The sequence below is a fragment of the Delftia sp. WSY_10 genome (assembly GCF_043104705.1).
GTDB classification, from domain to species: Bacteria; Pseudomonadota; Gammaproteobacteria; order Burkholderiales; family Burkholderiaceae_C; genus Comamonas; species Comamonas tsuruhatensis.
Window position 1 is genome coordinate 164470 of record NZ_JBICKY010000052.1, and the last position, 53264, is coordinate 217733.

58 protein-coding genes and 2 tRNA genes (2 of these 60 only partly in view) are annotated in these 53264 nt (G+C 66.1%); 36 read left to right on the forward strand and 24 right to left on the reverse strand.

The window, feature by feature from the left end:
- The 5 genes in view from ACF8ML_RS20735 to ACF8ML_RS20755 are tightly spaced (at most 54 nt apart) and all read left to right on the forward strand, a layout consistent with a single transcriptional unit that may run on beyond the window.
- Positions 1–217, forward strand: the end of a protein-coding gene (locus tag ACF8ML_RS20735) for an aliphatic sulfonate ABC transporter substrate-binding protein (RefSeq protein WP_133072953.1). It extends 839 nt beyond the left edge of the window; the window shows 217 of its 1056 coding nt (coding positions 840–1056); the start codon falls outside the window, past its left edge; it ends in the stop codon at positions 215–217.
- Positions 218–255: 38 nt separating this feature from the next.
- Positions 256–1416, forward strand: coding sequence for an FMNH2-dependent alkanesulfonate monooxygenase (gene ssuD, locus ACF8ML_RS20740; RefSeq protein ID WP_392407847.1), 1161 nt, complete (start codon positions 256–258; stop codon positions 1414–1416).
- Positions 1417–1427: 11 nt separating this feature from the next.
- Entirely contained in the window at positions 1428–2279 is an 852-nt protein-coding gene (gene ssuC, locus ACF8ML_RS20745; protein WP_392407848.1) for an aliphatic sulfonate ABC transporter permease SsuC, read from the forward strand.
- 15 nt (positions 2280–2294) lie between these two features.
- A complete protein-coding gene (locus ACF8ML_RS20750; RefSeq protein ID WP_392407849.1) occupies positions 2295–3275 on the forward strand; it encodes an ATP-binding cassette domain-containing protein in 981 nt (326 codons plus the stop codon).
- A gap of 54 nt (positions 3276–3329) precedes the next feature.
- A complete protein-coding gene (locus ACF8ML_RS20755; protein WP_012206434.1) occupies positions 3330–3545 on the forward strand; it encodes a molybdopterin-binding protein in 216 nt (71 codons plus the stop codon).
- Between the two features lie 28 nt (positions 3546–3573).
- Here the strand turns inward: ACF8ML_RS20755 and ACF8ML_RS20760 are convergent, their stop codons facing one another.
- From ACF8ML_RS20760 to ACF8ML_RS20775, 4 genes are read right to left on the reverse strand one after another with little or no spacing between them, the layout of a single operon-like run.
- Positions 3574–4053 carry a DUF2269 domain-containing protein gene (locus ACF8ML_RS20760; protein WP_016448332.1) on the reverse strand — a complete coding sequence of 160 codons (480 nt, stop codon included), beginning with the start codon at positions 4051–4053 and terminating at the stop codon, positions 3574–3576.
- Positions 4050–4454, reverse strand: a complete 405-nt coding sequence (locus ACF8ML_RS20765) for a DoxX-like family protein (RefSeq protein ID WP_016453303.1) — start codon at positions 4452–4454, stop codon at positions 4050–4052. Before ACF8ML_RS20765 ends, ACF8ML_RS20760 begins: the two co-directional genes overlap by 4 nt.
- Positions 4447–5316 (reverse strand): NAD-dependent epimerase/dehydratase family protein, encoded by an 870-nt coding sequence (locus ACF8ML_RS20770; protein WP_047326854.1) that lies wholly within the window; start codon positions 5314–5316, stop codon positions 4447–4449. The genes ACF8ML_RS20765 and ACF8ML_RS20770 overlap by 8 nt, the downstream gene beginning before the upstream one ends.
- 32 nt (positions 5317–5348) lie before the next feature.
- The gene (locus tag ACF8ML_RS20775; RefSeq protein ID WP_047326855.1) at positions 5349–5909 is read right to left on the reverse strand and encodes a GbsR/MarR family transcriptional regulator; all 561 of its coding nucleotides are present in this window, start codon (positions 5907–5909) and stop codon (positions 5349–5351) included.
- Positions 5910–6096: 187 nt separating this feature from the next.
- Here ACF8ML_RS20775 and ACF8ML_RS20780 point away from each other — a divergent pair, with 187 nt between their 5' ends.
- Together ACF8ML_RS20780 and rlmD are read left to right on the forward strand one after the other, a co-directional pair.
- Positions 6097–6414, forward strand: a complete 318-nt coding sequence (locus ACF8ML_RS20780; protein WP_043791529.1) for a hypothetical protein — start codon at positions 6097–6099, stop codon at positions 6412–6414.
- Between the two features lie 76 nt (positions 6415–6490).
- Positions 6491–7963, forward strand: a complete 1473-nt coding sequence (gene rlmD, locus ACF8ML_RS20785) for a 23S rRNA (uracil(1939)-C(5))-methyltransferase RlmD (protein ID WP_046240686.1) — start codon at positions 6491–6493, stop codon at positions 7961–7963.
- A gap of 88 nt (positions 7964–8051) precedes the next feature.
- Here the strand turns inward: rlmD and ACF8ML_RS20790 are convergent, their stop codons facing one another.
- Positions 8052–8480 (reverse strand): hypothetical protein, encoded by a 429-nt coding sequence (locus ACF8ML_RS20790; protein ID WP_016448327.1) that lies wholly within the window; start codon positions 8478–8480, stop codon positions 8052–8054.
- A 68-nt stretch (positions 8481–8548) separates the two neighbouring features.
- Positions 8549–9241 (reverse strand): Bax inhibitor-1/YccA family protein, encoded by a 693-nt coding sequence (locus ACF8ML_RS20795; protein WP_012206426.1) that lies wholly within the window; start codon positions 9239–9241, stop codon positions 8549–8551.
- A 190-nt stretch (positions 9242–9431) separates the two neighbouring features.
- Here ACF8ML_RS20795 and ACF8ML_RS20800 point away from each other — a divergent pair, with 190 nt between their 5' ends.
- Positions 9432–9839, forward strand: coding sequence for a heme-binding protein (locus tag ACF8ML_RS20800; RefSeq protein ID WP_017405970.1), 408 nt, complete (start codon positions 9432–9434; stop codon positions 9837–9839).
- 20 nt (positions 9840–9859) lie between these two features.
- The gene (locus ACF8ML_RS20805) at positions 9860–10081 is read left to right on the forward strand and encodes a hypothetical protein (RefSeq protein WP_126312043.1); all 222 of its coding nucleotides are present in this window, start codon (positions 9860–9862) and stop codon (positions 10079–10081) included.
- A gap of 23 nt (positions 10082–10104) precedes the next feature.
- Here ACF8ML_RS20805 and ACF8ML_RS20810 read toward each other — a convergent pair whose 3' ends face one another.
- The 8 genes from ACF8ML_RS20810 to ACF8ML_RS20845 all read right to left on the reverse strand — a co-directional run bounded on the left by ACF8ML_RS20810 (position 10105) and on the right by ACF8ML_RS20845 (position 15584).
- Complete coding sequence (locus ACF8ML_RS20810; RefSeq protein WP_016448325.1) at positions 10105–10326, reverse strand: hemin uptake protein HemP; 222 nt, start codon at positions 10324–10326, stop codon at positions 10105–10107.
- Positions 10327–10547: 221 nt separating this feature from the next.
- On the reverse strand, positions 10548–10961 hold the full coding sequence (locus tag ACF8ML_RS20815) for a biopolymer transporter ExbD (RefSeq protein WP_016448324.1): 414 nt from the start codon (positions 10959–10961) through the stop codon (positions 10548–10550).
- 3 nt (positions 10962–10964) lie between these two features.
- Positions 10965–11687, reverse strand: coding sequence for a MotA/TolQ/ExbB proton channel family protein (locus ACF8ML_RS20820; RefSeq protein WP_016448323.1), 723 nt, complete (start codon positions 11685–11687; stop codon positions 10965–10967).
- Positions 11688–11702: 15 nt separating this feature from the next.
- Complete coding sequence (locus tag ACF8ML_RS20825) at positions 11703–12407, reverse strand: energy transducer TonB (protein ID WP_016448322.1); 705 nt, start codon at positions 12405–12407, stop codon at positions 11703–11705.
- 101 nt (positions 12408–12508) lie between these two features.
- Positions 12509–12781: a bacterioferritin-associated ferredoxin gene (locus ACF8ML_RS20830; RefSeq protein WP_016448321.1), complete on the reverse strand. Its 273-nt coding sequence runs from the start codon at positions 12779–12781 to the stop codon at positions 12509–12511.
- A gap of 106 nt (positions 12782–12887) precedes the next feature.
- A complete protein-coding gene (locus tag ACF8ML_RS20835) occupies positions 12888–14015 on the reverse strand; it encodes an alpha-hydroxy acid oxidase (RefSeq protein WP_047326857.1) in 1128 nt (375 codons plus the stop codon).
- Positions 14016–14117: 102 nt separating this feature from the next.
- Positions 14118–14417: an SWIB/MDM2 domain-containing protein gene (locus tag ACF8ML_RS20840; RefSeq protein WP_012206418.1), complete on the reverse strand. Its 300-nt coding sequence runs from the start codon at positions 14415–14417 to the stop codon at positions 14118–14120.
- Positions 14418–14633: 216 nt separating this feature from the next.
- A complete protein-coding gene (locus ACF8ML_RS20845; RefSeq protein WP_392407852.1) occupies positions 14634–15584 on the reverse strand; it encodes a DMT family transporter in 951 nt (316 codons plus the stop codon).
- A 362-nt stretch (positions 15585–15946) separates the two neighbouring features.
- On the opposite strand from ACF8ML_RS20845, the gene aceA reads away from it, so the two are divergent.
- From aceA to ACF8ML_RS20895, 10 genes are all read left to right on the forward strand, one after another.
- A complete protein-coding gene (aceA, locus tag ACF8ML_RS20850; protein ID WP_016448318.1) occupies positions 15947–17278 on the forward strand; it encodes an isocitrate lyase in 1332 nt (443 codons plus the stop codon).
- 301 nt (positions 17279–17579) lie between these two features.
- Positions 17580–19511 carry a threonine--tRNA ligase gene (gene thrS, locus ACF8ML_RS20855; RefSeq protein WP_047326859.1) on the forward strand — a complete coding sequence of 644 codons (1932 nt, stop codon included), beginning with the start codon at positions 17580–17582 and terminating at the stop codon, positions 19509–19511.
- 81 nt (positions 19512–19592) lie between these two features.
- On the forward strand, positions 19593–20213 hold the full coding sequence (gene infC, locus ACF8ML_RS20860) for a translation initiation factor IF-3 (protein WP_074923479.1): 621 nt from the start codon (positions 19593–19595) through the stop codon (positions 20211–20213).
- A 203-nt stretch (positions 20214–20416) separates the two neighbouring features.
- Positions 20417–20620 (forward strand): 50S ribosomal protein L35, encoded by a 204-nt coding sequence (gene rpmI, locus ACF8ML_RS20865; protein WP_046240115.1) that lies wholly within the window; start codon positions 20417–20419, stop codon positions 20618–20620.
- 26 nt (positions 20621–20646) lie between these two features.
- On the forward strand, positions 20647–21006 hold the full coding sequence (gene rplT, locus ACF8ML_RS20870; protein WP_012206412.1) for a 50S ribosomal protein L20: 360 nt from the start codon (positions 20647–20649) through the stop codon (positions 21004–21006).
- Positions 21007–21116: 110 nt separating this feature from the next.
- Positions 21117–22169 carry a phenylalanine--tRNA ligase subunit alpha gene (gene pheS, locus ACF8ML_RS20875; protein WP_012206411.1) on the forward strand — a complete coding sequence of 351 codons (1053 nt, stop codon included), beginning with the start codon at positions 21117–21119 and terminating at the stop codon, positions 22167–22169.
- A gap of 212 nt (positions 22170–22381) precedes the next feature.
- Complete coding sequence (gene pheT / locus ACF8ML_RS20880; RefSeq protein ID WP_047326860.1) at positions 22382–24829, forward strand: phenylalanine--tRNA ligase subunit beta; 2448 nt, start codon at positions 22382–22384, stop codon at positions 24827–24829.
- 33 nt (positions 24830–24862) lie between these two features.
- Positions 24863–25195, forward strand: coding sequence for an integration host factor subunit alpha (locus ACF8ML_RS20885; RefSeq protein WP_016448314.1), 333 nt, complete (start codon positions 24863–24865; stop codon positions 25193–25195).
- A gap of 181 nt (positions 25196–25376) precedes the next feature.
- Positions 25377–25787 carry a MerR family transcriptional regulator gene (locus ACF8ML_RS20890; protein ID WP_016453295.1) on the forward strand — a complete coding sequence of 137 codons (411 nt, stop codon included), beginning with the start codon at positions 25377–25379 and terminating at the stop codon, positions 25785–25787.
- Positions 25788–25817: 30 nt separating this feature from the next.
- Positions 25818–25894 (forward strand) — tRNA-Pro (locus tag ACF8ML_RS20895).
- Positions 25895–25994: 100 nt separating this feature from the next.
- Here the strand turns inward: ACF8ML_RS20895 and ACF8ML_RS20900 are convergent.
- Positions 25995–26894 carry a LysR substrate-binding domain-containing protein gene (locus tag ACF8ML_RS20900; protein WP_392407853.1) on the reverse strand — a complete coding sequence of 300 codons (900 nt, stop codon included), beginning with the start codon at positions 26892–26894 and terminating at the stop codon, positions 25995–25997.
- A gap of 152 nt (positions 26895–27046) precedes the next feature.
- Between ACF8ML_RS20900 and ACF8ML_RS20905 the strand changes: the two genes are divergently transcribed.
- The 4 genes from ACF8ML_RS20905 to ACF8ML_RS20920 all read left to right on the forward strand — a co-directional run bounded on the left by ACF8ML_RS20905 (position 27047) and on the right by ACF8ML_RS20920 (position 31796).
- A complete protein-coding gene (locus tag ACF8ML_RS20905; protein WP_392407854.1) occupies positions 27047–30106 on the forward strand; it encodes an FAD-binding and (Fe-S)-binding domain-containing protein in 3060 nt (1019 codons plus the stop codon).
- Between the two features lie 108 nt (positions 30107–30214).
- A tRNA-Pro gene (locus tag ACF8ML_RS20910) sits at positions 30215–30291 on the forward strand.
- A gap of 201 nt (positions 30292–30492) precedes the next feature.
- A complete protein-coding gene (locus ACF8ML_RS20915; protein WP_012206405.1) occupies positions 30493–30843 on the forward strand; it encodes a single-stranded DNA-binding protein in 351 nt (116 codons plus the stop codon).
- Between the two features lie 134 nt (positions 30844–30977).
- On the forward strand, positions 30978–31796 hold the full coding sequence (locus tag ACF8ML_RS20920) for a MetQ/NlpA family ABC transporter substrate-binding protein (RefSeq protein WP_047326863.1): 819 nt from the start codon (positions 30978–30980) through the stop codon (positions 31794–31796).
- A gap of 184 nt (positions 31797–31980) precedes the next feature.
- Here the strand turns inward: ACF8ML_RS20920 and ACF8ML_RS20925 are convergent, their stop codons facing one another.
- The 6 genes from ACF8ML_RS20925 to ACF8ML_RS20950 all read right to left on the reverse strand — a co-directional run bounded on the left by ACF8ML_RS20925 (position 31981) and on the right by ACF8ML_RS20950 (position 37421).
- Positions 31981–32706 (reverse strand): nitroreductase, encoded by a 726-nt coding sequence (locus tag ACF8ML_RS20925; RefSeq protein WP_047326864.1) that lies wholly within the window; start codon positions 32704–32706, stop codon positions 31981–31983.
- Positions 32707–32710: 4 nt separating this feature from the next.
- Positions 32711–33910 carry a thiolase family protein gene (locus ACF8ML_RS20930; protein WP_047326865.1) on the reverse strand — a complete coding sequence of 400 codons (1200 nt, stop codon included), beginning with the start codon at positions 33908–33910 and terminating at the stop codon, positions 32711–32713.
- Positions 33907–35409: an AMP-binding protein gene (locus ACF8ML_RS20935; RefSeq protein ID WP_047326866.1), complete on the reverse strand. Its 1503-nt coding sequence runs from the start codon at positions 35407–35409 to the stop codon at positions 33907–33909. The genes ACF8ML_RS20930 and ACF8ML_RS20935 overlap by 4 nt, the downstream gene beginning before the upstream one ends.
- Positions 35402–35995, reverse strand: a complete 594-nt coding sequence (locus ACF8ML_RS20940; protein ID WP_047326867.1) for a biotin transporter BioY — start codon at positions 35993–35995, stop codon at positions 35402–35404. The genes ACF8ML_RS20935 and ACF8ML_RS20940 overlap by 8 nt, the downstream gene beginning before the upstream one ends.
- A gap of 74 nt (positions 35996–36069) precedes the next feature.
- Positions 36070–36663 carry an energy-coupling factor transporter transmembrane protein EcfT gene (locus ACF8ML_RS20945; protein ID WP_046241668.1) on the reverse strand — a complete coding sequence of 198 codons (594 nt, stop codon included), beginning with the start codon at positions 36661–36663 and terminating at the stop codon, positions 36070–36072.
- A gap of 17 nt (positions 36664–36680) precedes the next feature.
- Positions 36681–37421, reverse strand: coding sequence for an energy-coupling factor ABC transporter ATP-binding protein (locus ACF8ML_RS20950; protein WP_392407856.1), 741 nt, complete (start codon positions 37419–37421; stop codon positions 36681–36683).
- A gap of 386 nt (positions 37422–37807) precedes the next feature.
- Here ACF8ML_RS20950 and ACF8ML_RS20955 point away from each other — a divergent pair, with 386 nt between their 5' ends.
- The 4 genes from ACF8ML_RS20955 to ACF8ML_RS20970 all read left to right on the forward strand — a co-directional run bounded on the left by ACF8ML_RS20955 (position 37808) and on the right by ACF8ML_RS20970 (position 40931).
- Positions 37808–38689 carry a methionine ABC transporter ATP-binding protein gene (locus ACF8ML_RS20955; protein WP_046985622.1) on the forward strand — a complete coding sequence of 294 codons (882 nt, stop codon included), beginning with the start codon at positions 37808–37810 and terminating at the stop codon, positions 38687–38689.
- A 50-nt stretch (positions 38690–38739) separates the two neighbouring features.
- On the forward strand, positions 38740–39405 hold the full coding sequence (locus tag ACF8ML_RS20960; protein ID WP_012206396.1) for a methionine ABC transporter permease: 666 nt from the start codon (positions 38740–38742) through the stop codon (positions 39403–39405).
- Positions 39406–39467: 62 nt separating this feature from the next.
- A complete protein-coding gene (locus ACF8ML_RS20965) occupies positions 39468–40298 on the forward strand; it encodes a MetQ/NlpA family ABC transporter substrate-binding protein (RefSeq protein ID WP_017407338.1) in 831 nt (276 codons plus the stop codon).
- A gap of 84 nt (positions 40299–40382) precedes the next feature.
- On the forward strand, positions 40383–40931 hold the full coding sequence (locus ACF8ML_RS20970; RefSeq protein WP_016448265.1) for an NADPH-dependent FMN reductase: 549 nt from the start codon (positions 40383–40385) through the stop codon (positions 40929–40931).
- Positions 40932–41022: 91 nt separating this feature from the next.
- Here the strand turns inward: ACF8ML_RS20970 and ACF8ML_RS20975 are convergent, their stop codons facing one another.
- Both ACF8ML_RS20975 and ACF8ML_RS20980 read right to left on the reverse strand, forming a co-directional pair.
- Complete coding sequence (locus tag ACF8ML_RS20975) at positions 41023–41427, reverse strand: hypothetical protein (protein WP_227472554.1); 405 nt, start codon at positions 41425–41427, stop codon at positions 41023–41025.
- 412 nt (positions 41428–41839) lie between these two features.
- Positions 41840–42478 (reverse strand): FMN-dependent NADH-azoreductase, encoded by a 639-nt coding sequence (locus tag ACF8ML_RS20980; protein ID WP_016448263.1) that lies wholly within the window; start codon positions 42476–42478, stop codon positions 41840–41842.
- A gap of 175 nt (positions 42479–42653) precedes the next feature.
- On the opposite strand from ACF8ML_RS20980, the gene ACF8ML_RS20985 reads away from it, so the two are divergent.
- The 7 genes from ACF8ML_RS20985 to ACF8ML_RS21015 all read left to right on the forward strand — a co-directional run bounded on the left by ACF8ML_RS20985 (position 42654) and on the right by ACF8ML_RS21015 (position 49237).
- Complete coding sequence (locus tag ACF8ML_RS20985) at positions 42654–43583, forward strand: LysR family transcriptional regulator (protein ID WP_016453282.1); 930 nt, start codon at positions 42654–42656, stop codon at positions 43581–43583.
- 110 nt (positions 43584–43693) lie between these two features.
- Complete coding sequence (locus tag ACF8ML_RS20990) at positions 43694–44329, forward strand: RBBP9/YdeN family alpha/beta hydrolase (protein WP_392407860.1); 636 nt, start codon at positions 43694–43696, stop codon at positions 44327–44329.
- Positions 44330–44486: 157 nt separating this feature from the next.
- Positions 44487–45488 (forward strand): sulfate ABC transporter substrate-binding protein, encoded by a 1002-nt coding sequence (locus ACF8ML_RS20995; protein WP_392407861.1) that lies wholly within the window; start codon positions 44487–44489, stop codon positions 45486–45488.
- A gap of 74 nt (positions 45489–45562) precedes the next feature.
- On the forward strand, positions 45563–46468 hold the full coding sequence (gene cysT, locus ACF8ML_RS21000; protein WP_013801696.1) for a sulfate ABC transporter permease subunit CysT: 906 nt from the start codon (positions 45563–45565) through the stop codon (positions 46466–46468).
- A gap of 1 nt (position 46469) precedes the next feature.
- Positions 46470–47468 carry a sulfate ABC transporter permease subunit CysW gene (gene cysW / locus ACF8ML_RS21005; RefSeq protein WP_016453281.1) on the forward strand — a complete coding sequence of 333 codons (999 nt, stop codon included), beginning with the start codon at positions 46470–46472 and terminating at the stop codon, positions 47466–47468.
- 36 nt (positions 47469–47504) lie between these two features.
- Positions 47505–48632, forward strand: a complete 1128-nt coding sequence (locus tag ACF8ML_RS21010) for a sulfate/molybdate ABC transporter ATP-binding protein (RefSeq protein ID WP_016448258.1) — start codon at positions 47505–47507, stop codon at positions 48630–48632.
- Between the two features lie 98 nt (positions 48633–48730).
- Complete coding sequence (locus ACF8ML_RS21015) at positions 48731–49237, forward strand: disulfide bond formation protein B (protein ID WP_016453280.1); 507 nt, start codon at positions 48731–48733, stop codon at positions 49235–49237.
- A 3-nt stretch (positions 49238–49240) separates the two neighbouring features.
- Here the strand turns inward: ACF8ML_RS21015 and dhaL are convergent, their stop codons facing one another.
- A complete protein-coding gene (gene dhaL / locus ACF8ML_RS21020; RefSeq protein ID WP_392407863.1) occupies positions 49241–51049 on the reverse strand; it encodes a dihydroxyacetone kinase subunit DhaL in 1809 nt (602 codons plus the stop codon).
- A gap of 294 nt (positions 51050–51343) precedes the next feature.
- On the opposite strand from dhaL, the gene rpiB reads away from it, so the two are divergent.
- Together rpiB and ACF8ML_RS21030 are read left to right on the forward strand one after the other, a co-directional pair.
- A complete protein-coding gene (gene rpiB / locus ACF8ML_RS21025) occupies positions 51344–51817 on the forward strand; it encodes a ribose 5-phosphate isomerase B (RefSeq protein ID WP_012206383.1) in 474 nt (157 codons plus the stop codon).
- Positions 51818–51819: 2 nt separating this feature from the next.
- A protein-coding gene (locus ACF8ML_RS21030; protein ID WP_392407864.1) for a sugar ABC transporter ATP-binding protein crosses the window boundary here: on the forward strand, positions 51820–53264 show its 5' portion. 64 nt of this gene lie beyond the right edge of the window; only the first 1445 of its 1509 coding nucleotides appear in the window; the start codon lies at positions 51820–51822; its stop codon lies off the right edge, out of view.

Below are 53264 nucleotides of genomic sequence, written 5' to 3' on the forward strand. Positions count from 1 at the left end.
GGTGGTCAGCCGCTTCATTGCGCGCCGGCCCAGCTCCCCCGTGGGCCTGCTGGCTGCGCAGACCGTGGTGGACCAGCAGCGCGTGGCCGATGCATTTTTTCGGCTGGGCCTGATTCCGCGCCAGGTGCAGGTGGCCGACATCGTCTGGCGGCCCTCGGCGGCCGAGTACGCGCGGCTGGCCGAGCCTGCGGCGGCACGGCCTTCTTCCGCCCTTTGATTTCCTTCCTCGATTCCGTCCCCTGACTGGAGCAGCGCATGCAGGTTTTCTGGTTCATTCCCACCCACGGCGACAGTCGCTACCTCGGCACGGCCGAGGGCGCCCGCCCGCTCAGCCACGACTATGTCAAGCAGGTCGCCATCGCGGCCGACAGCCTGGGCTACGAGGGCGTGCTGATTCCCACGGGCCGCTCCTGCGAGGACCCCTGGGTCGTCGCCTCCAGCCTGATTCCGGTCACCAGGCGCCTGAAGTTCCTGGTCGCCGTGCGTCCCGGCCTGCACCAGCCCAGCCTGGCGGCGCGCATGGCTGCCTCGTTCGACCGCCTGTCGGGCGGGCGGCTGCTGATCAATCTGGTCACGGGCGGCGACCGCGCCGAGCTGGAGGGCGACGGCGTCTTCCTCGACCATGCGCAGCGCTACGAGCAATCGGCCGAGTTCATCCGCATCTGGCGCGAGATCCTTGAGCGCAGCCATGAGGGCGGCACGCTCGACTACGAAGGTGAACACCTCTCGGTCAAGGGCGCCAAGCTGCTGTTCCCGCCGCTGCAAAAGCCGTATCCGCCCGTGTACTTCGGCGGCTCGTCCGAGGCCGCGCACGACCTGGCCGCCGAGCAGGTCGATGCCTACCTGACCTGGGGCGAGCCCCCGGCCGAGGTGGCCAAAAAGATTGCCGATGTGCGCGAGAAGGCGGCGCGCCATGGCCGCAGCGTGAAGTTCGGCATCCGCCTGCACGTCATCGTGCGCGAGACCGAGGACGAGGCCTGGGCCGACGCCGATCGCCTGATCAGCCGCCTCAAGGACGAGACCGTGGTCCAGGCCCAGGCCGCCTTCGCGCGCATGGACTCGGAAGGTCAGCGCCGCATGGCCGCCCTGCATGCCGGCGGCAGCCGCCGCACGCGGGCCGAGCTGGAGATCAGCCCCAACCTCTGGGCCGGCGTGGGCCTGGTGCGCGGCGGCGCGGGCACGGCCCTGGTGGGCGATGCGCAGACCGTGGCCGACCGCATCAAGGAGTACGCGGACCTGGGCATAGACACCTTCGTGCTGTCCGGCTATCCGCACCTGGAAGAGGCCTACCGCTTTGCCGAGCTGGTCTTCCCGCTGCTGCCGCTGTCCATGCGCGACAGGCTGGCTGGCGGCGTGGGCGGGCCGCTGGGCGAGACCGTTGCCAACCTGTACTCGCCGCGCGCGTCGCAAAGCTGAGGGAGTCACGCATGTCCGATGCACGTACCGTTTCTGCGCTGCCGGCCTCCTCGGCCCCCCCGGCCGGCGATTCCTGGTCGCCGCTGCTACGCTTTGCGGCCGGCGTGGGCCGCCGCCTGGTGCCCTGGCTGGTGCCGCTGGCGCTGATCGCCGTCTGGCAGGCCGCCTCGGCGTGGGGCTGGCTGTCCACGCGGGTGCTGCCCGCTCCGCTGGATGTGCTGCGCGCCGCGCAGACGCTGGCCGAGTCGGGAGAGCTGCTCAAGCATGTGCAGGTGAGCGCGGGCCGCGCGCTGGGTGGCCTGGCCATCGGCGGCGGGCTGGGGCTGGCGCTGGGCCTGCTCACGGGCTCGCTGCGCTGGGCGGAGACGCTGCTGGACTCCACCATCCAGATGGTGCGCAACATTCCCGCGCTGGCGCTGATTCCGCTGGTCATCCTGTGGTTCGGCATCGACGAGAGCGCCAAGCTGTTCCTGATCAGCGTGTCGGTGTTCTTTCCCATCTACCTGAACACCTTCCACGGCATACGCAATGTGGACCCTGCGCTGATCGAGATGGGGCGCAGCTACGGCCTCACGCGCTGGCAGCTGTACCGCGAGGTCATCCTGCCGGGCGCGCTGTCCTCCATCCTCGTCGGCCTGCGTTTTTCGCTGGGCCTGATGTGGGTGATCCTGATCGTGGCCGAGACCATCTCGGCGCAGTCGGGCATCGGCTACCTGACCATGAACGCCCGCGAGTTCCTGCAGACCGACGTGGTGCTGGTCGGCATCCTGCTGTACGCCCTGCTGGGCAAGCTGGCCGACTGGTTTGCGCGTGCGCTGGAGCACTGGTGGCTGCGCTGGCATCCGGGCTACCAGCCCAAGTGACACAAGGAGCACGACATGAGCCGATGGAACCGCATGAAGACCACGCTGGCACAGGCCGTGGAGCTGAACACCACCGCGCCGGCGATGGCCTGGGAGGCCTCGTTCGACGCCGATGGCCTGGACGTCAGCGACCGCCTGGCCCAGAACGACGATGCACCGCAGTCCGCATCCCCCCAATCCGCACCGCGCCGTGGCGTGCGCCTGCAGGCCGGCGGGCTGACCAAGCGCTACGGTCAGCGCGAGGTGCTGCACGAAGTGCAGCTGCAGGTGGAGCCTGGCGAATTCGTCGCCATCGTGGGCCGCAGCGGCTGCGGCAAGAGCACCTTGCTGCGCCTGGTCGCAGGCCTGGAGCAGGCCACGGCCGGCACCCTGCTGCTGGACGGCGAGCTCGCCCGCGCCGTGCAGGGCGCGCAGGGTGGCACGCGCATCATGTTCCAGGATGCGCGCCTGCTGCCCTGGCGGCGCGTGCTGGCCAATGTGACGCTGGGCCTGCCCGCCTCGGCCCAGGAACGTGGCCGCGAAGTGCTGGCCCAGGTCGGCCTGGCCGACCGCGAGGGCGAATGGCCGGCGCGCCTGTCCGGCGGCCAGCGCCAGCGCGTGGCCCTGGCGCGCGCCCTGGTGCACCGCCCGCAACTGCTGCTGCTGGACGAGCCGCTGGGCGCGCTCGATGCGCTCACCCGCATAGAGATGCACCGCCTGATCGAAGGCCTGTGGCAGAGCCACGGCTTCACGGCCCTGCTGGTCACGCATGACGTGCAGGAGGCCGTGGCCCTGGCCGACCGCGTGGTGCTGATCGAGGACGGCCGCATCGCGCTGGACGAACGCATTGCCCTGCCACGGCCGCGCGTGCACGGCAGCGTGGCGCTGGCGGCCATCGAGCAACGCATTCTCGACCGCGTGCTGCAAAAGCCCGCTGCCGAGCCCGACTCCAACCCCCTGACCGACACCACGGCCTGGCCCGGCGTGCCGGCCCATGGCCTGCGCTGGGCGGTCTGACTTTTCGTTTTCCCCAACCTTCCTTTGATTCCTTTTGATCCCCAGGAGAAAAACATGTCCATTCAAGCCATCAACGTGCGCAACCAGTTCAAGGGCCAGGTGCGCGAAATCATCCGTGGTGACGTTGTCTCCGAAGTCGATGTGCAAACGCCCTGGGGCGTGGTCACCTCGGTGATCACCACGCGCTCGGTGGACGAGCTGGGCCTGGTCGTGGGCTCCGACGTGGTGGCCCTGGTCAAATCCACCGAAGTGTCCATTGCCAAGCTCTGAGGCCAGGCACTGAAGGCACTGCCGATGCTCAACCGCCCCAGAGCATCGGCTTGTTGACCATCAGGTAATAGGTCACGGCCATGGCGATGAAGGCCGGGTAGCCCAGCGCCTCCCAGCGCCGGGCGTAGACGGCATATAGGGCGGGCAGGGCGGCCTGTGCTGCGTGTGCGCCGCGCGCCATGGCGGCCATGCGCATCTGCAGCCAGACCACGGGCAGCCAGCAGGCGCCGGCCAGCAGGTACAGGCCCAGCGACAGTGCCAGCCACGGCGTGGTCAACGGCCAGCCCGCCATGTGGGCCAGGGCAATGCCGCTCACAGGCTGTATGACCACGCAGGGCGTGGTGAACCACCAGTCCGCACGCACCACCAGGCGGCTGACCACGGCCTGCGCAGCGACGCTGCCGCTGCGGTTGGCGAAGAACATGTAGAAGGCCGAGCCCAGGCCGGTGCCGACCAGCAGCACGCTGGACGCGATATGCAGCGTCTTGAGCAACAGGTAGAGATTCATGCGGACTCCTTGGACGTGACGGGCGCCGACATCAGGTGCAGCAGCATGGCTGCGATCGGCAGGTTCTTGAGCAGCGGCCCCAGCGGATGCAGCCACAGCGTGGGCTGCAGCGCCGTGGCCAGTACGGTCATGGCGGCCATCAGCAGCAGGGCCGCCAGATAGCTCTTGCGGCCGGGCAGCAGCCACAGCGCCAGGCCCACGGCCAGGTCGGCGAGCAGGCCGCTCCAGATCAGGAATGTCTGCCAGCCCGCATCGTGGATGCCGGCATCGGCCAGCACCTGCACGCTCAGGCCGCGGTGCTCGATGGCGCTGACCAGGGCCGTGCCCAGCCAGACGGCGATCAGGCTCAAGTGCATGGTGCGCAGCGGCGCTGGAACGGTGCGAGAGCGGCGCTCATCCATGGCGCAAGGTGGACAGCAGTTGGGAGGGCGCAACGCCGGGCCGGCCCAGCAGGCCTTGCAGGCCAGCCGGATCAGTGACGTTGTCGCTGGCCAGCATGGCCAGTGTCTCGCTGCACCAGGGCGAGGCGCTGACCCAGTCGCCAGCGCGTGCGCTGGCGCGGGTGAGCCAGCCGGGCAGCGTGCCCACGCGGGCGGGGGCGCGGCCCATTTGCGCGCGCAGGCTGGCAATCAGTGCGGCCAGCGGCAAGGGCAGGGGGCCACCGATCTCGATCATGCCCACGGGCTCGGGGCGCGTCACCAGGCCGGCCACGGCCTCGGCCAGGTCGCGCACGGCCACGGGCTGCACGCGGGCCTGCAGCACGGGGCGCGGCAGCAGCAGCGCCGGCAGGCGCGCCATGGACAGGAACATCTCGCTGCTGGCGCCGCCAGCGCCGAACACCACGCTGGGGCGGACCACGCAGCCTTGCAGATGGCCGGCTGCCGTGAGTGCCAGCAGATGCTCGTCAGCGGCGCGCTTGGTGGTGGCGTAGCGCGTGGCACTGCCTTCTATGCCCAGGGCAGAGATCTGCACCACGCGCCGCACGCCAGCCGCCGCGCAGGCATCGAACAGGGCAATGGGGGCCAGGGCGTGCATGGCATCGATGGGCCGGGAGGCGCTGTCGCGCAGCACGCCCACGGCATTGACCACGGCATCCACGCCCGCCAGGTGCGGCAGCCAGGCCTCGGGCGTGGTGGCCTTGGCGTAGTCGAGCGCAGGCAGTGAATGGCGGCTGCGCGCCACGGGGTCGTGGCCGGCCAGTGCCAGCAGGTTGACGATATGGCGGCCGATGAAGCCGTTGCCGCCGCAGACCAGAATGCGCATGGTGACCTCCAGTTTCTCTTGTGACGGAAATTTCAGGCTCGGCGTCCGCGCTTGACACGGGTGTCAGCGGCCTCGGAGCGCACGAAGCGCTGCACGCTGGCGCCCAGGCGCAGGAGCTTGTCCAGCGTGGAGGGCGACAGCCGCAGCATCTCGTCGGTCCAGATGCCCAGCGACTCCATGAGGCGCAGCGTCTCGTGCACGCGGTCCTGGGTGTCGGGGGATTCGGCATCGAAACCGGGCTCTGCTATCAGTTCGCGCAGCATCTCGGAGGTCGGGTCGAACTCGCGCTGCTTGCGCTCTCGCACGATGGTGCGCAGCAGCTCCCAGACATCGGACGAGGTCTCGAAGTAGTCGCGGCGGTCGCCGGGCCTGCGGCTGATGCGGATCAGCTCCCAGTCCTGCAGTTCCTTGAGGCTGTTGCTCACGTTGGAGCGAGCGGCGCCCAGCGTGCCGGCAATCTCTTCCGCATTGAGCGGGCGGCCATGGAAAAACAGCAGGGCGTGGATCTGGGCGACCGTGCGGTTCACTCCCCAGGAGCTGCCCATGTCGCCCCAATGGTGGATGAAACGGTGTGCGATGGGACTCAGTTGCATGGCTTCAGTGTCTGCAGGTCTGAAATTTCTGTCAAGAGAGAAATTTGAGAAAGCTGAAAAATCAAAACCGGCTGCAGCGCGGGGGCGGCACCTGGCGGGGCGCGGCATGTGCTGCTCCATAATGCTGGGCAGCCTGGCCTGCCACCCAGTACATACACAGGCGGGCCACCGTTTTGAGGGGAACACCATGACTGCTGTGCAAAACCTGCGTGCCATCACCGTGCTGGCCGCCTGCGCGCTGGCGCAGGCTGCGTCTGCCGCCTGCTATTCCGTCTACACGCCCGAGCAGGAACTGATCTACCGCTCCAACCGCCCGCCGGTGGACCTGACCTTGCCGCTGCACCAGACCGTGGAAAAGATCGAGCGCGGCGCCACCATGGTGTTCACGCTGGACGAGTTCAACTGCCTCACTGAAGTCAACCTGCTGGCCGAACGCGAGCAACTGGCGCGTGCACGCCAGGAGCGCCAGCGGGACCTGGGCCGCAGCAGCACGCCGCGCTCCTGAGGGGCAAAAGCGAGTTCGGGGCTTTTTTGGGGGGCCGCCACCAGGGCAATCGGAGAGCCTGAGACAATCTGGCCCCATGAGTGAACCCCGCGACAACAAGATCCCCGACAACCTGCCCGAAGCCGACGCCGACGCCCCTGCACTGCCCGAAGGCTGGCTGCAGGTGCTGTCCATGGATATGGACGCCCAGGGCGTGGCCCGCAAGAGCGATGGCAAGGTGGTATTCATCGACGGCGCACTGCCGACCGAGCTGGTCAGCGCCAATACCCATCGCAAGAAAAACAACTGGGAAGCCGCCAGCCTGACGGCCATCCACCGCGAATCCTCCCAGCGCGTGCGCCCCGGCTGCCCCAACTTCGGCTTGCATGCCGGCGCCTGCGGCGGCTGCAAGATGCAGCATCTGCACGTCGCTGCCCAGGTGGCCATCAAGCAGCGCGTGCTGGAGGACAACCTCTGGCATCTGGCCAAGGTCAGGCCCGAGACGCTGCTGCGCCCCATCGAGGGTCCGTCCTGGGGCTACCGCTTCCGCTCGCGCCTGTCGGTGCGCTACGTGGCCAAGAAGGGCAAGGTGCTGGTGGGCTTTCACGAGCGCAAGAGCCGCTACATCGCCGACATGGAGACCTGCAAGGTCCTGCCACCCCATGTGGATGCCATGCTGCTGCCCATGCGCGCGCTGATCGCCTCCATGGATGCGCGCGAAACCTGCCCGCAGATCGAGGTCGCCTGCGGCGATTCGGTCACGGCCCTGGTGCTGCGCCACCTGGAGCCGCTGTCCGAGGACGATCAGGCCCGGCTCCGCGCTTTCGCGGCCGAGCACAACGTGCAGTGGTGGCTTCAACCCAAGGGCCCGGACACCGTGCACCTCATGGAGCAGGGAGGCGCCCAGCTCGACTACGGCCTGCCCGATTTCGGCATCACCATGCCGTTCAAGCCCACGGACTTCACCCAGGTCAATCCGCACATCAACCGCGTGCTGGTCACGCGCGCGCTGCGCTTGCTGGATGTCAAGAAGGATGAGCGCGTGATCGACTGGTTCTGCGGTCTGGGCAACTTCACCCTGCCCCTGGCCACGCAGGCGCGCGAGGTGCTGGGCATCGAGGGCAGCGACACCCTGGTCAAGCGCTCCCATGAAAACTACGCGGCCAACAACGCGCAGCGGGCGGAGGGCGACAAGCTCGCGCCCACGCGCTTTGTGGCGCGCAACCTGTTCGAGATGACGCCCGAGATGCTGTTCGCCGACGGCGTCGCCGGCAAGTGGCTGGTCGATCCGCCGCGCGAAGGAGCGTTTGCGCTGTCCAAGGCCCTGGCCGACATCCACCAGGCGCGCATCGGCGCCGAAGGCGCCGAGCCCCTGCCGGCAGGGCATGAGGACTGGCGCTTTCCAGAGCGCATCGTCTATGTCAGCTGCAATCCCGCCACGCTGGCACGCGATGCCGGTCTGCTGGTGCACCTGGCCGGCTATCGCTGTGTTTCGGCCGGCGTGGTCAACATGTTCCCGCACACGGCCCATGTGGAGAGCATGGCGGTGTTCGAGCGTCGCGTGGACTGACGGCGGCCCCGCAGGCCTTGCATGAAAAAGCCGTGGCCGCCTGAGGGCGCCACGGCTTTTTTGCGGCCGGATCCGGATGCCTGCCGGATCAGCTGCGATTGCGTCCTGCCGAAGGCTCGGCAGGCACATCTTCCTTGTCGCTGCGGCGGCGGTCACTCTGGCCCAGGACCGAAGGCGTGCCCTCGATCTTGTTGGCGCGCATGTACTCGTCCATATCCTTCCAGCCTGCGAACACCAGGGCCTTGGGCGATTTGGGGTTGAGCGTGTAGCAATCCTCCAGCCCGCGCAGGGCATGGCGGCAGGCCCCGCCAATGGCCTTGGCCTCGGCCTCCTTGGCGACGGCGCGGGGGTCCGGCCCCAGGCCCGGAATATCATCCAGCTTGCAGCCGGCAAGCAGCGTGGGCAGCAGCAGGATGGCGAAGGTGCGGGGAAGATTAGGCATGGTCATCTTGACGAGATTATCGGCACGACCCGGAAAAAGTTGAGCCCGCCTTGCACGAATGATGATCCCGGACATGCAAAAGGCCTCCCGAAGGAGGCCTTTGGTGTTGCAGCACGCAAGGCGCAGCCTTGGCGCGTGCGGCATCAGTCGCGTTCGCCGCCCATGATGCCCAGCAGGGCCAGCAGGCTCTGGAACACGTTGAACAGGTCCAGGTACAGGGCCAGCGTGGCGCTGATGTAGTTGGTCTCGCCGCCGTCCATGATCTGCTTGAGGTCATAGAGCATGTAGGCGCTGAAGATGCCGATGGCCGCCACCGAGATCGCCATCATGCCGGCCGTGGAGCCGATGAAGACGTTGATGATGGAGCCCACGAACAGCACCAGCACACCCACGAACAGGAACTTGCCCATGCCCGACAGGTCGCGCTTGATCACCGTGGCCAGCGAGGCCATGACCAGGAACACGCCGGCCGTGCCTGCAAAGGCGGTCATGATCAGCTCGGAGCCGTTCTTGAAGCCCAGGATCATGCCGATCATGCGCGACAGCATCAGGCCCATGAAGAAGGTAAAGCCCAGCAGCACGGGAATGCCGGCTGCCGAGTGCTTTGTCTTCTCGATGGCGAACATGAAGCCGAAGGCGCCGCCCAGGAAGACGATGAGCCCCAGACCGCCGCTCAGCGAGCGCGTGATGCCCGTGGCCACGCCCAGCCAAGCGCCCAGCACGGTGGGGAGAAGACTCAGGGCCAGCAGCCAGTAGGTGTTGCGCAATACGCGATTGCGCTCTTGCTGCGAGACACCGTAGCCCGCAGAGCCCAGTGTGGTGACTTGATCATTCATGTGGCCAGTCCTCCGAAGGAGTGTTATTGCGACTTGCCCATTCTAGGTGGCGGCTCGCGCGCCGCTTGCAATACCCCGAGCCTCTGCCATGGTTTGGTTTCGAATGTTTTGTTCTGCGCATGCATTGTCAGTCCTCATACGATTGCTATGCTTATAGGACATTTGTGATGGAATGGATAACTGCAATCTTATGAAGACCAAGCATGAACTCGAACTGGCCGACGTGAAGGCCATTGCCGCCGCCGCAGAGGCCGAGGCGCTGAAGAACAAGTGGGCCGTGACCATTGCCATCGTCGATGACGGCGGTCACCTGCTGTGGCTGCAGCGCCTCGATGGCGCCGCCGCAGTCTCGGCCCATATCGCTCCGTCCAAGGCCCGTTCGGCTGCCCTGGGCCGCCGCGACACCAAGGGCTATGAAGACATGATCAACAACGGCCGTACGGCCTTCCTGAGCGCCCCCACGGTGGACGGCCTGCTCGAAGGCGGCGTGGCCATCATGAAGGACGGCCAGTGCCTGGGTGCCGTGGGCGTCAGCGGCGTCAAGGCCAATGAGGATGCCCAGGTGGCCAGCGCCGGCATTGCGGCTCTGGGTCTGTAAAAGCCCCTGATGCACCCTGCATGAATCTGCCTTTTGGGCCGATTCATGAGGCAAAGAAAAAGCCCCTGTACCTCAGTACAGGGGCTTTTTCTTTGAAGCGATCCACATTGCAGCGCAGGGAAAAAATGCTTGGCTACGCAAAATCCGAAGATTCTGTTGGCTGGCTAATCGACCTTTGGGACTGGAAGCCCCAAGGTCGCCCCACGATGAAACAAAGAAGCGGTCAGCGGACCCGAACATGACCCGCCGACGGCTGCAATCTTGGTTATTTGGTCAGGATGAGCTTGCCCAGCTTGGTGGCCTGCAGACGATAGGGTGTGCCGTTGTGCACGATGGTCACAGCCTTTTGCCCATTGAGCAGCAAGGTGCTGTCGAGTCCGCTGGCGGCCCCGCTGAGGGCTGCGGATGCTGCGGCCTGCAGCGCTGCAAAGGCCTGGGCTGTGGAGTTGCCGGACAGATGCGAGGTGGCGGCGGAAGTGGCAGACATGCAGGGAATTCCTCAAAAATTGGAAAGTTTTGTGAATGATAACAATTCTCAATTGAAAATCAAGTGAGACTTACTCTCATTGTGGTTTCTGCCCCCCGAACGACCGAACGACCGAACGCCTGATCACCCCGCGAGCTTGTTCCAAGAGCGGGCCGCAATGGAAAACGGCCCCGAAGGGCCGTTGTCGCTGAGCGCCAGGCAACGAATGCCGCTCTCGCGGCCTACTTGACGGGGTCCGTCACAAAGCCGATCTTGCGCACGCCGGCACGCTGGGCGGCGGCCATGGCCTGGGCAACACGCTCGTAGCGCACTTCCTTGTCGCCCTGGATGTGCAGGTCGGGTTGCGGCTCCTTGGCTGCCTCGGCCTTGAGGTTTTCCTCGAACTGCGTATCGCTCACGGCCACGCCATTCCAGTGGTACTGGCCATCAGCGGACACGGCCAGGCGCACGGTGGCGGGCTTGACGTCTTCGGGCTGGTTGGTGGCGCGGGGCAGGTCCACGTTCACCGAATGCTTCATCACCGGCACGGTGATGATGAAGATGATCAGGAGCACCAGCATGACGTCGACCAGCGGCGTCATGTTGATCTCGTTCATCACCTCTTCGCCGTCATCATCCATTGTTCCGAATGCCATGGCTTACGCGCCTTTCTTCAGCGGCAGCACATTGCCGGCTTCCTTGCCGTCGATGGACACGCGGGCGCCGGTCACGAAGTAGGCGTGCATGTCGTGGGCAAAGCTGTTGAGTGCGTTGAGGATGGACTTGTTGCCACGCACCACGGCGTTGTAGCCGAGCACAGCCGGAATGGCCACGGCCAGACCCAGGGCCGTCATGATCAGCGCCTCGCCGATGGGGCCTGCCACCTTGTCGATGGAGGACTGGCCCGACAGGCCGATGGCGACCAGTGCGTGGTAGATGCCCCAGACGGTGCCGAACAGGCCGATGAAGGGGGCTGTCGAGCCCACGGAGGCCAGAATGGCCAGGCCCGATTGCAGGCGGGCCGTGAACTCGCTGATGCCGTTGCGCATGCAGCGGGTCACCCAGTCGCTGATGTCAAGCGTGTCGTGCAGGTGGGCGCTGGTCTTGCGGTGGTGGGCAGTGGCTTCGCGGCCTTCGAGCACCAGGTAGCGGAAGGGGTTGGACCGGTCATTGCCGAGCTTTTCCAGGCCGCTGGCCAGGTCGGGGCTGTGCCAGAAGTCCTGGGCGTTGCGGGCGTACTTCTTGAACTTCACGATGTCCAGGGCCTTGATGATCATCACCAGCCAAGAGGCCACCGACATGGCCAGCAGGATGACGGCGACGGCACGGGTGACGAAGTCTCCCTGCGTCCAGACGTGGGCAATGCCGAATTGGGAATCCATGGATACTCCTGAGAATCAATTGAGGGTGAATTTGACCGGGACCGTAACCCACATGGGGGTTGGCGTGCCGTTGCTCTTGCCGGGGACGAACTTCCAGTTCTTGACGCCGTCCACGGCCTGCTGGTCCAGACGGTCGTAGCCGCTGGATTTGCTGACCTCGATCTTCTGAGGCAGGCCTTGCGCATCCACGAAGATGCGCAGCATCACGGTTCCCTGCTCGCCCATGCGCCGGCTGATGGCAGGGTAGTTGGGCGCCGGGTTGTTCAGGTAGGCGGCATTGTTGGATGGCAGCTCGATCTTGGGCGGTGCCGGAGGGGCAGGAGGCGCGGGCGGGGCAGGTGGGGCGGGCGGTGCCGGGGGGGCCGGCGGTGCCTCCACGACGGGCTTGGGCTCGTCTTCCAGCGTGCCTCGCGGCGCCGCAGGTGCCGGCTTGGGATCGGCAATGGCCTTGGGCAGAGGCGGCGCCTTCTTCACGACCGGCTGTGGCTTGGGGGGGGGCGGTGGCGGCGGAGGTGGCTTGGGGGCCTCGGGCTCGGGCGCGGGTGGCGAAATGAATTCCGCGATCACCTGGGCTGGCACGATGACCTCTTCGGGGGCGCGCTGGAGCAGGCCATGCTGCATCGCCCAGAGGGTTGCTGCATGCAAGACCACGACCGAACCCGCGATGGCCACGTTACGGCCAAGGCCCCCGGGGGGGCCAAAACGATCAGACTGGGACATAGAGACAGAAGGAGCTGACAGCGGATAGGTGCCGGGTGCTGTCGCTCGGAAGACGGAGTATCAGCTGCGCAGGATCCACCAGGTGCATGTAACGACGAGGATCAGGCTGCCGACAAGTGCTGAGAGGAGGACCATGCTTTGCTCTCCAGGATATTGTTGGCAAGCTGGACGGTCTGGGCCGCGATCTCGTTGTGTATGGCCGCCACGGGCTGGGTTGCGCAGCATTGCGCCACCACATCCCGGGCACAACTCTCGCACCGGCCGCACTGCATGGCGATACCCAATTCGAATTGGATTTCGTCAAAGCTCATGCCAGCGTGAGCGTGGCGTGCGATCTCACGGTCGGAAACCCGGCGACATACACAGACGATCATGGCTACAGGCAGTAATGGCTGGCTATTGATGAGATGAAAAATTATAAATGAGAATTCATCGCATTTGCAATTCTTGGTTGTCTGTAGGGCTGTATGGCCTTGCGCTTTACTCGGTATCCAGCAGTTCCACAGTGGCCTGCGCGAGGGTTGCACAGCCTGTCAGGGCCATGGCGACCTCCAGTTCGTCGCGCAGCAGCCTCAGTACGTGGGCCACGCCAGCGGCACCTGCATTGGCCAGACCCCAGATTATCGGGCGGCCTATCAGCACAGCCGTTGCACCGAGAGCGATGGCCTTGAGCACATCGGTGCCTCGCCGTATGCCGCCGTCGGCGAGCACAGGGAGCGCATGGCCCGAGTTGCGCAAGGCCTTGGTGACGCGCGGCAGTGCGGTGGCCGTTGCGGGAACGGTATCCAGCGTGCGTCCCCCGTGGTTGGAAACAATGATGCCTGCCACGCCCGATCTCGCCGCCTGCAGCGCGTCAGCCGGATGCAGCACCCCCTTGAGCAGCACTGGCAGGCGCGTCTGCTGCTGCAGCCAGGCAACGTCATCCCAGGTGGGCGCATGCTGCAGCAGGCCGTCGAACAGTGCGCTCTGGTCCGGTGTGAGCCGGACGGCCGGAGATGGAGCCAGGCCCTGCAGATTGACGGCAGAAATGCCGGCGGGAAGGCTAAAGCGCGCGCGGCGTTCACGGTCCCGTACGCCGCTGGCTGGGGCGTCCACCGTCAGCACCAGCGCTTCGTAGCCTGCCGCCTCGGCCCGTTCGATCAATTGCCTGGTAAAGCCCCGGTCGTGCTGCAGGTACAGCTGGAACCATAGCGGCCCGCGGGTCGGCGTGAGCTGTGCGGCCTTCGCCACAGTCTCCAGCGGCAGGCTGGCCTGGGTGCTGAGCACCATGCCCGCGCCCAGCGCCGCAGCCGCATAGGCTGTTGCAAGCTCTGCGTCGGCATGCGCCATTTGCTGGAAGGCCATGGGGGCGACCAGCAGGGGGCAGGCCAGCTCTCGCCCCAGCAGTTGCAGCCGTGTGTTTCCCCCTGCAAGAGGCCTGAGTACGCGTGGCCACAACGTGAGCGCATCCCAGGCGCTGCGGTTGGCGGCAAGGCTGTGTTCATCGGCCGCGCCGCCCGAGAAGTAGGCCCAGGCGTTGTCGTCCAACCGCTGCCGCGCCTGGATCTCGTGGTCGGCCAGATTGATGATGCCGTCGGGAACGGCTTGCAGTGCGGGCACTTGGCTCATGGCATTGGAGGGTGGGCGATGGCGCATCGCCGGTGGCAGACATCCGGAAAAAAGAAAAGCCGGCCCATGGGCCGGCTTTCATCCGTGGGGCAGGCCCGGGGATTACTTGACGTGCTTGCCGATCAGGCCAGCCATCTCGAACATCGAGACTTGGGGCTTGCCGAACACTTCCTTGAGCTTGGCATCAGCGTTGATCATGCGCTTGTTGGCAGCGTCTTGCAGCTTGTTGGCCTTGATGTAGACCCACAGCTTGCTGATGATCTCGGTGCGGGGCAGGGGGGTGGAACCCACCACGGCAGCCAGAGCGGGGCTGGGGGTGAGGGGTTTCATGAAGGCGGCGTTGGGAGTGCGCTTCTTTGCGGGAGCTGCCGGAGCAGCCGTTGCCTTCTTTGCAGTTGCCATGTTGCTTGTTCCTAGTATGGAGTGGATTCTTTACCAGCGAAAAACCGTCGCTATCCACTGGCAGGCTGATGCTAATGGGAAAAAAACGGTCTTCCAAGCTCACCCGTCAAATTTTTGCCTCGATTTGTTGCTGTGGCGCTGTTTTTTGAAGAGTTTTTGCATCCCTGCTCCCTTTCGGGGGCCGCCATGGCTGGAGGGCCGTCGGAGTCAGCGCTTTCAGAGGGGGCGGGCCTCGCTTGTGGAAGAAGGTTCCGAAGAGAGTTTTCGGGCGGGCCAGGTAGCCACAAAAATGCCCAGCAGGGCGATCGCGAAGGCCAGCGCCTGCATGGATGTGACCCGTTCGCCCAGCACGCACATGCCGACCAAGGCGGCGCTGATCGGCAGCAAAACCGTGAAAGTGCCCGCTTGCGAGGCTGGCACGCTGCGCAGGCCCGTCATCCACAGCCATACGGTCCACACGCAGGCAGCCAGGGCGTAGAACAGCAGCAGTCCCCAGATGCTCCATTGCACGCTGCCGAAGTCGAAGTGCCAGGCCAGATACAGCCCGAAGGGAGTTGACAGCGCAAATCCCCAGAGGTTGACGATGGATGTGATGCGTTTGGGCCCCAGGGATGTGGTCAGGCGCTTGCCGATCACGGCGTAAAACGCCTCGCAAAGCACGGCGCCGACGAGCAGCATCTGCCCCAGCCATGCCTGCGACGAGGTCGAAGAGACTGCCGCGGTGCCCGCGTCGGGGCGCGACAGTGCATACAAGCATATGCCGGTCACAGCCAGTGCAATGGCCAGCCAGGTGCGCGCGGCCACGCGCTCGCGCAGGAACAGCCAGCTCATCAAGGCTACGGCGGCCGGAATGGCGGCCATGGTCACGCCTGCCGTGACGGCGCTGGTCAGGCTGACGCCGGTAACCATGCAGATGGTGAAAAGGAAGTTGCCGAACAACGATTCCAGGAACAGCAGTCCTTGTGTGCGGCGCGGCAAGGGAGCCTCGTCAGCCGGCTTGCGCAGCCATCGCAGCATGGCGATGGCTCCTATGCCAAAGCGCAGCCAGGCCAGCAACAGCACCGGAAAAATGGCGGCCAAGGGCTTGGATAGGGCGACATAGCTGCCGACCAGGGACATGCTCAGCGCCAGGCAGGCATAGGCAGATCTGCGATGGGAGGTGTTCACGGCTTGTGGAGTTTGGGGCGGCGGTAGCGCTGCCTGAACGCGCGATGGTACCTGCGGGCACGGCAGGCACCCGTGACATACCTGTGTCGCGAATGCTTGCCATGCTGTGGCAATTTTTCACTGCATGGAATCTTCTTTTTGCATTGTGAAAAAATGAATTGCTGCGTTGCGCCATTTTTTCTCAATACGAGAAATGCAATTTCACATTGAAAAATATGAAAATAAGCTGTTGATTTTTATGAAGAAAAATTTGGTCTTGTATAAGACACAAGATGTTGATCGGGTCTTCTATAAGACTTAAATTTGATCCCAAGGCCGACGCAAGAAAGCCGCTTGTTTCAACAACCTCCCAGGAGAGCAACATGCCCCAATCCCTGACCCAGCAACTGAGCCGCGAACAACAGATTTCCGCCCTTGAGAAAGACTGGGCGCAGAACCCCCGTTGGAAGGGTGTCAAGCGTGGCTACAGCGCCGCTGACGTGGTGCGTCTTCGCGGCAGCCTGCAGCCTGAATACACTCTGGCCCAGCGCGGCGCGGAACTGCTCTGGGACAGGATCAACGGCGGTGCCAAGAAAGGCTACGTGAATGCCTTTGGCGCCATCTCTGCGGGCCAGGCCATGCAGCAGGCCAAGGCCGGCCTGGAAGCGGTGTACCTGTCGGGCTGGCAGGTGGCTGCCGACGGCAACACCAGCGAAACCATGTACCCCGACCAGTCGCTGTACGCCTATGACTCGGTGCCCACCATGGTGCGCCGCATCAACAACACCTTCAAGCGCGCCGACGAAATCCAGTGGAGCCGTGGCATCAACCCCGGCGACAAGGAATTCATCGACTACTTCCTGCCTATCGTGGCGGATGCCGAAGCCGGCTTCGGCGGCGTGCTCAACGCGTTCGAGCTGATGAAGAACATGATTGCCGCTGGCGCGGCAGGCGTGCACTTCGAGGACCAGCTGGCCGCCGTGAAGAAGTGCGGCCACATGGGTGGCAAGGTGCTGGTGCCTACCCAGGAAGCCGTCGAGAAGCTCATCTCCGCACGCTTTGCCGCCGACGTGATGGGCGTGCCCACCATCGTGCTGGCCCGTACCGATGCTGAAGCCGCCAACCTGATCACCTCCGACCATGACGCCAACGACAAGCCGTTCCTGACCGGCGAGCGCACGCAGGAAGGCTTCTACCGGGTCAGGAACGGCATGGAGCAATCCATCAGCCGCGGCGTGGCCTACGCACCCTATGCAGACCTGGTGTGGTGCGAAACCGGCGTGCCTGACATCGGCTTTGCCCGCGAGTTCGCCCAGGCCGTGCATGGTGCCTGCCCAGGCAAGCTGCTGAGCTACAACTGCTCGCCCTCGTTCAACTGGAAGAAGAACCTCAACGACAGCCAGATTGCCTCCTTCCAGGAAGAGCTGTCTGCGTTGGGCTACAAGTTCCAGTTCATCACGCTGGCCGGCATCCACATCAACTGGTTCAACACCTTCAAGTTTGCCCACGCCTACGCCAACGGCGAAGGCATGAAGCACTACGTGAACATGGTGCAGGAGCCCGAATTCGCAGCCCGCGAACAAGGCTACACCTTCGTGTCGCACCAGCAGGAAGTGGGTGCAGGCTACTTCGACGACGTGACCACGGTGATCCAGGGCGGCTCGTCCAGCGTCAAGGCACTGACCGGCTCCACGGAAGAGGAGCAATTCCACTGAAGCGCGGCTTCGGTGAGTGCAACTTCAGGTAGATAGGGGTGAGAAAGCGTCCGGGGCCTTGTGCTTCGGGCGCTTTTTCTTTGCTGGGGTTAAAATGCCAGGAGTTTTCAACTGACAAGGGCGAGAAAGGCATCATGGTTATGACACCGCGAACTACATCGGAGATGTACACCGGCCGCTAGCGGCTGGCGGTTCGCGCCTGCACGAGATTCACTCGACCCCAACAAAGCGCGGACCAGGCTCCGCGCTTTTTTGCTTTTGGGGGATGGCGCACCCCCTGAGAAATATTTTTAGGAATCCCATGATCCACATTACGCTTCCCGATGGTTCGCAACGCGAGTATCCCGGTCCGGTCACCGTGGCCGAAGTGGCTGCATCGATAGGCACGGGCCTTGCCAAGGCTGCACTGGCTGGCAAGGTTGGCACGGGCGACGACGCCAAGGTGGTGGACACCAGCTTTGTGATCGACAAGGACATGCCCCTGTCCATCGTGACGGCCAAGGATGCAGATGGCCTGGACGTGATCCGTCATTCGACGGCCCACTTGCTGGCCTACGCCGTCAAGGATCTGTTTCCTGAGGCCCAGGTCACCATCGGCCCCGTCATCGAGAATGGCTTCTACTACGACTTCTCGTACAAGCGTCCTTTCACGCCCGAGGACCTGGTCGCCATCGAAAAACGCATGGCCGAGCTGGCTGCCAAGGACGAGCCCGTGGTGCGCCGCGTGCTGCCGCGCGACGAGGCCGTGGCCTACTTCAAGGGCATGGGCGAGAACTACAAGGCCGAGATCATCGCCAGCATCCCCTCGAACGAGGATGTGAGCCTGTACCGCGAAGGCGGTTTCGAGGATCTGTGCCGCGGCCCCCACGTGCCGAGCACCGGCAAGCTCAAGTTCTTCAAGCTGATGAAGGTGGCTGGCGCCTACTGGCGCGGTGACCATCGCAACGAGATGCTGCAGCGCGTGTACGGCACGGCCTGGGCTACCAAGGACGACCTGCAGCAGTACCTGCACATGCTGGAGGAGGCCGAAAAGCGCGACCACCGCAAGCTGGGCCGTGAATTGGATCTGTTCCACATCGACGAGCATTCGCCAGGCACCGTGTTCTGGCATCCGAAGGGTTGGGCTTTGTGGCAAGAGGTCGAGCAGTACATGCGCCGCGTGTACCGCGACAACGGCTACCAGGAGGTCAAGGGTCCGCAGATCCTGGACAAGACCCTGTGGGAGAAGACCGGCCACTGGGACAAGTACCGCGAGAACATGTTCACGACCGAGTCGGAAAAGCGCGACTACGCGCTCAAGCCGATGAACTGCCCCGGCCACATCCTGATCTTCAAGCAGGGCATCAAGAGCTACCGCGACCTGCCGCTGCGCTACGGCGAATTCGGCCAGTGCCACCGCAACGAGCCCACGGGCGGCCTGCACGGCATCATGCGCGTGCGCGGCTTCACGCAAGATGACGGCCACGTCTTCTGCACCGAAGACCAGATCCAGCCCGAAGTGCTGGCCTTCACCACGCTGCTGCAAAAGGTCTACGCGGACTTCGGTTTCAGCGACATCATCTACAAGGTCGCCACGCGCCCCGAGGCGCGCATCGGCTCCGATGAAAGCTGGGACAAGGCGGAGGCCGCGCTGATCAACAGCCTGGAGGCTTCGGGCTGCGAGTACGTGATCTCGCCCGGCGATGGCGCGTTCTACGGTCCCAAGATCGAGTACACGCTCAAGGACGCCATCGGTCGCCAGTGGCAGTGCGGCACCATCCAGGTCGACTTCTCCATGCCCGAGCGCCTGGATGCGGAATACGTGGGTGAAGACGGCGATCGCCATCGCCCCGTGATGCTGCACCGTGCCATCGTCGGCAGCCTGGAGCGTTTCATCGGCATCCTCATCGAGCAGCATGCCGGTGCCATGCCGACATGGCTGGCTCCTGTGCAGGCGGCCGTGCTCAATATCACTGACGCGCAGGCGGACTATGTGCGGGAAGTCGCGCAAAAGCTGCAAAAAGCATTTCCGAATCAAGGCCTTAGGGTGGCGACAGATCTGCGCAACGAAAAGATTACGTATAAAATACGGGAGCATTCGTTGCAAAAGCTGCCTTACATCCTTGTTGCAGGCGACAAGGAGAAGGCCGCTGGCGCAGTGGCAGTGCGCGCACGGGGCAACAAGGACCTCGGAGTGATGTCGGTCGACGCGTTCATTGAACTCGTGGCCAAGGACATCGCGGCGAAGGCCTGACGGAGCATCTCCAAAGGCGTTAGCCGTTTGGCGTGTACTGCACACAAGCGGCTACGCTGTTGTAGCAACTTAAATCCAAGGGTGAGAACCATAGCTACTGAATTTCGTGATCGGCGCCACCGTGAAGAGCGCAAGCATCGTCTCAACCGTGAAATCATGGCGCCTGAAGTGCGTCTGTCCGGCCCGGAGAACGAGCCGCTGGGCATCGTGCCTCTGCAGGAAGCGCTGCGCATGGCGGGCGAGTTGGACGTGGACCTGGTGGAAATCGCCGCCACGGCCACTCCGCCTGTCTGCCGGTTGATGGACTATGGCAAGTTCAAGTACCTTGAACAGAAGAAGGCTGCCGAAGCCAAGGCCAAGCAGACCGTCATCGAAATCAAGGAAGTGAAATTCCGCCCTGGTACCGACGACGGCGACTACAACATCAAGCTGCGCAACATCCGCCGATTCCTGGCCGATGGTGACAAGTGCAAGATCACGCTGCGTTTCCGCGGCCGTGAAATCACGCACCAGCAGATCGGTCTGGACCTGCTGAACCGTCTGCGTGACGATCTGGCGGACTCCATCCAGGTGGAGCAGTTCCCCAAGCTCGAAGGCCGCCAGATGGTGATGATGATCGCCCCTGCGCGCAAGAAGCCCACCACCGGTGGCAAACCGCAAGCAGAGGTTTCTGCTGCACCTGCGGTGGCTGATAAGGCATAATCGCGGTTTCGCCCTTCGCTGAGGGGCGACAGAATTTGCAGGCCTTGCGCGAGTCGATTGCGCGGGGCGTGCGATGCAAGGGACATGGTATCCATGTCCCTTGTTCTTGCCGGCCTCCGGGCTGGCACAGAAGTGTCTCGGGGCCAGCAAGTGCGCGCAGTGTTGCGAGCCGCCTCACGAGCACAAACAACAGGAGCATTCAAATGCCCAAAATGAAGACCAAGAGCAGCGCGAAGAAGCGTTTTCGCGTTCGTCCCGGTGGCACCGTCAAGCGCGGTCAAGCCTTCAAGCGTCACATCTTGACCAAGAAGACCACCAAGAACAAGCGTCACCTGCGTGGTGCAGTGGCTGTGCATGAGACCAACATGGGCTCGATCGCACAGATGCTGCCGATGGCTGGCCTGTAATTCACTGACGAACAAGGAGAAAACACATGCCTCGCGTCAAACGTGGTGTAACGGCCCGCGCCCGTCACAAAAAAGTTCTGGCCCTTTCCAAGGGTTTCCGCGGCCGCCGCGGCAATGTCTTCCGCATCGCCAAGCAGGCGGTGATGAAGGCTGGGCAATATGCCTACCGTGACCGCCGTGCCAAGAAGCGCGTGTTCCGCCGTCTGTGGATCGCCCGTATCAACGCCGCTGCACGTGAACTGGGCCTGACCTACAGCCAGTTCGCCAACGGCCTGAAGAAGGCAGCCATCGAGATCGACCGCAAGATGCTGGCCGATATCGCGGTGCACGACAAGGCTGCTTTCAGCAGCATCGTTGATCAAGTCAAGGCCAAGCTGGCTGCTTGAGATAACGGTCTGTGGCCATCCTCGTGATGGCTTGCAGCGCAAACAGCAAGGGCTAGGGCTTGAAAAGGCTGCTAGCCCTTGTTTCTTTTCACAGTCGATAAAGAGTCGATATGAACGAGTTGGATTCTCTGGTCGAAAGCGCGCAGCAATTGTTCGCGCAGGCACAAACCCCCGCTGATCTGGAAAACGCCAAGGCGCAGTTTCTGGGCAAGTCGGGCAAGGTGACCGAGCTCATGAAGGGCATGGCGCAGCTTTCCGTCGAAGAGAAGAAGTCGCGCGGAGCCGCCATCAACGTGGCCAAGCAAGGCATCGAGGCCGCGCTGACCGCGCGCCGCAAGGCCCTGGCCGATGCCGAGCTGCAGGCCCACCTGAAGGCCGAGGTGCTGGATGTGACCTTGCCGGGCCGTCGCCGTGGCCAGGGCGGCCTGCACCCCGTGTCGCTGACGCTGGAGCGCATCGAGGGCATCTTCGGCTCCATGGGCTTCGATGTGGCCGAGGGCCCCGAGATCGAGTCCGACTGGTTCAACTTCACGGCGCTGAACACGCCCGAAGACCATCCCGCCCGTTCCATGCACGACACCTTCTACGTGGAAGGCGGCACGGAACAGGCCCCCAATCTGCTGCGCACGCACACCAGCCCCATGCAGGTGCGCCATGCCGTGCAGCACGTCAAGAAATACCGTGAGCGGCTGGACGCCGGCCAGGGCATGCCCGAGATCCGTGTGATCGCGCCGGGCCGCACCTACCGCGTGGACAGCGATGCCACGCACTCGCCCATGTTCCACCAGTGCGAAGGCCTGTGGATCGGCGAGAACGTCAGCTTCAAGGATCTGAAGGTGGTCTTCACCGACTTCTGCAAGACCTTCTTCGAGAGCGATGACCTGGTGCTGCGCTTCCGTCCCAGCTTCTTCCCCTTCACCGAGCCCAGCGCCGAGATCGATATCCAGTTCCAGAGCGGCCCGCTGGCCGGCCGCTGGCTGGAGGTGGCCGGCTCCGGCCAGGTGCACCCCAACGTGGTGCGCAACATGGGGCTGGACCCCGAGAAGTACATCGGCTTTGCCTTTGGCATGGGCCCTGACCGCCTGACCATGCTGCGCTATGGCGTCAACGATCTGCGTCTGTTTTTTGACGGCGATATCCGCTTCCTGTCGCAATTCCGTTAGAAATGGATCGCCCCCTGAGGCGCTGCGCGCCATCCCCCCGGGAGGGGGACGACGCCCTCGCCGCGAGGCGGCTCTTGCTCGGCGTCTCCGGCCTGAACCACGCCAGTCGCATGGTCAGGCTGTTCGGGGGGGTGGAATGAGAGTCGTCAATACGTTCATGGGGTCCGCCAGCGCCGCGGCGCGCGGACCGAACCAACGCCAAAGAGTCTGATATGCAATTTCCCGAATCCTGGCTGCGCGAGTTCTGCAATCCGCCGCTGACCACCCAAGAGCTGGCCGACACCCTGACCATGGCCGGCCTGGAGGTGGAGGAGCTGGAGCCCGTGGCACCGCCGTTCACCAAGATCGTCGTCGGCGAGATCAAGGCTGCCGAGCAGCATCCCAATGCCGATCGCCTGCGCGTGTGCCAGGTCGATGTGGGCGGGCCCGAGCTGCTGACCATCGTCTGCGGCGCGCCCAATGCGCGCGTGGGCATCCGCGTGCCCTGCGCCACGGTGGGGGCCGAGCTGCCACCCGGTGAAGACGGCAAGCCCTTCCTCATCAAGATCGGCAAGCTGCGCGGCGTGGAGAGCTTCGGCATGCTGTGCTCGGCGCGCGAACTCAAGCTGTCCGAGGACCATGGCGGCCTGATGGAGCTGCCGCTGGACGCGCCCCTGGGCCAGAACATCCGCGAATACCTGAACCTGGATGACACCCTGTTCACGCTCAAGCTCACGCCCAACCTGGCGCATTGCCTGAGCGTCTATGGTGTGGCGCGCGAAGTGGCTGCGCTGACCGGCGCGCCGCTCAAGCCCCAGTCGTTCACGCCTGCCGCCGTGGGCGTGCAGGACAGGCTGGCCGTGAAGATCGAGGCGCCCGACCTGTGCGGCCGCTTCTCGGGCCGCGTGGTGCGCAACGTCAACACCCAGGCGAAGACGCCGCAGTGGATGGTCGATCGCCTGGCGCGCTGCGGCCAGCGCAGCGTGGCGCCGCTGGTGGACATCTCCAACTATGTGATGTTCGAGCTGGGCCGCCCCTCCCACATCTTTGACCTGGACAAGATCCACGGCGGCCTGCAGGTGCGCTGGGGCAAGGAAGGCGAGCAGCTCAAGCTGCTCAACGGCAACACCGTCACCGTCGATGGACAGGTGGGGGTGATCGCCGATGAGCGCGAAGTCGAATCGCTGGCCGGCATCATGGGCGGCGACGCCACGGCCGTGTCCGACGACACGCGCCACATCTACATCGAGGCGGCCTTCTGGTGGCCCAAGTCGATTGCCGGCCGTTCGCGCCGCTACAACTTCTCCACCGATGCGGGCCACCGCTTCGAGCGCGGCGTCGATCCCGAACTGACGGTCGAGCACATCGAGCGCATCACCGAGCTGGTGCTGCAGATCTGCGGCACGCCCGAGACCGTCTGCGGCCCCGTCGACGACCAGAAGTCCAACATGCCCCAGCCCAAGCCCGTCACGCTGCGCGTGGCGCGTGCGGCCAAGGTCATCGGCATGCCGCTCACGCAGCAGCAATGCCACGATGCGCTGGCCGGCCTGGGCCTGCCGGTGGAGCAGGGCGATGGCGTGCTCACCGTCACGCCGCCCAGCTTCCGCTTCGACATCAACATCGAGGAAGACCTGATCGAGGAAGTGGCGCGCATGGTGGGTTACGAGAACCTGCCCACGACCAAGCCGCTGGCGCCCATTGCGCCCAAGCTGCGCGCCGAGAACCGCCGCAGCCAGTTCGCCGTGCGCCGCGCGCTGGCCGATCTGGGTTACCAGGAAACCATCAACTTCAGCTTTGTGGAAGCCGCGTGGGAGAAGGATCTGGCTGGCAACGCCAATCCCATCCAGCTGCTCAACCCGATCGCAAGCCAGCTCAGCGTGATGCGCTCCAGCCTCATCGGCTCGCTCATGCAGGTGCTCAAGTTCAATGCCGACCGCAAGGCCGAGCGCGTGCGCGTGTTCGAGCTGGGCCGTGTCTTCCTCAAGGATGACAGCGTTGTTGACAGCGACACCACGGTCAAGGGCTTCTACCAGCCCATGCGCGTGGCGGGCCTGGCCTGGGGAGCTGCCGAGCAGCTGCAATGGGCTCGTGGCGAGACCAGGGTCGACTTCTACGACGTCAAGGGCGATGTCGAGGCGCTGCTGGCGCCGCGCAAGCCCGTGTTCGAGCCGGCCGAGCATCCGGCCATGCACCCGGGCCGCTGCGCACGCGTGCTGCTCGATGGCCAGTCCATCGGCTTCATTGGCGAGCTGCATCCCCAGTGGCGCCAGCAATGGGATCTGGCCCAGGCGCCCGTGCTGTTCGAGCTGGAGCTCGATGCCGTGCTGGCGCGCGAGGTGCCGGTGTTCAAGCCCGTGGCCAAGCACCAGGCCGTGGAGCGCGACATTGCCGTGGTCGTGAACGAAAAGACCACGCATGCCCAGCTCATGCAGGCGGTGGAAGCTGCCCAGACCGGCGGCCTGCTGCGCTCTGCCGTGCTGTTCGATGTGTTCCGTCCCAAGGCGCTCAAGGCCGGCGAGACAGCGGCACCGGGCGCGCTGGCGCAGGACGAAAAGAGCCTGGCCGTGCGCCTGACGCTGGGCCATGACGACAGCTCGCTGACCGATGTGCAGATCGAGCAGGCCGTGCAGGCCGTGCTCGAGCAGCTGCAGCAGCGTCTGGGTGCGCGCCTGCGCGCATGATGGAGGGTGCATGCCGTGAAAGGAGATCCTGTGATGGAACTGGCGGTGGAAAGTCTTGATTCGCCTGCGCTGACCAAGGCGCAGCTGGCGGATCTGCTGTTCGACGAGATCGGCCTGAACAAGCGCGAATCCAAGGAAATGGTGGATGCGTTCTTCGAGCTGGTCTCGCAAAGCCTGGTGTCGGGCGAGGATGTGAAGCTGTCGGGCTTCGGCAACTTCCAGATCCGCACCAAGGCGCCGCGCCCGGGGCGCAATCCGCGCACGGGCGAGGCCATTCCGATCGAGGCGCGCCGCGTCGTGACCTTCCATGCGAGCAGCAAGCTCAAGGAGCAGATCCAGGAAGGCACATCGGGCTCCCAGGCCTGAGGAAAACCGGCCCGGGCCTGCATGGCCAGCTGTCGCCAGCCTGTCTGCCTCGCGGTGGATGGGCTGTTTTTACGACAGGGTGCTGGCCTGCAGGCGAGCTGTGCAGTAGGCTCGGCCTTCTTCCCGGATCGGCGCCCGCGCACCAGCGGCATTGCACATCCTGACTTCATCCACATTTGCCATGGCTTCACTTCTGCCCCAGATTCCCGCCAAGCGCTACTTCACCATCGGTGAGGTCGCGGATCTGTGCGACGTCAAGCCGCATGTGCTGCGCTACTGGGAGCAGGAGTTCACGCAGCTGCGCCCCATGAAGCGGCGCGGCAACCGCCGCTACTACCAGCACCATGAAGTGCTGATGATCCGGCGCATCCGTGAGCTGCTCTACGAGCAGGGCTTCACCATCAATGGCGCGCGCAACCGCCTGCGTGAGGCCTCGGGGTCTGCCGTGGTTCCCGCGCTGCAGGCCGGTGTCGCGGTGTCGGCGCCGGCTGCCGCGCCGCTGCTCGGTGGCGATGCCGCGGCCAGCGTTCCGCTGGAGCCGGAGGCCGTGCGCGAGGAGCTTTTGCAGATTCGTGCGCTGCTTTCTATTTGAGAGCAAAAAGCTGTATATAATTGAATTCTTCGGCGTGTAGCGCAGCCTGGTAGCGCACTTGCATGGGGTGCAAGGGGTCGCGAGTTCGAATCCCGCCACGCCGACCATAAATGAATACGGACCACAGCTTCTGGCTGTGGTCCGTTTTTCTTTGTGCCATCGCCAACCGCTACCAACCGCTGAAGGGGAGCGGCCGTTGCGCGGGAATCAACCCTGGGCGCAGGTCTCAAGCAGCCATTGCCGGAAGGCTGCCAGCGCCGGCAGTGTCGCGTTCCTCTCGGGATAGACCAGGTAGTAGCTGCGCTGGCTGGGGATGGCGTCTCCCACCACATTCAGCTCACCGCGCGCTATCTCCTCTTCCACCAGCACCCGTGGCACCAGGCCCACGCCCATGCCTGCCAGCACGGCCTGTATCAGGTGCGAGGTCAGTTCGAAGCTCGGTCCTATCCGCATCTGCCGGTGATCGAGCCGATAGTGCGTGAACCACTCGCTCCAGGCCTGCCGGTTGCTGGCCACCGTGAGCAGCACTTGTTGGCCCGCCCAATCCGGCGAGGCTGCTGCCTGCCCGGCCTGCTGCAGCGCCTGCGGGCTGGTCACCGCCACCAGGAACTCGTGATACAGGCGATGCGCGGTCAGCCCGGGCCAGTCTCCCGTGCCCACGGTGATGGCGGCGTCTATCTCTGCGCTGTCGAAATCGATATCGCCGATGCGCGAGTGGATGTGCATCGTCACCCCGGGCTGCGCCTGGTAGAAGCCATGCAGGTGCGGCAGCAGCCATTTGGAGCCGAAGGTGGGCAGGGTGGCCAGGTTGAGGGTGCCGCCGCCGGACTGGCGTGACATGGCCTGCAGGGTGGCGCTGCGTATGCGGCCCAGCGCGGCGCCCAGGTCGATGAAGTAGCGGCGCCCCACATCGGTCAGGCGCACCGTGCGGCCCTCGCGGCGGAACAGGCTGATGCCCAGCTGCGCCTCCAGCGTCTGCACCTGCCGGCTGATGGCGCTCTGGCTCAGCGACAGCTCCTCGGCCGCACGCGCATAGCTTTCGTGGCGCGCGGCCGCCTCGAAGACCAGCAGCAGGGACATGGAGGGCGTCAGGCGTCGGTAATTCATGAGTTTTATGCAGTGTTTGCGGCAGCAATTTTCGTTTGTTCCAGAGGAAGAGTGTAGGGATACTTGCGGCCATGGTCGGCCTGAAGTCGTGTATTGCATGCATGGGTTTCCTGGGCTGATCGCCAGCAACAAATCTCCCCACCTTGCCTTCCATGTCGATTGCCCCACTGCCCCACGCCAGCGCCCCCGTGCCTGCCCAATACCTTGAGTTTCTTGAAGCGTTGAAGGCCGCCGGCTTCGAGGGCGACGTGGACACGGACCATGCCAGCCGCACCGTGCTGGCCACGGACAACTCCATCTACCAGCGCATGCCGCAGGCGGCCATCTACCCGCGTCACGCCGAGGATGTGGCCAGGGCGGCGCAGGTGCTGGCGCGGCCTGAGTTCCGCGATGTGGTGCTGACACCGCGCGGCGGCGGCACGGGCACGAACGGGCAGTCGCTCACGCATGGGGTGACCATGGACTTGTCACGGCACATGAACGGCATCCTCGAAATCAATGCCGAGCAGCGCTGGGTGCGCGTGCAGGCAGGCGTGGTCAAGGACCAGCTCAACGCCGCGCTCAAGCCATACGGACTGTTCTTTGCGCCCGAGCTGTCCACCTCCAACCGCGCCACCATCGGCGGCATGATCAACACCGATGCCAGCGGGCAGGGCAGCTGCACCTATGGCAAGACGCGCGACCACGTGCTGGCGCTGGACTTCGTGCTGCTGGGCGGCGAGCGCCTGCACAGCGCGCCGCTGGATGCTCAGGCGCTGGAGCGCATGTGCGCCGATTCGGGGCGCATCGGCAAGGTGCACCGCACGGCGCGGCGCATCAGCGAGGACCAGGCGGAGTTGATCGAGGCCAGATTCCCCAAGCTCAACCGCTGCCTCACCGGCTATGACCTGGCCCATCTGCGCGACGGCGACGGGCGCTTCAACCTCAACAGCGTGCTGTGCGGCGCCGAAGGCTCGCTGGGTTTCGTGGTGGAGGCGCGGCTCAACGTGCTGCCCATTCCCCGGTACTCGGTGCTGGTCAACGTGCGCTATGCGGGCTTCATGGATGCGCTGCGCGATGCGCGCGCGCTGATGGCGCACCAGCCGCTGTCCATAGAAACGGTGGATTCCAAGGTGCTGTTGCTGGCCATGAAGGATTTCGTCTGGAGCAGCGTGGCCGAGTACTTCCCGCAGGACGGGCAGCGCCCCACGCTGGGCATCAACCTGGTGGAGTTCAGTGGCGACGATCCGCAGGAGGTCGATGGCCGCGTGCAGGCCTTCCTCGCGCACCTGGGCGCCGACGCCTCGGTGGAGCGGCTGGGCCACACGCTGGCGGCCGGCAATGCAGCGGTGCACCGCGTCTATGCCATGCGCAAGCGCGCCGTGGGCCTGCTGGGCAACGTGGCGGGCGAGGCGCGGCCCCAGCCCTTTGTCGAAGACACGGCCGTGCCGCCCGAGAACCTGCCCGAGTTCATTGCCGAGTTCCGCGCGCTGCTGGACAGCCACGGCCTGCAGTACGGCATGTTCGGCCACGTCGATGCCGGCGTGCTGCATGTGCGCCCCATCCTGGACATGAAGAACCCCGTGGACGCCGCCCTGGTGCGCCCCATCTCCGACGCGGTGGCCGAACTCACGCAGCGCCATGGCGGCCTGCTGTGGGGCGAGCACGGCAAGGGCCTGCGCTCCGAATATGTGCCGGCCTTCTTCGGTGAGCTGTATCCCTCGCTGCAGCAGCTCAAGGCCGCCTTCGACCCGCACAACCAGCTCAACCCCGGCAAGATCGCCACGCCGCCGGCCAGCAAGACCTTGCTGCTCAAGGTGGATGGCGTCACCACGCGCGGCGAGCTGGACCGGCAGATCGACGAGCGCGTATGGCAAAGCTATGGCGCGGCCATGCACTGCAACGGCAATGGCGCCTGCTACAACTTCGACCCGGACGACGCCATGTGCCCGTCCTGGAAGGCCACGCGCCAGCGCGTGCATTCGCCCAAGGGCCGGGCCTCGCTGATGCGCGAATGGCTGCGCCTGCAGGGGCAGGCAGGCGTGAATGTGCTGGAGGTCGCGCAGCGGCCCCAGCCCTTTCTGTCCAGCCTGGCCGCGCGCTGGCGCAACAGCCGCGCGGCGCGCCGCGGCGAGGCCGATTTCTCGCACGAGGTCTATGACGCCATGGCCGGCTGCCTGGCCTGCAAGTCCTGCGCCGGGCAGTGTCCCGTCAAGGTCAACGTGCCCGAATTCCGCTCGCGCTTTCTGGAGCTGTACCACCGCCGCTACCTGCGGCCCGTGCGCGACTACCTGATCGGCTCGCTGGAGTTCACCATGCCCTGGCTGGCGCGCATGCCCGCGCTCTACAACGGGGTGATGGGCTCGCCATGGATGCGCGATGTGCTCAGCCGGCGCATCGGCATGGTCGATGGCCCGCTGCTGAGCCGGCTGGACCTGGCAGCCACCTTGCGGCAATGGAAGGTGCGCGCGGCCGATGCGCAGGCGCTGGCCGCGCTTTCGCCCGAGCAGCGCGCGCGCAGCGTGGTCATCGTGCAGGACAGCTTCACCCGCTACTTCGAGACCGGCCAGCTGCAGGTGCTGATCGAGCTGGCGGCGCGCCTGGGGTTCCAGGTCTGGCTGGCGCCACTGCTGCCCAATGGCAAGCCGCTGCATGTGCAGGGATTCATGGGCGCCTTTGCCAAGGCGGCCATCCGCAATGCCGCGCAGCTGGCGCAACTGGCTCAGCCCGGTGTGGCGCTGGTGGGGCTGGACCCGGCCATGACGCTGGCCTATCGGCAGGAATACCTCAAGGTGCCGGGTATGGGCGAGGTGCCCAAGGTTGCGCTGCCCCAGGAATGGCTGCAGCAGGTGCTGCCCGAGGCGCGCACGAACGAGGGCAGTGCAGGCACTGCGTACCGCCTGCTGCCCCATTGCACCGAAAAGACCAACGCGCCCGACAGCGGCAAGCAGTGGGCACAGCTCTTCGAGCGACGGGGCCTGCGCCTGAGCGTGGAGGCCACGGGCTGCTGCGGCATGTCGGGCACCTACGGGCATGAGGCGCGCAACCTCGAAACCTCCAAGACGATCTATGCCCAGTCATGGGCCCGGCAGATCGAAGGCAAGCAGGAGCTGGGCGAGCCGCTGGCCACCGGTTACTCCTGCCGCAGCCAGGTCAAGCGCCTGTCCGAACGCCAGCTGCGCCATCCGCTGGAGGCCTTGCTGGACCACGTGCGCGCCACGCATCAGGGGTGAGAAGATGCGGGGGGCTGATCGTCGCCATTTCAGGAATTTGCAGACATTTTTGAAAAATCTCTGCGTTTTCCCTGAAGGCCCGTTTTTAGTCCCTATAATTCAATGCTTCGGCGTGTAGCGCAGCCTGGTAGCGCACTTGCATGGGGTGCAAGGGGTCGCGAGTTCGAATCCCGCCACGCCGACCACAACGCAAAGCTCCTGACGGAAACGTCAGGAGCTTTTTGCTTTGTACGTTCGATTTTGCGCGCGATTGTGCCTTGCGGCGAAGGGCGGGTGCAGTTCCGCCAGGCGGCTCCCTCGCGGATGGCGAGGGTAGCCAGCGCAGAAAACTCCATGCACCGTGAAGATGCGCCTCCAGGTCTGGATGCGTAAGACCTGCACCTACAATGGCGTCTTTTGTAACTGACGATTTCTTCCTGGTCTCGCACATGATGGATGGACTGATTACCGGCAGACTCACCGGTACGCCCGAACACCGCAGCGACCGCAATCGGCGCCCCTTCATGGTGGCCCGCGTGCGTTCCGAGGCATCCGATGGCACTTCCATCCCGGTCAACGTGGTTGCATTCGACGCCCAGGCCTGCGAGGTGCTGCGCAATCTGATCGAAGGCGATGCCGTGGCGCTGCGTGGCAGCTTCACGCCCAAGGTCTGGATAGACCGCCAGGAGCAACCCCATCCCGTACTGGATGTCGTGGCCCACCAGGTCATGGCAACGCCCGAGTTCCAGGACCGCTGACGCCCGCGCTGCGGCGCCGGTTGTGAGCTACTGAAAAAACTGTCTAGCCGCAGTGTGCCGGTACGGTCGCCGCGCGCTGTGTTGGCGCTACAGTGTGCGCCTGTGTTTTTGACAGGTTACAAGGAACCGCATCCATGCCCACCAAGCGCCATTTCCTCCGCCGCACGCTCACGGCCGCCGCGATTGCCAGCACCGCCGCCATGACCCTGCTGGCCATTCCCGCGCAGGCGCAGGACAAGCCCATCAAGGTCGGCGTCACGGCCGGCCCGCACGCCCAGATCATGGAGCAGGTCAAGAAGGTCGCCGAGAAGAACGGCCTGAAGATCCAGATCGTTGAATTCGGCGACTACGTGCAGCCCAATGCCGCGCTGTCGGCCGGTGACCTGGACGCCAACAGCTACCAGCACCGCCCCTACCTCGACGCCCAGGTGCGCGACCGCGGCTACAAGATCGGCTGGGTGGCCGACACGGTGAATTTCCCCATCGGCATCTATTCCAAGAAGATCAAGCAGCTGGCCGACCTGCCCCAGGGCGCCAAGTTCGGCATCCCCAACGACCCCACCAACGGTGGCCGCGTGCTGCTGCTGCTGCAGGCCCAGGGCCTGATCAAGCTCAAGGAAAGCGCGGGCCTGAAGGCCACGCCGCTGGACGTGGTCTCCAACCCCAAGAAGCTGCGCTTCGTGGAGCTGGACGCAGCCCAGCTGCCACGCTCGCTGGATGACCTGGATGCCTCGGCCATCAACACCAACTTCGCGATCTCGGCAGGCCTGAACCCCAAGACCGATGCCATTGCGCAGGAAGCCGCCAAGAACCCCTATGTGAACATTCTGGTCGCGCGCGATGCCGACAAGGGCAAGCCCTGGGTGGCGCAGCTGATCAAGGCCTACCACTCCGATGAAGTGCGCCAGTTCATCGATGTGCAGTTCAAGGGGTCGGTGATTCCTGCATTTTGATAGGAAGCACCCCCTGAGCGGCTGACGCCGCTTCCCCCTCTCTCGCTTCGCGGGAGGGGGACGACACCCTCGCTTCGGGGCGGCCCTTGCTCGGTGTCCCTCGCTTTGGGTTGCGCCGGTTTCGGTCGCCGTGTTCAGTGCGAGCGAGGGCTGAATTGCAAAAGCTGCCATTGGCAGCTTTTTTTCATTCTCCCAGTACCCTGAAGTATTCGGTCAGCGGTGCGCGGGTGGTCTGGGTGCGGTTGACGGGGGCGGCCTCGTCGGGCCAGCCCAGGGCCAGGCCGCAGACGATGTGCTCGCCGGGCGGCAGGTCGAGCACGCGGCGCACGGTGTCGGGGTAGGAGGCCAGGGCGCCGATGGCGCAGCTGCCAAGGCCCTGGGCGGCTGCGGCCATTTGCAGGCCGTACAGGGTCATGCCCAGGTCCATGTAGCCGCCTGCGCCGAAGCGTGCGTCGATGCTCACGACCAGGGCCACGGGCGCGTCGAAGAAGCGGTAGTTGCGGCCGAACTGCGCGTCGCGCCCTGCGCGGTCCTCGCGGGCCACGCCCAGGGCGCTGTACAGGGCCTGGGCCGACGCCACCTGGCGCTTGCGCAGCGCCATGGGCATGGGGCGGGGGAAGTAGCCGTAGTCTTCGCGCTCAGGTGCTCCGCCTTGCCAGTCGGCCAGCAGCGCCTGTGTGAGTGCGCTGCGCAGGCTGCCGCGCACCTGGATGAACTGGCCGGGCTGCAGGTTGCCGCCGCTGGGCGCCCGGCGGGCCGATTGCAGCAACTGGTGCAGCAGCGCGTCCGGCACGGGATCGGGACGGTAGGCGCGCACGGAGCGGCGCGCGTGCACCAGGGCCTCATGCGAATCGCCAAAGGGAAGGGTGTCGAACGGTGGTTTGGCGGACATGGGAAATGCGGAGTCCATGGATTCAAAGCGCCTGCACCAGGCAGGCAGCGCCTATGCCGCCAGCCCCTGCAATGGCGGCCAGGCCCAGGGCCGGTCTGTGGGCTGCTGGCGTGCGGTGCAGGTCTGAGAGCATGCGCACCAGCGCAACCGCGCCCGATGCGCCTATGGGATGGCCGCGCGCCAGGCCACCGCCTCCGGTGTTGAGCTGCTGCAGCGGCAGGCCCAGGGTTTCGGCAAAGGCCAGGGCCTGCACGGCGAAGGCATCGTGCAGCTCCACAGCCTGGAGCTCTTCCGCAGTCAGGCAAGGCAGCTGCAGCGCTGCGGCTGCACGCTCCAGCACCTGCTGGGCCGCCAGTGCGGCGGCGACCAGCGGTGTTTCGGGCGCATGGCCCAGCGAGGCACTGGCCACCCAGCGGGCGCGTGGCTGCAGGCCCAGGCGTGCACAGGCCTGCGGCGTGGCCAGCAGCACCAGGGCAGCGCCATCGGCCTTGGGCGAGATGGTGGGCGTGCTCAGCGCATGGCGCTGGCGTGCATGGGCGTCAACGGCGCCACCCGCTTCGGCCACCACGGGCATGCGGGCAACGCGGGCCGGGTTCAAGGCGCGCGGATAGGCGTCGTGGTCCAGCCCGGCCAGGGGCACGATCTCTTGGGCCAGCCGGTCGCGGTGCGCGAGCGCCTGCGCGTGGCTGTGGATGGCATGGGCCTCCTGAACGGCGCGGGTGATGCCATGGGCCAGCGCATGGTCGGCGGCCGATTGCAGCAGGTCCGGGTCGCGTGCGGGATCGGGGGCGAAGGCGGGGCGTTCAAAGGGCACGGGCAGCTCGCCTGCATGGCGCGGGCGCGTCTGGCGGATGGGGGCACGGCTCCAGGCCTCGGCACCACCGGCCACCACGATATCGGCCTGGCCCGACATCAGCAGGCCTGCAGCCAGGGCCACGCTGTCCAGGCCCGAGCAGCACTGGGTATCCACGCTGTGTGCTGCGCAGCGCTCGGGCAAGCCTGCCGCCAGGGCCAGCATGCGGGCCGGGTTGCCGCCTGCGCCCAGGGCGTTGCCTAAGACCACGGCATCCACGGCCCGGGCAGGCAGGCAGGCCCGGGCCAGCAGGGCCTGGAGCACGGGCGCGCCCAGTTCGTGCGCCGCCAGTTCGCGCAGCACACCGCCTACGGGTGCGACGGGGCTGCGCGCCCAGGCCAGGATGACGGGGGCGTCTTGCGGGTTCATGGCAGGGGCAGCAGCGCGGGTTCGCCGGGCAGTGCCCGGCCAGTGTCCGTGGCGGTGGCCGCCAGCGCACGCGCCAGACGGCCGTGGTCGGTCTTGCCGCTGGCGGTCTGCGGCCAGTCGGTGCAGCTCCACCATTGGCGCGGCAGCTTGTAGCTTTCCAGCCGGTCGCGCAGCCAGGCAGCCAGCGCCTGTGCGGAGCCTGCGGGCGCGGCGCCGTGCCATTGCACGACGGCGTGCACCTGCATGCCGCGCAGCGCGTCGGGCAGGCCTTGGATGGAGACCTGGGCGACGCCCGGGTGCGCGGCCAGCAGGGTTTCGACTTCTTCGGGGAACAGGTTCTTGCCCTGTGTGACGAGCATGCGGCTCTGGCGCCCGGCCAGGCACAGCTGGCCGCCGGCATCGATATGGCCCATGTCGCGCACGGACAGCCACTCACCGTCGCGCAGCGCGGCCGTGCCATCGCGCGCCTCGCCCACATAGTCCATGAACAGCATGGGGCTGCGCATGTAGATCAGGCCGTCTTCGCCCGGCTGCAGGGTGTGGTCGCCGGTCTGCTGGGTGGCGGGGCGGATCTGCAACTGCACATTGCTGAAGGGCCGGCCCACGGCCTGGGGCGGGGCCTGTTCGTCGGCCTCCATCCAGGCGATGAAGCTGGCCTCCGAGGCGCCGTAGAACTCGATGATGCGTGCGCGCGGAAACAGCGCGCGCAGGGCCGGGGTCTGGGCGCGCATCCAGCGCGCGCCGCTGATCATGATCAGCTCCACCTCGGGGATGGGCGCCAGCGCGCGGTGTGCGGCCCATTGCAGCATCAGCATCAACTGGCTGGGCACGGCGACCAGGCAGGGCGCCTCGCCGCGCGCCAGCGAGGCCAGGCAGCGCGCCGCCGAGAACCGCTCCTGCACCACGGCGCCTTCGCCGCACCACAGGCCCTGCATCACGCCGAACAGGAACAGCGAATGCGAGATGCGCCCGGGCGCCATGGTGCGCTGCGCGGCCACGGGGCCGAAGTCCTGCAGGCAGACGCGAAAGCTCTCTGTCCACGAACGGTGATGGCGCATGAAGCCCTTGGGCAGCCCGGTGCTGCCCGAGGTGAAGCCGGTGTAGAAGGCGCCGGTGGCGGTGGCCTCGGCCAGAGCGCTGGGCGCCGTGGGTAGCCAGCCCTCGATGCGGCTGCGCACGGCCTCGGGCCAATCGGGGTCGGCCACGGCGGCGCAGCGGCCGCTGTGCAGGATGGCGAGGAATTCGACGATGGCATCCACGGTGTTGGCGCTGCCGCCCGTGTCCAGCAGCAGCATCTCTGGCGCCTGGCCGGCCACCAGCGCGGCCGAGCGCTGCAGCACGGCGGCATGCAGCGCGGCAAAGCTCCATTGGCCCGCCTCGCTTTGCAGCGCCATCGCATCGGGGCGCTGCCGGGCCCAATGCTCCAGCGGGCCATGGACCAGGGTCCACGGGTGCTGCAGCGGCGCGGCCAGCGGGTGGGGCGCGAGCGGCTCAACCATGCTGGCGGCCTCCGAACGGCCAGTCCGGCATGCCGCGCGCCACCGTGTGCACCACCAGGGCGCACAGCACGCACTTGATCAGATCGCCGGGCACGAACAGCAAGGTGGCCATGAAGGCCTGCGACAGGCTGAGCTTGGCCATCAGCATGAGGCCCAGCACGCCAAAGGCATGCAGGGCCACCAGCCCGCCCAGCGCCGAGGCTGCAAAGGCGCTGAACGCCGCGCGCCGGGGCGAGCTCTGGGGCAGGGCACGCATGACCAGGCCGGCAATGCAGGCCGCCAGCGGGTAGCCCAGCAGGTAGCCGGCCGAGGGCGCCATGAAGACGGCAATGCCGCCGCGCCCGCCCGACAGCAGCGGCAGGCCCACGGCCACGGCCGCAAGGAACAGCAGCATGGACTGCATGCCGCGCCAGGGGCCGAGCATCACGCCGGCCAGCATCACGCCCAGCGACTGGATGGTGATGGGCACACCCAGCGGCAGGTCGATCTTGGGAATCAGGCCCATGACGGCCATCAGTGCCGCGAACAGCGAGACCTGGGCCATGGAGCGCGCCGAGGCGCGTGAGACGGTGGAGGGAGCGGTCATGGAGAGTTCTCGCTGTCGGTCAGGAAGGGCAGTTCAGCAGGGCAAATCGGAAGGGCAAATCGGCAGGGCAGGCCTCAGCGGCCCAGGCGCGCCCACAGCGCATCGGACACGCGGCGCGTGGCCTGCAGCATGTGGATGGTCAGCGGCGCAATCAGGCGCAGGCCGCCGGCGCGGCCCGTGCGCAGCCGGTGGGCATCGTCCATGCGCTTCCACTGCACGAAGAAATGCTCGGTGAAACGCAGCATCAATGCCAGCTGCAGGGCCACCTGTTCGGGGGAGATGCCGATGCGCTCCAGCGGCGCCAGCAGCCGCTCCAGCACATCGACCAGATCGCTGGGGCGCGTGCTCACGGTCAGCGCCATGCCCAGCGTGGAGGCGCAGACCAGGCGCAGCGCGCTGGAGGCGGCCAGGGCGTAATGCTGCATCCACACATGGAAGGCAGCCACCAGCAGGGCGGCCACGGTCACCGACAGCATGAGCCGCCGTGCGCCCTCGGTGGCGCGGCCCAGCGACAGCCACAGCAGGCCGCAGGCGGCGCCGGCCATGGCCAGCAGCCACGGTGAATCGATGAGGAACAGGCCCGTTCCCAGCAGCGCCATGAGCAGCAGCTTGCGGCCCGCACTCCAGGCATGGAGCCAGCTGGTGTATTCGCTGTAGAGGCTTCCCATGGCGGCCGGCTCCTGCGTCAGGACTGCGCTTGCAGCCGGCGGGCCACGTCGGCTTCATAGGCTGCGCAGATCTCATGGCCGGGGCCGTCTGCGCGCACCTGACCGCGCTCCAGCCAGAGCACGCGGCCAAAGCTGCGCACGTGGTCCAGCACATGGGTGGAGACCAGCACCTGCTGCTCGGCGGCCGCGATGTCCCTGGCCAGCCGCGCCTGGCCCGGCAGGTCCAGGCTGGCGAAGGGCTCGTCCAGCAGCAGCACGCGCGGCGCGGCAATGAGCAGGGCCAGCCAGCACACCTGCTGGCGCTGGCCCTGGCTGAGTCCGGCCACGGCGCGCGGTGCCCAGTCGGCCAGGCCGCGGCTGTTCAGCAGGGCGCGGGCGCGCTCCGTGGCCTCGCGCCGCGAGATGCCCGAAGGGCGCAGACCCAGGGCCAGCTCTTCCTCCACGGTGGGGAAGATGATCTGGTCGTCGGGGTTCTGGAACATCAGCCCGACCTGGCCCGGCCGCCTGGCGCGGGCCTCGTGCAGTTCGGTGCCGTCCAGTAGCACGCGCCCGGCCTGCGGCGCATCCAGGCCGCACAGCAGCCGGAACAGACTGGTCTTGCCCGCGCCGTTGTCGCCGATGAGTCCCACGCGCGGCTCATCCAGCTGCAGGTCCAGGCCATCAAAGACGGTTGTGATGCCACGCCGCAGGCGCACCGCTTCCACGCGCAGGCTGGCGGCGCAGGCGGCGCAGTCGGCAGTTCGGGAGGATTCAGGCATGGCGAATGAAAGCGGGTACTTACCTGTAATGCACGCAACCACAAGGCATCTTGCCGTTGTACAGGCCTGTCGGGGGCGGATTCTAGCAATGCCGTCCAGGCCGTACATCAAGGCTTGAAAGACGGCAATCGATATAAGCACCGTATTTTTTATTCTTTTGTTTGAACAACGTTTTGCAACACACTCGTTAGAACACTAATGACGGCAGATCCTGGGGATTCGCCTGTGCTTGGCGACGACGCAAGACAACGCATGCCCATCGGCTTGCAACTGCGTCCAACTCCTCAGCACAGGACCCGGAAATTGCGCGCCATTGCCTGGAGATGGCGGTGCAAAGGCTGCCGTTGTCGATCCCAGGACCGTTTTCACTGCCGAACCGAGACTCCATGACCGTCCAGACCGCCCATTTGGCCCCGGAAAACGCGCTGATCCGCCTGCGCGACCTGCAAAAGAAATTTGTAACAGCCGATGGCAAGCACTTCGATGCCGTGCGTTCGGTATCACTGGACATCGGCCAGGGCACGGTCTTCGGCCTGATCGGCAAGAGCGGTGCGGGCAAGTCCACGCTGCTGCGCCTGATCAACCTGCTGGAGCGCCCCGACAGCGGCGAGGTGGTGGTGGCAGGCCAGCGCCTGACCGATCTGGGCCGCCGCGCGCTGCGCGAGGCGCGCCAGAACATCGGCATGATTTTTCAGCAGTTCAACCTGCTGCAGAACGCCAGCGTGTTCGAGAACGTGGCCTTTCCGCTGCGCATCCATGGCGGCCACTCGCGCGCCCAGATCGAGCAGCGCGTGCGCGAATGCCTGGACATCGTGGGCCTGGCCGACAAGGCCGGCAGCTATCCGGCCCAGTTGTCCGGAGGTCAGAAGCAGCGCGTGGCGATTGCGCGTGCCCTGGCGCCGCGCCCCCAGGTGCTGCTGTGCGACGAGCCCACCTCGGCGCTGGACAGCGAGACCACGCGCTCCATCCTGGCCACGCTGGCGGACATCAACAGCCGCCTGGGCGTGACCATCGTCATCGTCACGCACGAGCTGGCCGTGGTCGATGCGCTGTGCAGCGAGGTGGCCATCATCGAGCAGGGCCAGGTGGCCGAACGCTTCACGCTGCCCGCCCTGCCGCAGGGCCGTGCCTACGAGGCGCCGCAGCGCGCCACGCTGTTGGGCAGCGAACTTGAGGCCCTGCGCGTGGAGCGTGCCGACAAGGCTCTGCGCGAGCGCGGCGCCACCCGCCCCGTGGTGCTGCGCGCCGTGGGCGGCTCCGAGCACTGACGGGCTTTCGCCCAGTCCCGTTTTCCTCTTCTTTTAGCTTCCGCATTCCCATGTCTGAAAACATCGTCGAAATCCTGCCCGAGCTGTGGCTGGCCATGGGCCAGACCCTTTTGATGCTGGGCATCGGCCTGTCGGCCGCCGTGCTGATCGGCGGCCCGCTGGGCGTGCTGCTGTTCCTGCTGGGCCCCGGCCAGTCGCTGGACAACCGCCCGGCCTTTGCCGTGCTGAACTGGACGGTCAATACCGTGCGGTCCTTCCCCTTCATCATCTTGCTGGTCGCGCTGGTGCCCTTCACGCGCTGGCTGGCCGGCACCTCCATCGGCCCGCTGGCTGCGGCCGTGCCGCTGTCCGTGGCGGCCATTCCCTACCTGGCACGCCTGGTGGACCAGTGCCTGCGCGACGTGCCGCGCGGCGTGATCGAGGCCGCGCACGCCATGGGCGCCTCGGAGCTGCAGATCGTCTGGCGCGTGCTCATCGTCGAGGCGCGTTCGGGCCTGGTGCTGGCGCTGACCGTGCTGGCCGTGAGCTTTCTGTCGTACTCGGCCATTGCCGGCGTGGTGGGCGGCGGCGGCATTGGCGATCTGGCCATCCGCTACGGCTACTACCGCTTCCAGACCGATGTGATGGTGCTCACCGTGACCATCCTCGTGGCCATGGTCCAGGTCATCCAGTTCGTGGGCAACACGGCGGCCCGCCGCTTGGACAAGCGCGGCTGAGCGCGCTGTCCAGACCCGCTTTCTTCTTTCTTCCCGCTCTCTCCCAAAAAAAGGATTCCGACATGACCGCATCCCTTTCCTTCGTGCGCCGCCACCTGCTGGCCTCGGCCGCCGCCCTTGCCGCCGTCAGCGTGCTGGCGCTGCCCGCCCATGCCCAGGCCGACAAGAAGCAGCTGGTGATCGGCGGCACGGCAGGCTCCAACATCGACCAGCTCAAGCAGGGCATCGTGCCGCTGCTGCAAAAGAAGGGCTACCAGGTCAAGCTGGTGGAGTTCAACGACTACGTGCAGCCCAACCTGGCGCTGGCCCAGGGCTCGCTGGATGCCAACTTCTTCCAGCACCGTGTCTACCTGCAGAAGTTCGCGGCCGACCAGAAGCTGGACCTGGTGGAGCTGGTGCAAGGCCCCATCGCCCCCCTGGGCGTGTATTCCAAGACCCGCAAGACCCTGGCCGAGGCCAAGGAAGGCGACCGCGTGACCCTGCCCAACGACCCGAGCAACCTGGCCCGCGCGCTGGTGCTGCTGGAGCAGGCCGGGCTGATCAAGGCCAAGCCCGGCATCGACCCGCTGCGCGTGTCCGAAAAGGACCTGGCCGAGAACCCGCGCAAGCTCAAGTTCATCCCGCTGGAAGCCGCGCAGCTGCCGCGCTCGCTGGGCGATACCGAATACGCCATCATCAACGGCAACTTCGCCATTTCCTCGGGCCTGAAGCTGACCGAGGCCGTCTCGCTGGAAAAGACCCCCGACCACTACCTGAACGTCGTGGCCATCAAGAAGAAGGACCAGGGCGCGGCATGGGCCAAGGACCTGGCCGAGGTCTACCGTTCGGCGGAGTTCAAGGCCGTGGTGGACAGCAAGTTCCAGGGCTATGCCAAGCCCACTTTCCTACAGTAAGCGCCGTGCAGGCAGCCACATAATGGCTGCCTGCGGGAGGTACGCCTCCCACCCGTTTTTCGCCACTTCCTCCAGGAGCAATGCATGAGCCAGATCAAGGTCGCTGTCATCGTGGGCAGCCTGCGCAAGGATTCCTTCAACCGCAAATTTGCCGACGCCATTGCGCGCCTGGCACCCGAAGGCCTGGTCTTCGAGCAGGTCGCCATCGATGCCCTGCCGCTGTACAACCAGGACCATGACGGCAATGAGGTGGACGTGGTCAAGCAGTTCCGCGCCCAGATCCAGTCAGCTCAGGCCGTGCTGTTCCTGACACCCGAGTACAACCGCTCGATTCCCGGCGTGCTCAAGAACGCGCTGGACCAGGGCTCGCGCCCCTACGGCAAGAGCGTCTGGGCCGGCAAGCCCGCTGCCGTGGCCGGCGTCTCCGTGGGTGCCATCGGCACGGCGCTGGCGCAGCAGCACCTGCGCAATGTGCTGGCCTACCTGGACATGCCGACGCTGGCCCAGCCCGAAATCTTCATCCAGGCCAAGGACGGCCTGTTTGCCGAAGATGGCTCCATTGGCGCCGGCAGCCGCGACTTCGTGAACGGCTTCGTGCAGAAGTTCGCGGCCTGGGCGCGCAAGCACCAGTGAGCGGTGCGGCAAGGCCGCTCAAGACACAAAAAAGCCCGGCAATGCCGGGCTTTTGCGTTGGGGGGCCTGCGAGCGCAGAGCTCTGGCAGCGTCAGGAAGCGGGAGACGGGTTGGCAATCGCCGCAGCAGGGCGCGCGGCGGACGATGCCTTCTCGCGCGCCTGGGCCTGGTCGATGGCGTCGATGATCACCACGCCGGTCGACTTGACACCGGGCGCCGAAAAGCCGGCACCGGGTGTCACGCCGGGATGGGCCAGCAGCTTGCGCGTCATTTCCTGGTTCAGCTGCTGCTGGCTGGGCTTGGCGGGGGTGGGCGCTGCGGCAGGCTGCTCGGGCTCCTCGGGCGCAGGTGCCTCGTCGGTGTTGCGCACATAGCTGCGGTACACGCGGGAATTGAGCTGCTCCTGATCCTGCTCGCGCTGGTACTGCAGGAACTGGTAGACGCCAATGCCCACCACGGTGATGGCCAGCAGGGACACGGCGATCACCGTGATCACCAGGTTTTCATCGGACGGAGGGCGGGCATGGACAGGGCCGCGGGGCCGGACATGGGGGCGGGGACTTGTGGCTGGCATGGATGGAGCGCAGGGAAAAACAATGAGACTGCATGGATATCGGCAGGTCTGCCGGCTTTCTGAAATGCAGTCGGTTCGTGTCGGACAAGGCCGCAAAAAAGCAGCGATGGCCCAGCCTATCAGCTTCACGTGTCTGTAAAAGCGCGCAGCGCATTGCATTTTTCAAAGGAGGCGCTAGGGCGGATACCTCTTTTATTCGCACCAGTCCATCGGGAGCAATCCGGGCTGCCCGGGGCCGGTCGCTCTCGGGCGCCGTCCAAAGAAAAAGCGCCGGGGCCGAAACCCAGGCGCTTGTTCTTTGGGCGTACAGCCCTCGGCTGACCGCGATCCGCAATCAGGCGGCGATGGCCGCTTCCTGATTGGCGGCAGCCGCTGCACGCACGATGTCGTTGCGGGCCGATTCCAGGGCCTTGGCCTTGGACTCATCGCCCATGGCCACGCCTTCTGCGCGCACGATGCTCACATCGGTGATGCCCAGGAAGCCGAACACCGTCTTCAGGTAGCTTTCCTGGTGCTCCAGGGCCTGGCCCATTTCGCTGGTGGAGTACACACCGCCGCGCGTGGAGGCCACGATGACCTTCTTGCCCTTGGCCAGGCCTTCGGGGCCGGCTGCGGTGTAGCGGAAGGTGCGGCCGCCCTGGGCGATGCGGTCAATCCAGGCTTTGAGCTGGCTGGAGATGGTGAAGTTGTAGAACGGAGCGCCGACCACGACCACATCGGCCGCCAGGAACTGGCTCACCAGGGCTTCGGAGATGGCGTTCTGTGCGCGCTCGGCTTCCGTCGTGGCGGCCTGGCCGGTGCGAAAACCCATGGACACTGCGTTCAGGTGGTCGGGGGCGTTCACGGCCAGATCCAGGTACTCGACCTTGGCGCCGGGGTTGGCGGCCACCAGGGCAGCCACGGTCTGGGCGGTCAGCTGGCGGGACACCGAAGCGGCGCCGGTGATGGAAGAGTCGATGTGCAGCACTTGCATGGAAAAGCTCCTGGGATGTCGGTTGGGATCGCGGTTGGGATCGGCCATTCGGGAAAGCTTGTAGGGCCGACGATGGGATCAATTGTGAATTTGGACAGAGTCTTTGATAAGCCGCAGAAATTGCGATAGATTGTCCTGAATTTGCAGCCAATGAGCACAGGGAGGGACGAGCGACATGATGGATCTCAACGACATGCTGTACTTCGCCGAGGTCGTGGAGCGCGGCGGCTTCGCCTCTGCCGGGCGGGCGCTGGGCATACCCAAGTCCAGGCTGTCGCGGCGCGTGGCGGAGCTGGAGGCCCGGCTCGGAGTGCGCCTGCTGCAGCGCACCACGCGCAAGCTCTCGCTGACCCAGGTGGGCGAGGCCTATCTGCGCCATTGCCAGGCCATGCGCGATGCGGCCCTGGCCGCCGCCGACACCGTGGCCGAGGTGCAGACCGAGCCGCGCGGCACCATCCGCGTGAGCTGCCCCGTCACCCTGGCCCAGACCGTGCTGGGCGAGCTCATGCCCCAGTTCCTGCAGCGCTGCCCGCTGGTGCATGTGGAGATGCAGGTGACCAACCGGCCCGTGAACCTGGTGGAGGAGGGCATCGACGTGGCGCTGCGCGTGCGCCCCAGCCTGGAGGACAGCGGCTCCATGGTCGTCAAGCGGCTGGATGTGGCGCGCCAGATCCTCGTTGCCAGCCCGGAGCTGCTGGAGCGCCAGGGCACGCCGCGTGCACTGGCCGACCTGCAGCACCTGGACAGCATGTCCATGTCGGCGGTGGATGGCCAGTCCAGCCTGCTGCTGGTCGGCCCCGAAGGCCGCGAGCAACGCCTGCAGCTGCAGCCGCGCTATGTGGTGGATGACCTGCTGACGCTGAAATTCGCGGCGCTGGCCGGCAGCGGCATGTGCTGGCTGCCCGACTACATGTGCCATGAGGAACTGGCCGAAGGCCGGCTGGTCCATCTGCTGCCGGGCTGGGAGCCGCCGCAGGGCATCGTGCATGCGGTCTTCCCCTCGCGGCGCGGCCTGGCGCCGGCCGTGCGGCATTTCCTGGACTTCCTGGGAGAGACCGTGCCGGGGCGAAACAGCCACGCCACGCGCGAGCCGGCGGTGCGCTGAGGCTGCACCCCGCCACGCCATAAGAAAACAACAAATCGTTCGTTGGGATCGTCGGCGGCGTTCTCCACAATCGGGGCCCATGTCCAGCAATGGACAGTCCAGGAGAACCCATGAATCCCCACCGCATCATCATCGTGCCCGGCTGGCGCAACTCCGGCCCTGACCACTGGCAAAGCCTGTGGGCACAGCAGCTGCCGCATGCCGAGCGGGTGGAGCAGGACGACTGGCTCGTGCCGCACCGCGAACCCTGGGTGGCCGCGCTGGAGCAACTGGTGCTGTCCCGGCCCGAGCCCGTGGTGCTGGCCGCCCACAGCCTGGGCTGCATCACGGCCGCGCACATGGGGCCCGAGGCCAGCGCCCGCGTGCAGGGTGCGCTGCTGGTGGGGCCGGCCGATCCCGAGCGCCGTGCCCAGCTGGCCGACTTTGCGCCCGTGCCCTATGCGCCGCTGCCCTACCGCAGCGTGCTGGTGGCCAGCAGCAACGATCCCTACTGTCCGATCCGCCGGGCCGGCGCCTATGCGCGGGCCTGGGGAAGCGAGTTCGTGCGGCTGCAGAACGCGGGGCACATCAATGTCGAATCAGGCTTTGGCGACTGGCCCCTGGGCCTGGCGCTGCTGCAGTCGTTGATGCAGGGCGACAGCTGGCAGCCCGCGCAACCCCGGCCTGCCGTGCGTGCGCCGCGCGTTGCCGGTGCACGGGCAGCGGTGCCGGCAGGCGCGGGCGCCCCCTGGGCCGCCGGGCTGTGAGGTGGCGGCTGGCGAAGACGGTGGGCCAGGCTTCTTATATGGAAGCAGGCCATTAACAAACAAAAATATATTCTTTTGAGTTTTAAGCCAGCGTTCGCACAATGTGACTGTCTGTGAATCCACCGCAGAGATGTCCACTAATAAAAGGCAGCGAACCATGCATTCTTTGAAGCTCAAGACTTTGTTGGCCACCCTGGCGCTGGCCGCCGCAGGAACCGTATCGGCGCAGAACCAGCTGCTCAACGTCTCCTACGACGTGGCGCGCGAGTTCTACAAGGACTACAACGCCGCCTTCGTCGCCCACTACAAGAAGACCAAGGGCGTGGACATCAAGGTGGACCAGTCGCACGGCGGCTCCAGCGCCCAGGCGCGCGCCGTCAACGACGGCCTGGCTGCCGATGTGGTGACCTTCAACACCACGACCGACGTGCAGTTCCTGGCCGACAGCGGCGTGGTCGCCAAGGACTGGGCCAAGAAATTCCCCAATGACGCATCGCCCACCACCTCGACCATGCTGTTCCTGGTGCGCAACGGCAACCCCAAGAACATCAAGGACTGGAGCGATCTGACCCGTCCCGACGTGAAGGTCGTGGTGGTCAATCCCAAGACGGGCGGCAATGGCCGCTACGCCTACCTGGCGGCCTGGGGTTCGGTGCGCGAGAAGGGCGGCACCGACGCGCAGGCGGCCGAGTTCGTGCAGCAGCTCTACAAGAACGTGCCCGTGCTGGGCAAGGGCGGGCGCGATGCGACCAGCATCTTCCTGCAACGCAACATCGGCGACGTGCTGATCACGTTCGAGTCCGAAGTGGTTTCCGTGGAGCGCGAATTCGGCAAGGGCAAGGTCGATGCCGTCCATCCCTCGGTGTCCATCGTGGCCGAGAACCCCGTGGCCGTGGTCGAGCGCACCGTGGCCAAGAAGGGCTCGGGCCAGCTGGCGCACGACTACCTGGCCTGGCTGTACTCCGACGAAGCCCAGGAAATCGCCGCACAGCACGCGCTGCGCCCCCGCTCCGAGGCCGTGCTCAAGAAGCACGCCGACGTGTTCAAGCCCATCAAGCGGTTCACCGTGGCCAAGTACTTCGGCTCGCTGTCCGAAGCCCAGAAGGTGCACTTCAACGACGGCGGACAGTTCGACAAGATCTACGTCCCCGGCAAGTAAGCACGCAAGCAGGCATGAAGGCGGCGAAGTCCGCCTGAGGCCCCCTCCCCACACTGGCTGATTTGGAATCCAACATGGTGTCTGCCGTTCCGACCAGCCCAAGGCCTGGCGCCGACGCTCCTGTGCCCGCACCGTCCGGTGCGGCGCGCAAGGGGCGCGGCGCCAAGCGCGTTTTGCCCGGCTTCGGGCTGACCTTGGGCTATACGCTGTTTTATCTGAGCCTGATCGTGCTGATCCCGCTGTCGGCACTGCTGTTCAAGACCTTCTCGCTCACCTGGCCCCAGTTCTGGGAGGCCGTGGCCTCGCCGCGCGTGCTGGCCTCGTACCGGCTGACGTTTGGCGCCTCGTTTGCGGCGGCCTGCGTGAACCTGGTGTTCGGCCTGCTGATCGCCTGGGTGTTGGTGCGCTACAAGTTTCCGGGCAAGAAGATCGTCGATGCCCTGGTGGACCTGCCCTTTGCCCTGCCCACGGCCGTGGCCGGCATTTCGCTGACCGCCTTGCTGGCCGGCAACGGCTGGGTGGGCCAGTACCTGGAGCCCTACGGCATCCAGCTGGCCTTCAACCCGAACGGCGTGGTCATTGCGCTGATCTTCATCGGCCTGCCCTTTGTCGTGCGCACGGTGCAGCCGGTGCTGGAAGACTCCGAGAAGGAGCTGGAAGAGGCGGCCACCAGCCTGGGCGCCTCGCGCTGGCAGATCTTCTACAAGGTGATCCTGCCGGCCATCACGCCCGCGCTGCTCACGGGCTTTGCCATGGCGTTTGCACGCGCCATCGGCGAGTACGGATCGGTCATCTTCATCGCGGGCAACATGCCCATGATTTCCGAGATCACACCGCTGATCATCATCGGCAAGCTGGAGCAATACGACTACGCAGGCGCCACGGCCGTGGCTGTGGTGATGCTGCTGTTCTCCTTCGTGATGCTGCTGGTCATCAACGCGCTGCAGGCATGGCAGCGCAAGCATTCGGGAGGGGCTTGAGATGGCGTTGTCTCCACAGGAAGCATTGCTTCTCAAGATCATTGGCGCGGTGCTGGTCGCCGTGCTGGTGCTGTACAGGCTCACGGCGCCCCCGAAGGGCCGGCGTGAAAAGCTCTCCACCACCGAGCCGCGCGCTGTGCGCTGGATTCTCACGGGCATTGCGCTGACCTTCATCGGCCTGTTCCTGGTGCTGCCGCTGGCGGCCGTGTTCACCGAGGCGTTGCGCAAGGGCTGGGATGCCTATGTCGCCGGCCTGCAGGAGCCCGATGCCTGGTCGGCCATCAAGCTGACGCTGATCACGGCGCTGATCGCCGTGCCGGTGAACCTGGTGTTCGGCGTGGCGGCGGCCTGGTGCATTGCCAAGTTCCAGTTCCGTGGCAAGGCCTTTCTGATCACGCTGATCGACCTGCCGTTCTCGATCTCGCCCGTGGTGGCGGGCCTGATGTACGTGCTGGTGTTCGGCGCCCACGGCTGGTTCGGCCCCTGGCTGGCCGAGCATGACATCAAGATCATCTTCGCCGTGCCCGGCATCGTGCTGGCCACCATCTTCGTGACCTTCCCCTTCATCGCGCGCGAGCTGATCCCGCTGATGCAGGCGCAGGGCAGCGACGAGGAGCAGGCCGCCATCGTGCTGGGCGCCACAGGCTGGCAGACCTTCTGGAAGGTCACCGTGCCCAACATCAAGTGGGGCCTGCTGTACGGCGTGATCCTGTGCAATGCGCGTGCCATGGGCGAGTTCGGCGCGGTGTCCGTGGTCTCGGGCCACATCCGTGGCCAGACCAACACCATTCCGCTGCACGTGGAGATCCTCTACAACGAGTACCAGTCCGTTGCCGCATTCGCTGCCGCATCGCTGCTGGCTCTGCTGGCCCTGGTGACCCTGGTCATCAAGTCGGTGGCCGAGTGGCGTGCCGAGCACCAGGCCAAGGCCGCAGCCGAGCTGCCTCCCGAGCGCCCCACGCCGGCTTCCCAGGCATCCCGTGTGCCGCAGGTGTCCTGAGGCCCGCCCCGACCAGAAAAGAGCAAGAGCAAGACCATGAGCATTGAAATACGCAACGTCAGCAAGCAGTTCGGCGATTTCCAGGCCCTGCGCGATGTGAGCCTGGACATCCAGTCCGGCGAACTCATCGCGCTGCTCGGCCCCTCGGGCTGCGGCAAGACCACGCTGCTGCGCATCATCGCGGGGCTGGAGACGCCCGACGTGGGCAGCATCCACTTCAGCGGCGAGGACACGACCGACGTCCATGTGCGCGAGCGCAACGTGGGATTCGTGTTCCAGCACTACGCGCTGTTCCGCCACATGACGGTGTTCGAGAACGTGGCCTTCGGCCTGCGCGTGAAGCCCCGCAGCCAGCGCCCCAGCGAAGCCCAGATCCGCGACAAGGTGATGAGCCTGCTCAAGCTGGTGCAGCTGGACTGGATCGCGGACCGCTTTCCGTCCCAGCTGTCGGGCGGCCAGCGCCAGCGCATCGCGCTGGCCCGCGCCCTGGCGGTGGAGCCCAAGGTGCTGCTGCTCGACGAGCCCTTCGGCGCCTTGGATGCCAAGGTGCGCAAGGAGTTGCGCCGCTGGTTGCGCCACCTGCATGACGAGCTGCATGTGACCTCCATCTTCGTGACCCACGACCAGGAAGAGGCACTGGAGGTGGCCGACCGCGTGGTCGTCATCAACCAGGGCCGCATCGAGCAGGAAGGCACGCCCCAGCAGGTCTGGGACAACCCGGCCACACCCTTCGTCTACGGCTTCCTGGGCGACGTCAACCTCTTCAAGGGCCGCGCCAGCGATGGCCGCGTCTACCTGGACGACGGCACCCAGCTGGACAGCCACGACGCCAAGGGCGCCAGCGACAGCAAGGCCTTCGCCTATGTGCGCCCGCACGATCTGGAGGTGGAGCGCTACTCGCCCGGCCAGAACCTGGACGTCCAGGGACGGCCCACGGGCATCGTCGTGCAGCTGGCCCGCGCCATCGTCGTGGGGCCCATTGCGCGCCTGGAACTTATTCCATCGGAGAGCACCGAAAGCACGGACAATGCCGAAGAGGGTGGCCTGATCGAGGCGCAGATTCCTGCGCAGCAGTTCAGGGACATGGCGCTGCGCGAGGGGGAAACCCTGGTGGTGACACCGCGCCGCGCCAAGGTGTTCTTGGACGAGGCGGCTGGCATCTGACGGCGCGGCAACGGTTTCCTGCACCCGCTGAACAGGGCTGCAGCGCCGGGCCGGCGCCGCAGCCCTGATTTCATTCAACCGGGTGACGAAAGACAAGAATGCTTCAATGGTTTGACAACGCTCCGCGCCGCATCCTGGCGCTCATCAGCCTGGCCTGCGTGGCCATGCTGGCCTTCGGCATGTATCTGCAGCATGTGGTCGGGCTGGAGCCCTGCCCGATGTGCATCGTGCAGCGCTACGCGCTGATCGGCGTGGCCATCTTCGCGGGCCTGGGCAGCGCACGCGGCGGGCGCGGCTGGCTGATGGGTTGGGGCATCGCGGCGCTGGTCGCCGCAGGCTTTGGCGCCTTCGTCGCCGCGCGCCAGAGCTGGCTGCAGTGGTATCCGCCCGAGTTCGCCACCTGCGGGCGCGACTTCTACGGAATGATCGAGAACTACTCCATCAGCCGTGCCGTGCCCATGATCTTCCGTGGTTCGGGCGACTGCGTTGCCGTGGACTGGAGCTTCCTGGGCGGCTCCATCGCCAACTGGTCCTTCATCTGCTTCGCCATCATGAGCGTGGCCGTCTTGGTGCTGCTGGTGCGCGGCGCTGCCCGCAGGCGCTGAGCCCTAGGCTGAGGCTTGCGCCAGTCGCCGCTGCAGCGACTGCGCCAGGGTGCTCAGAATCAGCCAGCAGGACGTGGCGCCCGCGTCCAGCACGCCGATGGAGCGCGGCCCCAGCCGGGCCGAGCGCCCGATGCGGGCCTGGAGGTGGCGCGTGGATTCCTTGCCTGCCTCGGCCGCGGCCTCCATGGCCTGCAGCGCCTCGCGGAAGCCGGCGCCGGCCTGCAGCGATTGCCGGTAGGCCTGCAGGGCCGGGGCCAGCGTATCGATGAGGGTCTTGTCGCCGACCCGGGCCTTGCCCATCCCCTGCACATCGGCGACGGCCCGCGCCAGGGCCTGGCCGAACAGGGCGGCATCCATCTCCTGCTCCGGCCCAAGAACATCGGCGAAGCCCTGGAAGAAGCTGCCGTACAGCGGGCCCATGGAGCCGCCGATATCGTCCATCAACGTCTGGGACAGCTGCTGCAGCGCCGCAGGCAGTTGCGCTGCCTGGCTGGCGTCCATGGCATCAAGCCGTGCGCCGCAGCCGGAAAAGCCCTTGGCCATGTTGATGCCGTGATCGCCATCGCCGATCAGGCCGTCGATCTCGCTCAGGAACTCCCGGTGGCCGACGATGGCCGTGATCAGTTCACGCACGATGCTGCCCGCGCCATCGAGCGCGATGGCCGGCCCTTGGCTGGTGCGCCTTGCGGCTTGGGGGCGGGCGGTTTGTGCCTGTTCCTGCGCCTGTTCCTGCGCCTGTGCCGGCGTCCGTGCCGGAACAGAGGGCAGCGTTGGAATGGCCTCCAGCGCCTGGGGCGGCAGCCCGCCGGCCAGGGTCAGGGCGACTGACTGGCAGGGCGCCTTGAGGCAGGCTTCCAGCGCATCGTCCAGCTGCATCAGCGTGAGTGTGATGCCCATCATCTCCAGCGAGGTGAAGAGATTGCCCAACAGCCGGAAGGCCACCTGAATGCCGCGTTCTTGCAGGCGCCGGGCGACCTCGCCATAGAGGATGTACTGCTCCATCAGCGGCGTGGCGCCCAGGCCGGACAGCAGCACGGCCACGCGGTCGCCCGGGGCGAAGGGCAGGTCGGGCAGCAGGGCGCCCAGCATGCGCTCGGCCATCCCGGCCGCCGTGGTCGTGGGGTGCACGGACATGCCGGGCTCGCCATGGTGGCCTATGCCCACCTCCATGCTGCCGCGCTCGATATGGAAATTGGCCTTGCCCACGGCGGGAATGGTGCATGCCGACAGGCCGATGCCGATGCTGCGCGTGCGGGCCATGGCGTGCCGGGCGATGGCGATGACTTCGTCGAGGCTGGCGCCCATGGCCGCCCGGGCGCCCGCCACCTTCCACATCAGGATCTCGCCGGCCACGCCGCGGCGGCTGGCCTCGTCGCCCCGCGCGGCAGAAGGCACGTCGTCGTTGGCCACCACGGTCCTGACCGCCATGCCTTCGGCCGCGGCCATCTGCACGGCCATGGCCACATTCATGTTGTCGCCCGCGTAGTTGCCATACAGGCAGGCCACGCCGGCGCCGCCATCGGCCGCGCGCATGGCGTCGTAGAAGCTTCTGGCCGTGGGGGACGAGAAGACCTCGCCCACGGCGGCGGCGTCGCACAGGCCTGCGCCCACATAGCCCAGAAAGGCCGGCTCGTGCCCCGACCCGCCGCCCGTCACGATGCCCACCTTGCCCCTGCGTGGCGCGCCATGCAGGCGCACGACGCGGGGGTTGCCCGCGTCGATGCGCAGGGTGTCGCCATGGGCGGCGATCCATCCCTGGAGCATGTCCTCCACCACCCGGTCGGGGTCGTTGATCACGCGGTTGGTCGTCATGCCTTTGTCTCCTCCAGGTGCAGTCCCGGCGGGTGTGCCGAAGCCTGTTCATATGATCATTGAGTGGTCATTTTTGATTTGTTGAAATTGGCGTGTCAATGCCTTTTGGCTATTCAATAGCCAAGGGAAAACGATAGGATTTGATGGATTTTGTAGAAAATTCAACAGGTTACGTATTCATCTTGCCGATTCACATAGCTATCGTTGTTTGACAACTGCTCTCCGATTGAGAAGACTCTCAAAAAACATTGATCAAATGATCATGTGATGGTCTTTTGTAATGAAGGGGATGCCATGAAGCTGGCCATCGGCTGCGACGAAGCCGCCTGCGACCTCAAGAACGCCGTGAAGCAGCATCTGCTGGCCCAGGGCCACGAAGTGGCCGACTTCGGCACGCACGACGGCGAGCCGGTGCTCTACCCCGACATCGGCATCGCGGTGGCGCAGGCCATCGTCCAGGGCCGCCATGAGCGCGGCGTTCTCCTGTGCGGCACGGGCATAGGCATGGCCATTGCGGCCAACAAGGTGGCAGGCATCCGCGCCGCGCAGGCCCATGACACCTATTCGGCCGAGCGCGCCAGCCGCAGCAACGACGCGCAGATCATCACGCTGGGCTCGCGCGTGATCGGGGTGGAACTGGCCAAGGCCATCGTGGACCGCTTCCTCGCATCGCGCTTCGATGGCGGCAGCTCGGCCCTGAAGGTGGATGCCATCACCGGCTTCGAACGCTCGCAGGCCGCCGCGGCCGGGCGCGGGCAGGGCGCGTGACCATGGACACCGGCACCGGCACCGGCACCGGCACCGCACTGCTGCAGGCGCGCGGCGTGGCCAAGAGCTTTGGCGGCGTCCCTGCGCTGCGCAACGGCTGCCTTGAGCTGCAGGCGGGCAGCGTGCACGCGCTGTGCGGCGGCAATGGCGCAGGCAAATCCACCTTCCTGAACATCGTGATGGGCCTGTTGCGGCGCGATGCCGGCGAGATATTGCTCAAGGGCCGGCCGGTGGATTTCGCCACGCCGCACGAGGCGCTGGCGCACCGCCTGTCCATCATCACGCAGGAGCTGTCGCCCATCCCGGGCATGAGCGTGGCCGAGAACATCTTCCTGGGCCGCGAGCCCCGGCGCGCCGGCATGGTGGTCCGCCATGCCGCGCTGCTGGAGCAGGCGGATGCGCTGCTCAGGCAGCTGGGCTTCGATATCGATCCGCGTGCGCAGATGGGCCGCCTGAGCCTGGCGCAGACCCAGCTGGTGGAGATTGCCAAGGCCCTGAGCCGGCAAAGCGAGCTGATCATCATGGACGAGCCCACCTCGGCCATTGGCGAAAGCGAGACCGCCATCCTCTTCGACGCGATACGCCGCGTGACCGCGCAGGGCGCCGGCATCCTCTACGTGTCGCACCGCCTGACGGAGATCTTCACCATTGCCGACAGCTACACGGTGTTCCGCGATGGCGGCTTCGTGCAGACCGGCGCGCTGGCCGATATCGACCGGCGCCAGCTGGTGAAGCTCATCGTGGGCCGGGAGGTCCGCGCTGCCGCCAGCGAGCGCAGGGCTGCGGCGCAGGGCGAGCCGCTGCTGTCGGTGCAGGGGCTCACGCGCCGGGGCGAGTTCGAGGACATCAGCCTGGACGTCGCCCCCGGCGAGGTGCTGGGCATCTACGGACTGATGGGATCGGGCCGCAGCGAATTCCTCAACTGCCTGTACGGCCTCACGCGCGCCGACCAGGGGCGGGCGAGCCTGGGCGGACGGCCCCTGCCGCGCGGCAATCCGGCGGCGTCGATCAAGGCGGGCCTGGCCCTGGTGACCGAGGACCGCAAGGCCACGGGGCTGGTGATCAGTTCCTCGGTGCGCTTCAACACCAGCTTGCCCGCACTGCCGGGCCTGCAGCGCGCCGGGGTGGTGGATGGCGCAGCAGAGCGCGTGCTGGTGGGCGGCCTGCTGCAGCGCCTGCGCGTGAAGCTGGCCAGCCCTGCCATGCCGGTCTCGGGCCTGAGCGGCGGCAACCAGCAGAAGGTGGTGCTGGCCCGTTGCATGGCCACCAATCCCGTCTGCCTGCTGTGCGACGAGCCCACGCGCGGCATCGACGAAGGCGCCAAGCGCGAGGTGTACGCCTTCCTGGCCTCGCTGGCCGCGCAAGGCCATGCCGTGGTGGTGGTGTCCTCCGAGGCGCCGGAGCTGCTGGAGCTGAGCGACCGCATTGCCATCTTCCGCAAAGGCCG

Coding starts and splice junctions, on each gene's coding strand:
- rpiB (WP_012206383.1), top strand. CDS start 51,344: ATGAAGCTGGCCATCGGCTGCGACGAAGCCGCCTGCGACCTCAAGAAC.
- pheS (WP_012206411.1), top strand. CDS start 21,117: ATGAACGAGTTGGATTCTCTGGTCGAAAGCGCGCAGCAATTGTTCGCG.
- rlmD (WP_046240686.1), top strand. CDS start 6,491: ATGAGTGAACCCCGCGACAACAAGATCCCCGACAACCTGCCCGAAGCC.
- dhaL (WP_392407863.1), bottom strand. CDS start 51,049: ATGACGACCAACCGCGTGATCAACGACCCCGACCGGGTGGTGGAGGAC.
- ACF8ML_RS21015 (WP_016453280.1), top strand. CDS start 48,731: ATGCTTCAATGGTTTGACAACGCTCCGCGCCGCATCCTGGCGCTCATC.
- ACF8ML_RS20995 (WP_392407861.1), top strand. CDS start 44,487: ATGCATTCTTTGAAGCTCAAGACTTTGTTGGCCACCCTGGCGCTGGCC.
- cysW (WP_016453281.1), top strand. CDS start 46,470: ATGGCGTTGTCTCCACAGGAAGCATTGCTTCTCAAGATCATTGGCGCG.
- ACF8ML_RS20825 (WP_016448322.1), bottom strand. CDS start 12,407: ATGTCCCAGTCTGATCGTTTTGGCCCCCCCGGGGGCCTTGGCCGTAAC.
- ACF8ML_RS20770 (WP_047326854.1), bottom strand. CDS start 5,316: ATGCGCATTCTGGTCTGCGGCGGCAACGGCTTCATCGGCCGCCATATC.
- ACF8ML_RS20955 (WP_046985622.1), top strand. CDS start 37,808: ATGACCGTCCAGACCGCCCATTTGGCCCCGGAAAACGCGCTGATCCGC.
- ACF8ML_RS20960 (WP_012206396.1), top strand. CDS start 38,740: ATGTCTGAAAACATCGTCGAAATCCTGCCCGAGCTGTGGCTGGCCATG.
- ssuC (WP_392407848.1), top strand. CDS start 1,428: ATGTCCGATGCACGTACCGTTTCTGCGCTGCCGGCCTCCTCGGCCCCC.
- ACF8ML_RS20775 (WP_047326855.1), bottom strand. CDS start 5,909: ATGCAACTGAGTCCCATCGCACACCGTTTCATCCACCATTGGGGCGAC.
- pheT (WP_047326860.1), top strand. CDS start 22,382: ATGCAATTTCCCGAATCCTGGCTGCGCGAGTTCTGCAATCCGCCGCTG.
- ACF8ML_RS20890 (WP_016453295.1), top strand. CDS start 25,377: ATGGCTTCACTTCTGCCCCAGATTCCCGCCAAGCGCTACTTCACCATC.
- ACF8ML_RS20840 (WP_012206418.1), bottom strand. CDS start 14,417: ATGGCAACTGCAAAGAAGGCAACGGCTGCTCCGGCAGCTCCCGCAAAG.
- ACF8ML_RS20795 (WP_012206426.1), bottom strand. CDS start 9,241: ATGAATGATCAAGTCACCACACTGGGCTCTGCGGGCTACGGTGTCTCG.
- ACF8ML_RS20915 (WP_012206405.1), top strand. CDS start 30,493: ATGGCGTCTTTTGTAACTGACGATTTCTTCCTGGTCTCGCACATGATG.
- ssuD (WP_392407847.1), top strand. CDS start 256: ATGCAGGTTTTCTGGTTCATTCCCACCCACGGCGACAGTCGCTACCTC.
- aceA (WP_016448318.1), top strand. CDS start 15,947: ATGCCCCAATCCCTGACCCAGCAACTGAGCCGCGAACAACAGATTTCC.
- ACF8ML_RS20830 (WP_016448321.1), bottom strand. CDS start 12,781: ATGATCGTCTGTGTATGTCGCCGGGTTTCCGACCGTGAGATCGCACGC.
- ACF8ML_RS20835 (WP_047326857.1), bottom strand. CDS start 14,015: ATGAGCCAAGTGCCCGCACTGCAAGCCGTTCCCGACGGCATCATCAAT.
- ACF8ML_RS20760 (WP_016448332.1), bottom strand. CDS start 4,053: ATGAATCTCTACCTGTTGCTCAAGACGCTGCATATCGCGTCCAGCGTG.
- ACF8ML_RS20800 (WP_017405970.1), top strand. CDS start 9,432: ATGAAGACCAAGCATGAACTCGAACTGGCCGACGTGAAGGCCATTGCC.
- thrS (WP_047326859.1), top strand. CDS start 17,580: ATGATCCACATTACGCTTCCCGATGGTTCGCAACGCGAGTATCCCGGT.
- ACF8ML_RS20750 (WP_392407849.1), top strand. CDS start 2,295: ATGAGCCGATGGAACCGCATGAAGACCACGCTGGCACAGGCCGTGGAG.
- ACF8ML_RS21010 (WP_016448258.1), top strand. CDS start 47,505: ATGAGCATTGAAATACGCAACGTCAGCAAGCAGTTCGGCGATTTCCAG.
- ACF8ML_RS20925 (WP_047326864.1), bottom strand. CDS start 32,706: ATGGACTCCGCATTTCCCATGTCCGCCAAACCACCGTTCGACACCCTT.
- ACF8ML_RS20985 (WP_016453282.1), top strand. CDS start 42,654: ATGATGGATCTCAACGACATGCTGTACTTCGCCGAGGTCGTGGAGCGC.
- rplT (WP_012206412.1), top strand. CDS start 20,647: ATGCCTCGCGTCAAACGTGGTGTAACGGCCCGCGCCCGTCACAAAAAA.
- ACF8ML_RS20940 (WP_047326867.1), bottom strand. CDS start 35,995: ATGACCGCTCCCTCCACCGTCTCACGCGCCTCGGCGCGCTCCATGGCC.
- ACF8ML_RS20945 (WP_046241668.1), bottom strand. CDS start 36,663: ATGGGAAGCCTCTACAGCGAATACACCAGCTGGCTCCATGCCTGGAGT.
- ACF8ML_RS20905 (WP_392407854.1), top strand. CDS start 27,047: ATGTCGATTGCCCCACTGCCCCACGCCAGCGCCCCCGTGCCTGCCCAA.
- ACF8ML_RS20815 (WP_016448324.1), bottom strand. CDS start 10,961: ATGGCATTCGGAACAATGGATGATGACGGCGAAGAGGTGATGAACGAG.
- ACF8ML_RS20790 (WP_016448327.1), bottom strand. CDS start 8,480: ATGTCCGGGATCATCATTCGTGCAAGGCGGGCTCAACTTTTTCCGGGT.
- ACF8ML_RS20930 (WP_047326865.1), bottom strand. CDS start 33,910: ATGAACCCGCAAGACGCCCCCGTCATCCTGGCCTGGGCGCGCAGCCCC.
- cysT (WP_013801696.1), top strand. CDS start 45,563: ATGGTGTCTGCCGTTCCGACCAGCCCAAGGCCTGGCGCCGACGCTCCT.
- ACF8ML_RS20980 (WP_016448263.1), bottom strand. CDS start 42,478: ATGCAAGTGCTGCACATCGACTCTTCCATCACCGGCGCCGCTTCGGTG.
- rpmI (WP_046240115.1), top strand. CDS start 20,417: ATGCCCAAAATGAAGACCAAGAGCAGCGCGAAGAAGCGTTTTCGCGTT.
- ACF8ML_RS20780 (WP_043791529.1), top strand. CDS start 6,097: ATGACTGCTGTGCAAAACCTGCGTGCCATCACCGTGCTGGCCGCCTGC.
- ACF8ML_RS20920 (WP_047326863.1), top strand. CDS start 30,978: ATGCCCACCAAGCGCCATTTCCTCCGCCGCACGCTCACGGCCGCCGCG.
- ACF8ML_RS20965 (WP_017407338.1), top strand. CDS start 39,468: ATGACCGCATCCCTTTCCTTCGTGCGCCGCCACCTGCTGGCCTCGGCC.
- ACF8ML_RS20755 (WP_012206434.1), top strand. CDS start 3,330: ATGTCCATTCAAGCCATCAACGTGCGCAACCAGTTCAAGGGCCAGGTG.
- ACF8ML_RS20970 (WP_016448265.1), top strand. CDS start 40,383: ATGAGCCAGATCAAGGTCGCTGTCATCGTGGGCAGCCTGCGCAAGGAT.
- ACF8ML_RS20805 (WP_126312043.1), top strand. CDS start 9,860: ATGAATCTGCCTTTTGGGCCGATTCATGAGGCAAAGAAAAAGCCCCTG.
- ACF8ML_RS20950 (WP_392407856.1), bottom strand. CDS start 37,421: ATGCCTGAATCCTCCCGAACTGCCGACTGCGCCGCCTGCGCCGCCAGC.
- ACF8ML_RS20900 (WP_392407853.1), bottom strand. CDS start 26,894: ATGAATTACCGACGCCTGACGCCCTCCATGTCCCTGCTGCTGGTCTTC.
- ACF8ML_RS20810 (WP_016448325.1), bottom strand. CDS start 10,326: ATGTCTGCCACTTCCGCCGCCACCTCGCATCTGTCCGGCAACTCCACA.
- ACF8ML_RS20820 (WP_016448323.1), bottom strand. CDS start 11,687: ATGGATTCCCAATTCGGCATTGCCCACGTCTGGACGCAGGGAGACTTC.
- ACF8ML_RS20885 (WP_016448314.1), top strand. CDS start 24,863: ATGGAACTGGCGGTGGAAAGTCTTGATTCGCCTGCGCTGACCAAGGCG.
- ACF8ML_RS20765 (WP_016453303.1), bottom strand. CDS start 4,454: ATGGATGAGCGCCGCTCTCGCACCGTTCCAGCGCCGCTGCGCACCATG.
- ACF8ML_RS20935 (WP_047326866.1), bottom strand. CDS start 35,409: ATGGTTGAGCCGCTCGCGCCCCACCCGCTGGCCGCGCCGCTGCAGCAC.
- ACF8ML_RS20990 (WP_392407860.1), top strand. CDS start 43,694: ATGAATCCCCACCGCATCATCATCGTGCCCGGCTGGCGCAACTCCGGC.